Source organism: Streptomyces sp. NPDC004051 (assembly GCF_053604275.1).
The window spans coordinates 310,663-368,333 of sequence record NZ_JBSGHG010000002.1 but is presented as its reverse complement, the minus strand read 5'-3'; the positions used below and the strand labels follow the sequence as shown (position 1 = coordinate 368,333).

Annotated in this window: 46 protein-coding genes and 2 pseudogenes (2 of these 48 only partly in view); 20 read left to right on the top strand and 28 right to left on the bottom strand. The window is 72.1% G+C overall.

The window, feature by feature from the left end:
* The 8 genes in view from ACWEQO_RS05255 to ACWEQO_RS05220 are tightly spaced (at most 58 nt apart) and all read right to left on the bottom strand, a layout consistent with a single transcriptional unit that may run on beyond the window.
* Positions 1-1,776, bottom strand: the 5' portion of a protein-coding gene (locus tag ACWEQO_RS05255; RefSeq protein ID WP_452979129.1) for a VgrG-related protein. It extends 48 nt beyond the left edge of the window; the window shows 1,776 of its 1,824 coding nt (coding positions 1-1,776); its start codon is at positions 1,774-1,776; the stop codon falls past the left edge of the window.
* Entirely contained in the window at positions 1,773-2,495 is a 723-nt protein-coding gene (locus ACWEQO_RS05250; protein ID WP_361460902.1) for a CIS tube protein, read from the bottom strand. Before ACWEQO_RS05250 ends, ACWEQO_RS05255 begins: the two co-directional genes overlap by 4 nt.
* A 58-nt stretch (positions 2,496-2,553) precedes the next feature.
* The gene (locus ACWEQO_RS05245; RefSeq protein ID WP_361460900.1) at positions 2,554-2,979 is read right to left on the bottom strand and encodes a phage tail protein; all 426 of its coding nucleotides are present in this window, start codon (positions 2,977-2,979) and stop codon (positions 2,554-2,556) included.
* A 29-nt stretch (positions 2,980-3,008) separates the two neighbouring features.
* Complete coding sequence (locus ACWEQO_RS05240; RefSeq protein WP_452979125.1) at positions 3,009-6,350, bottom strand: hypothetical protein; 3,342 nt, start codon at positions 6,348-6,350, stop codon at positions 3,009-3,011.
* 4 nt (positions 6,351-6,354) lie between these two features.
* Positions 6,355-6,513 carry a DUF6760 family protein gene (locus ACWEQO_RS05235; RefSeq protein ID WP_361460896.1) on the bottom strand — a complete coding sequence of 53 codons (159 nt, stop codon included), beginning with the start codon at positions 6,511-6,513 and terminating at the stop codon, positions 6,355-6,357.
* Positions 6,510-7,007 (bottom strand): hypothetical protein, encoded by a 498-nt coding sequence (locus tag ACWEQO_RS05230; RefSeq protein WP_452979121.1) that lies wholly within the window; start codon positions 7,005-7,007, stop codon positions 6,510-6,512. The genes ACWEQO_RS05235 and ACWEQO_RS05230 overlap by 4 nt, the downstream gene beginning before the upstream one ends.
* Positions 7,004-7,444 carry a phage tail protein gene (locus tag ACWEQO_RS05225; RefSeq protein ID WP_361460892.1) on the bottom strand — a complete coding sequence of 147 codons (441 nt, stop codon included), beginning with the start codon at positions 7,442-7,444 and terminating at the stop codon, positions 7,004-7,006. The genes ACWEQO_RS05230 and ACWEQO_RS05225 overlap by 4 nt, the downstream gene beginning before the upstream one ends.
* Before the next feature lie 34 nt (positions 7,445-7,478).
* Positions 7,479-9,047 (bottom strand): phage tail sheath family protein, encoded by a 1,569-nt coding sequence (locus ACWEQO_RS05220; RefSeq protein ID WP_452979118.1) that lies wholly within the window; start codon positions 9,045-9,047, stop codon positions 7,479-7,481.
* Between the two features lie 242 nt (positions 9,048-9,289).
* Here ACWEQO_RS05220 and ACWEQO_RS05215 point away from each other — a divergent pair, with 242 nt between their 5' ends.
* Positions 9,290-11,248: an actin cross-linking domain-containing toxin gene (locus ACWEQO_RS05215; RefSeq protein ID WP_452979116.1), complete on the top strand. Its 1,959-nt coding sequence runs from the start codon at positions 9,290-9,292 to the stop codon at positions 11,246-11,248.
* Between the two features lie 29 nt (positions 11,249-11,277).
* Here ACWEQO_RS05215 and ACWEQO_RS05210 read toward each other — a convergent pair whose 3' ends face one another.
* The 4 genes from ACWEQO_RS05210 to ACWEQO_RS05195 form a co-directional block, all read right to left on the bottom strand.
* Positions 11,278-13,434 carry an AAA family ATPase gene (locus ACWEQO_RS05210; RefSeq protein ID WP_452979113.1) on the bottom strand — a complete coding sequence of 719 codons (2,157 nt, stop codon included), beginning with the start codon at positions 13,432-13,434 and terminating at the stop codon, positions 11,278-11,280.
* Between the two features lie 154 nt (positions 13,435-13,588).
* On the bottom strand, positions 13,589-14,296 hold the full coding sequence (locus ACWEQO_RS05205; RefSeq protein ID WP_452979110.1) for a DUF4255 domain-containing protein: 708 nt from the start codon (positions 14,294-14,296) through the stop codon (positions 13,589-13,591).
* Entirely contained in the window at positions 14,293-17,619 is a 3,327-nt protein-coding gene (locus ACWEQO_RS05200) for a hypothetical protein (protein ID WP_452979107.1), read from the bottom strand. Before ACWEQO_RS05200 ends, ACWEQO_RS05205 begins: the two co-directional genes overlap by 4 nt.
* A gap of 146 nt (positions 17,620-17,765) precedes the next feature.
* The gene (locus ACWEQO_RS05195; RefSeq protein ID WP_361460882.1) at positions 17,766-18,440 is read right to left on the bottom strand and encodes a helix-turn-helix transcriptional regulator; all 675 of its coding nucleotides are present in this window, start codon (positions 18,438-18,440) and stop codon (positions 17,766-17,768) included.
* Positions 18,441-18,682: 242 nt separating this feature from the next.
* On the opposite strand from ACWEQO_RS05195, the gene ACWEQO_RS05190 reads away from it, so the two are divergent.
* Together ACWEQO_RS05190 and ACWEQO_RS05185 are read left to right on the top strand one after the other, a co-directional pair.
* Positions 18,683-20,056: a COG1470 family protein gene (locus ACWEQO_RS05190; protein ID WP_452979104.1), complete on the top strand. Its 1,374-nt coding sequence runs from the start codon at positions 18,683-18,685 to the stop codon at positions 20,054-20,056.
* Between the two features lie 185 nt (positions 20,057-20,241).
* Positions 20,242-20,340: pseudogene (locus ACWEQO_RS05185) on the top strand (PIN domain nuclease); the annotation flags it as partial.
* Between the two features lie 5 nt (positions 20,341-20,345).
* Here ACWEQO_RS05185 and ACWEQO_RS05180 read toward each other — a convergent pair.
* The 3 genes and pseudogenes from ACWEQO_RS05180 to ACWEQO_RS05170 all read right to left on the bottom strand — a co-directional run.
* Positions 20,346-20,532 (bottom strand): annotated as a pseudogene (locus ACWEQO_RS05180) (tyrosine-type recombinase/integrase); the annotation flags it as partial.
* Between the two features lie 294 nt (positions 20,533-20,826).
* Entirely contained in the window at positions 20,827-23,211 is a 2,385-nt protein-coding gene (locus ACWEQO_RS05175; RefSeq protein WP_452979101.1) for an SCO7613 C-terminal domain-containing membrane protein, read from the bottom strand.
* 302 nt (positions 23,212-23,513) lie between these two features.
* Positions 23,514-23,792: a hypothetical protein gene (locus ACWEQO_RS05170; RefSeq protein WP_452979099.1), complete on the bottom strand. Its 279-nt coding sequence runs from the start codon at positions 23,790-23,792 to the stop codon at positions 23,514-23,516.
* A 197-nt stretch (positions 23,793-23,989) separates the two neighbouring features.
* Between ACWEQO_RS05170 and ACWEQO_RS05165 the strand changes: the two genes are divergently transcribed.
* Positions 23,990-24,112 carry a hypothetical protein gene (locus ACWEQO_RS05165; RefSeq protein ID WP_452979096.1) on the top strand — a complete coding sequence of 41 codons (123 nt, stop codon included), beginning with the start codon at positions 23,990-23,992 and terminating at the stop codon, positions 24,110-24,112.
* On the opposite strand, the gene ACWEQO_RS05160 is transcribed toward ACWEQO_RS05165, so the two are convergent.
* The gene (locus ACWEQO_RS05160) at positions 24,093-25,520 is read right to left on the bottom strand and encodes a helix-turn-helix domain-containing protein (protein ID WP_452979093.1); all 1,428 of its coding nucleotides are present in this window, start codon (positions 25,518-25,520) and stop codon (positions 24,093-24,095) included. The genes ACWEQO_RS05165 and ACWEQO_RS05160 overlap by 20 nt on opposite strands.
* Positions 25,521-25,845: 325 nt before the next feature.
* Here ACWEQO_RS05160 and ACWEQO_RS05155 point away from each other — a divergent pair, with 325 nt between their 5' ends.
* Positions 25,846-26,394: a DUF4232 domain-containing protein gene (locus ACWEQO_RS05155; protein ID WP_452979090.1), complete on the top strand. Its 549-nt coding sequence runs from the start codon at positions 25,846-25,848 to the stop codon at positions 26,392-26,394.
* 1,438 nt (positions 26,395-27,832) lie between these two features.
* Here the strand turns inward: ACWEQO_RS05155 and ACWEQO_RS05150 are convergent.
* The 6 genes from ACWEQO_RS05150 to ACWEQO_RS05125 form a co-directional block, all read right to left on the bottom strand.
* Positions 27,833-28,324, bottom strand: coding sequence for an SRPBCC family protein (locus ACWEQO_RS05150; protein WP_452979087.1), 492 nt, complete (start codon positions 28,322-28,324; stop codon positions 27,833-27,835).
* 537 nt (positions 28,325-28,861) lie between these two features.
* Positions 28,862-29,551 (bottom strand): phosphotransferase, encoded by a 690-nt coding sequence (locus ACWEQO_RS05145; protein WP_361460869.1) that lies wholly within the window; start codon positions 29,549-29,551, stop codon positions 28,862-28,864.
* A 187-nt stretch (positions 29,552-29,738) separates the two neighbouring features.
* A complete protein-coding gene (locus ACWEQO_RS05140) occupies positions 29,739-30,635 on the bottom strand; it encodes an aldo/keto reductase (protein ID WP_361460867.1) in 897 nt (298 codons plus the stop codon).
* Positions 30,632-31,816, bottom strand: a complete 1,185-nt coding sequence (locus ACWEQO_RS05135; protein WP_452979082.1) for a cupin domain-containing protein — start codon at positions 31,814-31,816, stop codon at positions 30,632-30,634. Before ACWEQO_RS05135 ends, ACWEQO_RS05140 begins: the two co-directional genes overlap by 4 nt.
* Positions 31,817-31,831: 15 nt before the next feature.
* Positions 31,832-31,975, bottom strand: coding sequence for a hypothetical protein (locus ACWEQO_RS05130; protein ID WP_279334824.1), 144 nt, complete (start codon positions 31,973-31,975; stop codon positions 31,832-31,834).
* Between the two features lie 152 nt (positions 31,976-32,127).
* A complete protein-coding gene (locus tag ACWEQO_RS05125; protein WP_452979079.1) occupies positions 32,128-32,667 on the bottom strand; it encodes an ATP-binding protein in 540 nt (179 codons plus the stop codon).
* Positions 32,668-32,845: 178 nt separating this feature from the next.
* Between ACWEQO_RS05125 and ACWEQO_RS05120 the strand changes: the two genes are divergently transcribed.
* From ACWEQO_RS05120 to ACWEQO_RS05110, 3 genes are all read left to right on the top strand, one after another.
* Positions 32,846-34,012, top strand: coding sequence for a helix-turn-helix transcriptional regulator (locus ACWEQO_RS05120; protein ID WP_452979076.1), 1,167 nt, complete (start codon positions 32,846-32,848; stop codon positions 34,010-34,012).
* 19 nt (positions 34,013-34,031) lie between these two features.
* Positions 34,032-34,757: a 5-formyltetrahydrofolate cyclo-ligase gene (locus tag ACWEQO_RS05115; RefSeq protein WP_452979073.1), complete on the top strand. Its 726-nt coding sequence runs from the start codon at positions 34,032-34,034 to the stop codon at positions 34,755-34,757.
* Between the two features lie 323 nt (positions 34,758-35,080).
* On the top strand, positions 35,081-35,830 hold the full coding sequence (locus ACWEQO_RS05110; RefSeq protein ID WP_452979070.1) for a transposase: 750 nt from the start codon (positions 35,081-35,083) through the stop codon (positions 35,828-35,830).
* A gap of 128 nt (positions 35,831-35,958) precedes the next feature.
* On the opposite strand, the gene ACWEQO_RS05105 is transcribed toward ACWEQO_RS05110, so the two are convergent.
* The 4 genes from ACWEQO_RS05105 to ACWEQO_RS05090 form a co-directional block, all read right to left on the bottom strand.
* Positions 35,959-37,992, bottom strand: a complete 2,034-nt coding sequence (locus tag ACWEQO_RS05105) for an nSTAND3 domain-containing NTPase (RefSeq protein ID WP_452979067.1) — start codon at positions 37,990-37,992, stop codon at positions 35,959-35,961.
* Between the two features lie 431 nt (positions 37,993-38,423).
* A complete protein-coding gene (locus ACWEQO_RS05100) occupies positions 38,424-38,636 on the bottom strand; it encodes a hypothetical protein (protein WP_452979064.1) in 213 nt (70 codons plus the stop codon).
* On the bottom strand, positions 38,633-39,601 hold the full coding sequence (locus tag ACWEQO_RS05095; RefSeq protein WP_452979061.1) for an ISAs1 family transposase: 969 nt from the start codon (positions 39,599-39,601) through the stop codon (positions 38,633-38,635). The genes ACWEQO_RS05100 and ACWEQO_RS05095 overlap by 4 nt, the downstream gene beginning before the upstream one ends.
* A gap of 441 nt (positions 39,602-40,042) precedes the next feature.
* On the bottom strand, positions 40,043-40,774 hold the full coding sequence (locus ACWEQO_RS05090) for a flavodoxin family protein (RefSeq protein ID WP_361454022.1): 732 nt from the start codon (positions 40,772-40,774) through the stop codon (positions 40,043-40,045).
* 125 nt (positions 40,775-40,899) lie between these two features.
* On the opposite strand from ACWEQO_RS05090, the gene ACWEQO_RS05085 reads away from it, so the two are divergent.
* The 3 genes from ACWEQO_RS05085 (at position 40,900) to ACWEQO_RS05075 (ending at position 43,552) form a co-directional block, all read left to right on the top strand.
* Entirely contained in the window at positions 40,900-41,901 is a 1,002-nt protein-coding gene (locus ACWEQO_RS05085) for an NAD-dependent epimerase/dehydratase family protein (protein WP_452979058.1), read from the top strand.
* Positions 41,902-42,134: 233 nt separating this feature from the next.
* Positions 42,135-42,848 (top strand): glycosyltransferase family 2 protein, encoded by a 714-nt coding sequence (locus ACWEQO_RS05080; protein WP_452979055.1) that lies wholly within the window; start codon positions 42,135-42,137, stop codon positions 42,846-42,848.
* Positions 42,845-43,552, top strand: coding sequence for a TIGR04282 family arsenosugar biosynthesis glycosyltransferase (locus ACWEQO_RS05075; protein WP_452979052.1), 708 nt, complete (start codon positions 42,845-42,847; stop codon positions 43,550-43,552). Before ACWEQO_RS05080 ends, ACWEQO_RS05075 begins: the two co-directional genes overlap by 4 nt.
* A gap of 365 nt (positions 43,553-43,917) precedes the next feature.
* Here the strand turns inward: ACWEQO_RS05075 and ACWEQO_RS05070 are convergent, their stop codons facing one another.
* Together ACWEQO_RS05070 and ACWEQO_RS05065 are read right to left on the bottom strand one after the other, a co-directional pair.
* Complete coding sequence (locus tag ACWEQO_RS05070) at positions 43,918-44,427, bottom strand: hypothetical protein (protein ID WP_452979049.1); 510 nt, start codon at positions 44,425-44,427, stop codon at positions 43,918-43,920.
* A complete protein-coding gene (locus ACWEQO_RS05065) occupies positions 44,427-45,662 on the bottom strand; it encodes a molybdopterin-dependent oxidoreductase (protein WP_452979046.1) in 1,236 nt (411 codons plus the stop codon). The genes ACWEQO_RS05070 and ACWEQO_RS05065 overlap by 1 nt, the downstream gene beginning before the upstream one ends.
* A gap of 160 nt (positions 45,663-45,822) precedes the next feature.
* Between ACWEQO_RS05065 and ACWEQO_RS05060 the strand changes: the two genes are divergently transcribed.
* The 9 genes from ACWEQO_RS05060 to ACWEQO_RS05020 form a co-directional block, all read left to right on the top strand.
* Positions 45,823-47,319: a hypothetical protein gene (locus ACWEQO_RS05060; RefSeq protein ID WP_452979170.1), complete on the top strand. Its 1,497-nt coding sequence runs from the start codon at positions 45,823-45,825 to the stop codon at positions 47,317-47,319.
* A 1,092-nt stretch (positions 47,320-48,411) separates the two neighbouring features.
* On the top strand, positions 48,412-49,686 hold the full coding sequence (locus ACWEQO_RS05055; RefSeq protein WP_452979043.1) for an ATP-grasp domain-containing protein: 1,275 nt from the start codon (positions 48,412-48,414) through the stop codon (positions 49,684-49,686).
* Positions 49,683-50,957: an MFS transporter gene (locus ACWEQO_RS05050; protein WP_452979041.1), complete on the top strand. Its 1,275-nt coding sequence runs from the start codon at positions 49,683-49,685 to the stop codon at positions 50,955-50,957. Before ACWEQO_RS05055 ends, ACWEQO_RS05050 begins: the two co-directional genes overlap by 4 nt.
* A gap of 388 nt (positions 50,958-51,345) precedes the next feature.
* Positions 51,346-52,350, top strand: a complete 1,005-nt coding sequence (locus ACWEQO_RS05045; RefSeq protein WP_452979038.1) for a transcriptional regulator — start codon at positions 51,346-51,348, stop codon at positions 52,348-52,350.
* Between the two features lie 448 nt (positions 52,351-52,798).
* The gene (locus tag ACWEQO_RS05040) at positions 52,799-53,719 is read left to right on the top strand and encodes a hypothetical protein (RefSeq protein WP_452979035.1); all 921 of its coding nucleotides are present in this window, start codon (positions 52,799-52,801) and stop codon (positions 53,717-53,719) included.
* Between the two features lie 79 nt (positions 53,720-53,798).
* On the top strand, positions 53,799-54,305 hold the full coding sequence (locus ACWEQO_RS05035) for a GNAT family N-acetyltransferase (protein WP_452979032.1): 507 nt from the start codon (positions 53,799-53,801) through the stop codon (positions 54,303-54,305).
* A 29-nt stretch (positions 54,306-54,334) separates the two neighbouring features.
* Positions 54,335-55,252: a TauD/TfdA dioxygenase family protein gene (locus ACWEQO_RS05030; protein WP_452979029.1), complete on the top strand. Its 918-nt coding sequence runs from the start codon at positions 54,335-54,337 to the stop codon at positions 55,250-55,252.
* Between the two features lie 177 nt (positions 55,253-55,429).
* Positions 55,430-56,626: an acetylornithine deacetylase gene (gene argE / locus ACWEQO_RS05025; RefSeq protein ID WP_452979027.1), complete on the top strand. Its 1,197-nt coding sequence runs from the start codon at positions 55,430-55,432 to the stop codon at positions 56,624-56,626.
* Between the two features lie 145 nt (positions 56,627-56,771).
* Positions 56,772-57,671, top strand: the 5' portion of a protein-coding gene (locus ACWEQO_RS05020; RefSeq protein ID WP_452979024.1) for a hypothetical protein. 513 nt of this gene lie beyond the right edge of the window; 900 of the gene's 1,413 nt are visible here — the first part of the coding sequence; its start codon is at positions 56,772-56,774; its stop codon lies off the right edge, out of view.

Below are 57,671 nucleotides of genomic sequence, written 5' to 3'. Positions count from 1 at the left end.
GTCGACGGTGACGTCCGACCGGCCGGTGACGTTCACCGAACGGCCGCCGATGTTCACCCCGGCCGTGCCGTCGATGTCCACCTGCCGGCCCTTCACCCGCACGTCGCCGCTCCCCGCGTCCAGCGTGATGCCGTCCTGGTCGAGCAGGACGGAGGTGAGGGGGCGGCCCCGCCCGGCGTACACCGTCAGCTCGATCCGGTCCCGCCGGTCGTCGAGGCGTACTTCGAGGCGTTCGTCACCGGTCATGAGCCGTACCCCGGACGGGCCCGGCGCCCGCGCGTCCAGGAGTTCCACCCGGTGCCCCGAACGCGACACCACCGAGCGGCGGTTGACCTTCCCGCTGGTGCCGTCGACCAGCGGCACGTCGTGGGGCGACGGCTCGTCCACGCCGTTGTAGAGCCCTCCGATGACGTACGGGCTGTCCAGCAGGCCCTGTTCGAACCCGACCAGGACCTCGTCGTTGACCTCCGGGCTCACCACGCCCCCGCCGCCCTTGCCGCCCCACTGGACGGTGCGCACCCAGTCGGTGACGTACGTGTCGTCCAGCCAGGGGAACTTCAGCCGCACCGCACCGCGCTGGGCGCCGCCCGGCTCGCGCACGTCCGTGACGACGCCGATCGCCAGACCCGGCATGCGCGGGCCCCGGGACGGCGCGTTGGCGCCGGTCACCAGACCGGTCAGGGAACGGTCCGGGCTGGCGCTCACCCACACCGTCGTCCGGTACCCGCCCTGCGGCTCGAGGACGTGCTGCACCGCCGTGGCCGTGTACTTGCCGGAGAACGCCTGCCCGACGTTGCCGAGCGCCACGGGCTTGCCCGCCCGCAGCCGGGGGTTGCCCTCGGCCACCGCCTCCAGCTCCCCGAAGCCCGCGCTGACCTGGGCGGCCGTCGCGTCCGCGACCGCCGTCGTCTCGGCCTGGGTGCGGTACGGGGTGTCGGTGACGGTCAGCTTCGAGGACGTGCCGAACCGGGCGGCGAACGCCGGGCTCAGACCCGGCACCACCGTCTCACTCTCCACCGAGGGCTGCCGGGCCACCAGCGGCCGCTTCGTGGTGACGTCCCAGCCGCGCACCTCCACCGACGACGCGCCGTCCGCGGTCGACAGCGAGGCCCGCAGTGCCAGCAGGTTCCGCCCGTACTCCAGCACCATCGGGTTCCGGGTGGCCGGGGTCGACGGTGCGGGTGCGCCGGACGCCTTCCGCGGCCTGGTGAACTGGAGCAGCCCCTGGTCGTCGACGCGCACCTGCGCGCCGCTCTCGGCCGCCAGGAACTGCAGGAAGTCCCAGTCGGACACGTTCGCCTGGGACAGCTGCCCATAGGTGACCGGCGCGGCCTGCACGGTGCCGCAGGCCAGCCCGGCCCCGGCGGCCACCTTGCGGACGATGGCCGCCGCCGTCATGTTCCGGTACGCCACCACCTTCCGGCCGCGCTGGAGGCGGTGCGCCTTGGAGTAGGCACGCACCACCGTGAACGAGCCGGTGCGGTCCCGGTCCACTTCCAGGGCCGTCACCTCGCCGGTGAACAGCCGCTCCCGCGCCTGCCCGGACACGGTCACCACCGACACCTTGAGCGGGGTGCCGAGGGTGATGCCGGCCGCCTGGAGGAACTCGTGGTCGGGGTCGCGGAAGGTGAGCACCGCCGCGTCCGGCAGGCCCACGTTCTCGTCCACCACGCAGCTCACCAGCTGGGCGGCCCAGACCTGCGGGAGTTCCTCGGGCGTCTCCACGACGGGGTCCGCCGCGAACGACCGGCCCCCCTGTGCCTCGGTCGTGCTCACCGCTCCTCCTCTGCGCCGGCGTCGCGCAGCCCGGGCACCACCAGTTCGGTGCCGGGTACGAGCGCCATCGGGTCGTCGATGTCGTTCGCCTCCGCGACGACCCGCCAGGCCGTCGGGTCGCCGTACTCCCGCCAGGCCAGCAGGGGCAGGCTGTCGCCCGCCACCACGGTGTGCGTACGGCGGGCGGTGCGCGCGCCGGACGTCGGGTTCTGGCCCGGCGGGTCGACGCTCGCTTCTTCGATCGACAGCGCGCAGGTGGCCCGCAGCGGCGTGCCGTCCACGTCGAACAGCGTGTACGTCACCGACAGGCTGGAGAGCACCCCGTCGAACGAGGTGGTCCGCGCGGTGCCCCACTCGAACCGCACCCACGGGCTGGCCGGCTTCTTGCGGCCCAGGCTGGCCGGGGTCGGCACACACGCCTTCATCAGCTTCTCCACCGCCTGCTCCACGGAGTCGTCATGGGTGGCGGTGGCGTCCAGGAACACGTCGAGGCTCAGGGTGCGCGGGCCGCTGCCGACGAACTCGGGCAGCGCCGACTGTCCCGCCATCCGGGACGGGGAGCGCCGCCACTCGGTGGTCTTGCGCAGCTCCAGGGTGGAGGGGTTGAACTGGAGGTCCAGCCGCGCGACCGTCCCGCCGGGCTTCGCACCGACCGAAGCGGGGGGCTCCTTCAGGGTCAGCTGGGCCCGGGCACGGCTGGAGCGGACCGCTGGGGACATGCCGGGACTTCCTTTCCGAGGGGGAACGGCCTTGTGAAGAGGGGTTCACGAGGGTGATTCAGAAGGGACGCAGTCCCTCATGGGCGATCTCCAGGCTCTCCACCGCGGCCGCCGATTCGGCGGGGTCGAAGGACGGCCCCTGCCAGCGCACCGGGACGATCCCGAACACCTGCCAGCTGATGATCGGGGTCAGGTCCGGTTTCAGCGCCACGATCTCGCCCTCCTTGGGCTCCACCCGCCGCAGCGTCTCGTCGAGCCAGCGGGCGATCTTCGCCGTGTCAGCGGTGACGGGCCGGGTGAGCGTGATGTTCGACCAGGTCACGCGCCCGGGCAGGTGCCAGGTGAAACCGTTGTTGCCGCCCTCCTGGTAGCTCTCCATCTCGACCTCGGCGCCCATGCCGGAACAGGTGTGGAAGGCACCCAGGTCGTTGCCGCCGATCGCGAGCCGGAAGAACACGCTCGTCGCGAAGATGCTGTCGGTCATGCGTCCGTCATCCGTTCCGTGCCGCGCCCTCAGCGGCGTCCGTCGTAGGGGCGGCCGGTCCGTTCCCGGCCGCGCCGCAGCTCGGTGCGCAGGAGCCGGGCCATCGGGTCGAGCAGGCGGCGCGCCAGGTCGTCCAGGTCGACGCCGGGGTCCTGCGGTGTCCCGGCGTGCCGGTCCGCGCCCCTGCCGGGGGAGGCCGGCGCGGAGGCCGACCGCGGCCGGCCGCGCGCGGGCTCCGGCTGGACCGGCACCTCCCCGGGCACAGCCGCGACGCCGGTGCCGGTGGCGGTGGCGGTGCCGGTGGCGTCGCGCTGGACCCGGAGTGCCGCCGGGCCGGTCCGGCCGCTCGTCGCCCGGCCGATCCCGCTGTCCGCTGCCGGGCCGGGTCCCGGGGTGCCGGTCGCCGGCCGGACCACGGGGATGGTTCTCGCCGGGGCCGGGGCCGGGGCGGCCGGCGGACGGTCCGTGAGCGGTGGCGTCCGGGCGGAGGTGACCGGCAGAGGCCGCGCCGGTGGGGCGGGGGTCCGGGCGGCCGCGTCGAACGTCCCCCGGTGGGGCGGCGCAGGGCGGACGACCGGTACGCGCCGGACGGAGCCCGGGGAGCCGGCCCCCCGTCCGTCCGGGCCCCGCGGTCCCCGGGGCGCGGTCGTGGCCCGCTGGACCTGCGGCGCCGCCGGGGGGAGCGCGGACGGGCCCGGTGCCGACCGCGCGGGGGCCCCGGTGGGTGGCCTGGGGTCGCTCCGGACGGCGGCCGGAGCGGCCCCGGGCCAGCGTGCCGCCACGACGGGGCGGTCGGCCGGGCCGGAGCCGGCAGGCGGTGCCATTCCTTCCCCCGTCCGGGTGTTGAGGCTGAGCGGGCGCAGGGCGAGCAGCGAGAGGGTACGGGTTGCCGTCGGAGCGTAGGGCGTCGCGGAGCGGGTCGCCGGCAGCGGGTGCCGGCCTGCTGTGCCGGGGGTCGGGACGCCTCCGGCGTCCGCGGCCACGGCCCGGGCGACGACGACCGGGCCCGGAGCATCGGGAGCTGCGGGAGCTTGGGGCCGTTGCCCGCCGGGGCCCGGCGGGCCGGACGTCGTGCCGGGTCGTCGCGCTTCCCCGGCCGGAGCGTCCGTGTCCGCGGTGCCCTCCGGTGCCGTTCGGTGGGGTGCGGCGGCCGGGGACGGCACCACCAGCGGCGTGGCGGACCTGTTCGCGTGGTCCGTGGGGCCGGGCGAAGTGGTGCCCCCGGTGGCGGAGTGGTCCACGGGGCGGCGCCGGCCGTCGCCCGCCCCCAGCAGGGGCGCGTCCGCTCCGGCCCCTCCCGGCGCGAGGGACGCGGTACGCGATGCGGTTCCGGTGGGTGCCGGGGTGCGCTCCGCGGTGGGCGGTACCGGCGCGGCTCCGGACCTCCGGTCCTGGCGTACCGGAGCGCGCTGGATGTCCTGGCCGGGCGCCGGACGGGAGGCGCGGGCGCCGGACGCGGCGGAGCCCGGCAGGTCGGCGCTCGGCGGCAGGGCGGACAGCGGCGCACCCAGACCGCCGCGCGCGCGTGCCCCGGGGCGGCCGGAGGTGCGGCGCGGGGCGTCGGCCGGTGCGGCGGAGTCTTCCGGGGCGCCGCCGGCCGTTCCCTTCGCGCCGGCGGCGTACGGGCCCGGGGTGCCGTCGGCCGCGCCCTCCGCCTGGCGCTGGACGACGGGCAGCACGGGGCCGGCGCCGGGACCGGAGGACGGGGCGGGAGCGCTCCCCGCCGACGGGGCGGCCGTGGAAGGCAGTCCGCTCAGCGGGGCACCGAGCGTCGTGCGGCTTCCCGCGCGCGTGACGGAGCGCTGTGCGGGCGCGGTGGAGCGCTCCTCCGGCACCGCCGGTGCGCTCGTGGAGGAGGCGGGGCCGCGTGCCTCAGGGGCTGCGTCCTTGCCGGGCGGCGGGGCGGCGGCGGGCCGCACGGCGGGAACCCGGCGCACGGGTCCGGCCTGGCGCCGCGCGACGGTCAGGCGAGGCCCCACCGGGCGGAGCGGGACGGCCGGACGGGACGCCTCTGCACCAGGGGCACGGGCCGCACGTGGCTCCTCCGTCGGCCGGCCTCCCCGGGCGGCCGGTGTCCCTGTCGTCCCCGTTGCGGCACGCTGCACGGCCGGGTCGGCCGGCGTCCGGCTCCCGGAACCGGCCTGCGACCGGGACGCACGCCCGGAGGCGGGCCCGGAAGCGGGCCCAGGCGCGCCGGACCGCGCCTTCACAGCGGGCCCGCCGGAAGCGGGCCGGGCCACGCCACCGCCGGCGTCCGCACCCGGGACCACCGACACACGCCGTACCAGCGGAATCTCCGCAGCCGCCGACTGTCGGCCGGTGTCGGCGGGGGTGACCACCGGGCCGGCCTCCGGCTGTGCGGCCCGTTGGACGGAGGAAACGGAGGAAACGGAGGAAGGCTTCGAGGAGAGCGCGGCGGGGGAATCCGCGGACGTGATGCCACGGGTCGGCGGGGCCTCGCCCGAACGCCCCGCCCCCGCAGCGCCGTCGTCACCGGAACGCGCGACCACAGGCCCGGCCCCGGAGCCCGCGCCGACCGCTCCCGTGCCACGTGGGCCGCTCCGGGAAGGCCGCACGGCGTACGGCGCCGAGCCGGACGAAGCCGACCCGGACGTGCCCGTGCCGGCCGGCGTCGTACCGGAGGACGTCGTACCGGAGGACGTCGTGCCGGAGGACGTCGTGCCGGGGGACGTCGTGCCGTCCGGCCTCGTACCGGAGGACATCGTGCCGACCGGCGTCGTACCGGACGGGCCCGAACCGGAGCCCGACGCACCGGACCGCTTCCCCGGACCCGCCCGACGCGCAACCGGCGCCGTCCGGGCGGTCGGTGGCCGGCCCGCGCCCTCCGGGTTCCCGGTGTCCGACGCATCGCCCTGCGCCCCGTCCGCCCCGTCCGCCCCCTCCGGCCGGACCGCCCGGAGCAGCAGCGGCCCCCCGCCGGCCCGGTCGGTCCGCGGGACGGCCGGGCCGGTGACGCCCCGCATCAGCCCGGCCGGGGCGGTGGGCAGCAGGCTGTGGCCCAGGCCGGCGTCGAACGCCGGGTTCTGCCAGGCGGCGAGGCCGTCGCGGAAGGCGAGGCCGTCGCTGACGCCGATCGGGGCGCGGGCCACGGTGAGTTCCAGCGGCGCGGTCCGGCGCCAGCCGCCGTCCCAGTCGCCGGGCACGGAGGGACCCGCGCCGCCGGACACGGACGGCCCCCGGTCGCCGGGCGCGCTCCGGTCCGGGCCGTCGCCGGGCGCGCTCCGGTCCGGGCCGTCGCCGGACGGACCGTCCGCTCCGGCGCCGGAGCGCTCCGTGCGCCCGGAACGCCCCGGACGGTCCGCGGTGTCCGGCCCGGCGGCCCGGCGGCGCAGCCTGTCCCGCCATGCCATTCCCTCAACCGCCTTCGTTCATACGGGTGTTGATACGGGCGATCTCGGCCACCCACTGCCCGCGTTCGCCGTGGGTCAGGTCGAGGATCTCCTCGCGCGGCCAGTGGAAGTGGTAGGCGACGTACGCGATCTCCTCCCGGAGCCGGGGAAGGGCGTACGTCACGATTCCCCCAGGCGCCCACCCGAGAGGTCGACCTCGAAGCCGCCCTCGCAGTGCGGGCACGTCACCGCCGCGCGGGTGTGGCCCTCGCTGTTGACGCGGCGGTAGAAGTCCTGGAGGAAGGCGACGTCGGTGGCGTACATCCGCTCCACGATCCCGGCGTGCACATCGGTGATCGTGCCGATCCGGGTGATCACCTGGCTCAGCAGCACCACGCTCAGGTACGCCGGGTTCTCCTTGACCCGCAGGTCGATCTGGGGCCGCAGCTCGTCCCGGGCGGTGGCCAGGCGCATCGCGCCGTGCCGGTGCACGGAGCCCGCCTCGTCCACGTACCCGCGCGGCAGCTCGAACTCGAACTCCGTGCGCAGCCCGTGGTGCTCCCGGGGCGCGGGCGCCGGGGCGGCAGGGGGTGCCGCCGCCTGCTCCGGCGCCGGGGCGGGTGCCGTCACCTGGAGGATCTCCTCCAGGTTGCCCGCCGTGACCGTACGACGTCTCATTCGACGACGATCTCCTCGAACACGATGGTGACGGTCTCCGTGGCCGCGGAGGACTCGCCCGCCTTGAGGGACGGCCCCTCCCACTTGGAGGCCCAGCCCTGCATCAGCTGGATGCGGCGGACCGTGGTGCCCTCGGAGTCCTTGATCTCGATGGTGAGGTTCTGCCGTGCGGCCTCCACGGCGCCCTTGTTCAGGGTCTCCTTGATCCACTTGGTGAACTCGCTGCTCTTGTCGAGTCCCCGGGTGATCGTGACCTCGCCGGCCTGCCGGGCGCCGGGCTGCTTGCGGATGATCTGCTTGCCCTCCGCGCTGACCTGGCGGACCTCGACGACCTCCTCCTCGACGGTCAGGCCGCTGATCTCCTGGATCGATTCGACCAGGTAGCCGCCGAGCTGCACGCCGAAGACGTGGGTGGAAAGAGCATCGCCCTCTGCCATGACTGTCCGTCACCTTTCCTTGTGGACCCGCGGGTCATTCGTCGATGAGGCTGGTGCTGTCGGAGAACTGGGCCAGCCGGAACACCACGAACTCCGCGGGCTTGACCGGCGAGACACCGATCTCGCAGACGACCCGGCCCTGGTCGATGGACTCCTGCGGGTTGTTGTCCCGGTCGCACTTCACGTAGAACGCCTCCTCGGCGGTACGGCCGAACAGCGCGCCCCGGCGCCACTCCTCGGTGAGGAACGCCGTGACGTTGCGCCGGATGCTCGACCAGAGCCGGTCGTCGTTCGGCTCGAAGACCACCCACTGCGTGCCCAGGAGGATCGACTCCTCCAGGTAGTTGAACAAGCGGCGCACGTTCAGGTAGCGCCAGGCCGGGTCGGAGGAGAGGGTACGGGCGCCCCACACCCGGATGCCCCGGCCGGGGAAGGCCCGGACGCAGTTCACGCCGATCGGGTTCAGCAGGTCCTGTTCGCCCTTGCTGAGCCGGAGTTCCAGGTCCACCGCGCCGCGGATCACTTCGTTGGCGGGTGCCTTGTGCACACCGCGCTCGGCGTCGCTGCGCGCCCACACACCGGCGACGTGCCCGCTCGGCGGGACGGTGGTGTTGCGTCCGGTGGCCGGGTCGAAGACCCGCACCCACGGGTAGTAGAGGGTGGCGTACCGGGAGTCGTAGCCCGCCTCGTCGTTGCGCCAGGTCCGCACCTGCTGGGCGGAGAACCCGGGCGGGGTGTCCAGGACGGCCACCCGGTCGCCCATCTGCTCGCAGTGCGAGATGACGGCGAGCTGGACGGTGCGGACGCCCTCGGCGTCGATGTCGCCGCGCCGGTGGGCGCTCATCAGGTCCGGCACCGCGACCATGGTGATCTCGTCGATGCTCTCCAGTCCGCCGAACCCGGTGCGGGCCGCGGCGTCGCCGACGTACTCGGCCGGGTCGAGCCGGGCCACCTCCCCGGAACCGGTCGCGGCCGGCGCGGTGGGTGCGGCCGGGGCGTCGGGCAGCGCCACCGTCTGGCCGGCGGGCCTGCTCTGGCTGGCGCCCCGCAGTTCGGTGACCTCGATCAGCCGGGAGGTGCGGGCCTGGTTGACCAGGTACCCCTTGACGTTCTTGCGGGTGGAGGCCTCGTACGTCTCCACCACCTGGCCGCCCTGGTGGACCAGGACCTTGAAGCGGTCCTCCGGCGGGTTCTCGCCGTCCGCGTCGGCGACCTCCACCGACACCCCGGTCGCACCCGGCCTGGCCGCGACCAGGAAGCCGCCGAGTTCGACCGGCTCCGCGGCCCGGGTCTCCGGCCGCCGGGCGCCGTCGGCCGCCGGGGCGGAGGCGTCCTCGGCGGAGCCGCCGATCCGCACCACGTACGCGGCGCCGCCGCCGTTGGCGAAGTACCCGTAGACCGCGTGGGCCAGGTAGGTGCCCTCGGTGAAGCCGCCGAACTGCTGGGTGTACTGCTCCCAGTTGGTCACCAGCGTCGGCGCGTGGAACGGGCCGCGCTGGGCGAACCCCACGAACGCGGCGACGGCGGTGCCGACCCCTTCGATCGGTCGGGCACCGGACTGCACCTCCTCCACGTACACGCCCGGGGTGAGGTACGTCGGCATGCCTGCTCCTTCACGTCCTTGCGGGTCACCTGTGTCCAGGCCGAGTCTGCGCGGCGGCCCACCGGGGCGAACAGGGACGCGGGGACCCGGCCGGGGGCAGGACCGCTGCCTTTCCACGCCCGCGCCGACCGTCGGGCCGCCACCCGGACCTGCCCTCGTTCTGCCCGTACGGACCTGGACGCCCCGCTCGCCCGCGCAGTCCACTGGGTCCGCAGCAGGGTGCGCCGGCGAGGAGGCAGCAGATGCAGACGTCCAGGTCGCGCGCCGAGCAGACCGAGAACGAGCGGACGGCACGCGGCCCGGCCGCCGCCCGCCGGGAGACGCCCTCGGGCGGCGCCGCCGTACCGCCCCCGCTCACCGCCGAGGCGCTCCGCGCGGTGCAGCGCGGCGCGGGCAACGCCGCCGTGACCGGCATGATCGCCCGTCGCGCCCGTCCCGCCCCCGCCCAGGAGCAGCCGGACCCCGGCGTGCACGAGGTCCTCCGCTCGGCGGGCAAACCCCTTGCGGCACCGGTACGCCAGGACATGGAGTCCCGCTTCGGCACGGACTTCTCCGACGTACGACTGCACACCGGCGCGTCCGCCGCCCGCTCGGCCCGCGCCATCGGAGCGCGGGCCTACACCTCCGGCAGCCATGTCGTCCTCGGCGACGGCGGCGGCGACAGACACACCCTCGCCCACGAACTCACCCATGTCGTCCAGCAGCGCCAGGGCCCGGTCCTGGGCACCGACCGCGGCGACGGGCTGCGGATCTCCGATCCCTCCGACCGCTTCGAGCGTGAGGCGGAGGCCAACGCCGTCCGGGTGATGCGCGCACCGACCGGACCGAGGGAGGCGGCCCTTCGCGGGCTGCCGGGATCGGCGGCACCGGACGGAACGGTTCAGCGTGCCGACGCCGCACCGGAATTCGGCAAGAGCTTTGCGGGCCCCTCCATCGGTGTGGAGAGCGAACTCGGTGGATTCGTCTGTGCTCTTCCCGCGTCCGCCAGCCGGACTTTCGCCTACGTGAAATCGGTAGCCACGGGTGATCCCCTGGTGATGGTCACCAAGGACATGCTCCAGGGCTCGTACCGGAACCCGCTGCCCGATGCAGAGGCCGTGCGGGGAAACTGGAACGTGCACACGGTCGAGCTGGTCACCTACCCCTCGGCCATCGGCGACGACGCACAGACCGCCGACAGGGAACTCGCCGTGCAGTTCCTCCTCGATCACTTCAGAACCCGTCTCGGTACGCACAATCATCAGCCGCTGGAGTCGGCGACCAGTGCGGACAACCGGTTCAAGCTGGAGGTAACGGTGCGGGACCACGTCCTCGCGACTGGGAACGGCTCGCATGCCGACGCGCCGCCCTCGGTCTCCATGCCGGCCGGCGGGCAGCAGGCCACGATGGGGGTCAAGGCGAAGGAGTTCGGCACGGGTGCCACGGAGGAGCTGAAACTGTTGGAGAGCGCGCCTTGGTACCGGCCGGAGCTCAAGGAGTATGCCCTGCAACGGCTCCAGGACGGGGAGCCGTCCCTGCAGAACCCCGACAACGTGGCGAACGCGTACGCGTACCTCGCCTCCATCATCCGGTTCACGGCAGAGTTGATCGTCCGGTTCTCCCTGCCCATGGACGGATACGAGCCCGAGAACGCTCAGCAGGTCACGGGGTTGACCGACCCGCAGGTCAAGAACCAGTGGGGGATCCTGCCGCGGACCAAGCCCAGTCTCATGCTCAACACCTTGCGGCCGGAGGAGAAGAGCGCGACGCAGAAACTCCTTCGGGAGACGGCCGCAGCAGGAGATGCGGCAGCCTGGCGTGCCGCCATGAAGTACATCATCTACGGGAACGAAGTGGCGGGTCACGGAATTAACGACGCGACCGTCGGCGGGGAGAGCGCCGCCTTGTTCGAATTTCGCACGATTCCCGGCCAACTGATGAAGTACGCTCCGAAAGAGCGGGAACGTGTGGTCGACATGAGCGATCCGCTGGCGGAATTCGGCAACGGTCGTGCAGCCGCCGTACGAGAGATCAACGCGTTCCTTGGGGAAACGGTCAACCAGGTTGAGTTCAAGGCGTGGTACTGCGAGACCTTCGACAAGTACCGCGACAAGCAGCCGCAGCGGGTCGCACATCTCGCGGCCGCAAACCAGAAGGCTCTGTGGATCATGTCGCAGCATCCTGACGAATGGCAGCGGATCAGGCAGAACAGCGCGGCCTGACGCAGGTGGCCGGCGGCGACGCCCGCCCCTCAGACGTCGGTGGCCTCCGCCAGGTACGGGCCGAACTCGCTCTCCAGGACCAGCCGTCCGAGCTTGCGGTACTCCTGGGCGACCGCCGTCACCACCTGCCGCATGGTGAGCGGGCCGCCGGACTCCGCCGCGAGGTAGGCCGCGGTCACCGCGCAGGCCCGGATCGAGCCGCCGGCCAGTTCGAAGCGGTCCGCGCAGAAGCCGAGGTCCAGGTCGTCGGAGCGGGGCAGCCGGTCGCCCAGGCACCGCTCCCACAGGGCGAGGCGTCCGCCGGAGTCGGGCACCGGGAAGTCCGCGACCACGTCCAGGCGGCGGGTGAACGCCTCGTCCAGGTTGGCCCGCAGGTTGGTGGTGAGCACCGCGATCCCGTCGAACGACTCCATGCGCTGGAGCAGGTACGCCGACTCGATGTTGGCGTGCCGGTCGTGCGCGTCCTTCACCTCCGAGCGCTTGCCGAAGATCGCGTCGGCCTCGTCGAAGAGCAGCACCGCGTTGACCGCCGACGCCTCGGTGAAGATCCGCTCCAGGTTCTTCTCCGTCTCCCCCACGTACTTGTCGACGACCGTGGACAGGTCCACCACGTACAGGTCCATGCCCAGGTCCGCCGCGACGACCTCGGCGGACATGGTCTTGCCGGTGCCCGACTCGCCGGCGAACAGCGCGATCACGCCGCGCCCCCGGCCGCCGCCGGGCCGCATCCCCCACTGCCCGAGCACCTGTTCGCGGTGGCGGGCGCGCAGCGCGAGTTCGCTCAGCCGCCGCTGGGTGGCCGGCGGGAGCACCAGGTCGTCCCAGCCGACCGCCGGCTCCACCCGCCGGGCGAGCCGGTCGAGCCCCGCGCCGTTCTGGGCCCGGACGGCCGTACGCAGGTCGTCGGGGCGGACCGGGCGGCCCGCGAGGGCGGCCGTGCGCACCGCCACGTCGGCGGCGCGGCGCACCTGCCCGGAGTCCAGGCGGTGCGCGGCGACCGCCCGGGCGAGCTCCCCGGTGTCGCCGGCCACCGAGCTGTCACCGGCGGCCCGCTCCAGGGCGTGCCGCCAGCGCGCGGCCTGCCGTTCGGGAGAGGGCGCCGGCACGGTCAGGACGACGGGGGTGTCGGCCGCCCACGCCGGGTCCCAGCCGACGGTGCCGTAGGTGAGCAGGGGAACCCCCCGCAGCTCCGCACAGAGCGCCGCGAGCGTACGGGCCCGCGCGGCGGGTTCCGCGGGCAGCGCCTCCAACGGGCCGAGGACGACCCCGGCACCGGTCAGGCGGGCTTCCAGCGCGGCCACCCGGGCGAACTCCGGTACGTCGTCCGGGCGCCGGGCGAGCGCCGCCGCGTCCAGGACGAGCGGACGCAGCCCGGCCGCGTGCAGGGCGGCGGTGGCCAGCCCTTCGGCGTCGCCGCCCCGGCTGCGCAGGTGGACGAGGCCGACGCCGGTCCCGGCGGCGGTCGCCGTCCGGCGGACCTCCCCCGCCTCGGCGGTCGGGTCCTCCCGGGCCTCACCGAGCACCCCGGCGAGCCGGGCGTCGGGCCGGGCGCTGCCCAGGAGGTGCCCGGTGACCCGGTCGGGGACCACCAGGACCCGTGACAGCGGCGGCCGTTCCGGCTCGGTGACCTCCACCAGGCCGCCCGCGACCAGCGGGCTTCCGGGGGCGAGCCGGAAGCGGGCCGGGGAGGCGCCGGCGAGGCCGCACAGCTCCAGGGCGAGTCCGACCGTGGGCCGACGGCGGGTGAGGTCGTCGTTGAGGTAGCCGTAGAGCCGTTCGAACCGCGCGTCCAGGTCGGGCGCCACCGCGACCAGGAGCAGATCCAGGTCGAGCGGGGACAGACCGAACCGCACGGCGAGGCCGCCGAGGACGGAGTCCGCCGGTGGACGTCGCGGTTCGGGGGCGGGTAGGCCGAGGCCGCCCGGCTCGTCCAGGATGCGGGCCGCCGCCTCGGGGGTGAGGTACTGGCCCTTGTACGGGTCGTCGGGGTCGGGGTCCGCGGCGCGGCGGACCGCCACCGCGTGCCGCACCCGCTCCTCGACCGCGCGGAGCCGCGCCCAGAGGTGCTCCGCGTCACCGGCGTCGGTGCCGGCGTCGGGCCGAGCGGCGGCCGGGACGGCGGTCCCGGCGGCTTCGGCGGTCCCGACGGATTCAGCTGCTCCAGCTGTTTCGGCGGTGTGCGTCACGGCCGGTGGTCCCCCCCTTCGGCGGCGCCGGACCGGGGCAGCCTCCCGCCCTCGCGCCGAGCGGCGGCCGGAATGACGGCCCGCGCGGTGATCCCAGCAGCGGTCCGAGCGGCCACGGCGGCTTCGGCGGCTTCGGCGGCTTCGGCGGTGTGCGTCACGGCTGGCGGTCCCCCCTGCGGCGGCGCCGGGCCGGGGCGGCCGGGCGCTCACGCGGGCCGGTGAAACCGTCCGCACCCGCGTCCCCCGTCTCCGGGTAGCGCAGCCGGCGTCCCGCCACGACTCCCCCGTCCTCGCCCCGGGTGGCGGAGCGCACGACGAGCCCTTCGGTGACCGGCGGCGCGACGGCCGTGCTCACCCCGGCGAGCGGCGCCCGCACCCGCACCCCGAGCGACGCCTTCAGCTCCCCGCCGAGCGCCGACCACACGTCGGAGGCGGCCGGTGCGTCGAGTCCGGCCCCGGCGGTGTCCAGGCCCACGGTCAGGCCGAGTTCGGCGAGTGTGCCGGTGAGCAGCCGCGCGGGCAGCGTGTCGGTGGCCACCAGGCAGGCGAGCACCTGCGAGAGCAGCCGGTGCTCGTCCTGCGGACGGCTCGCCCACGCCGTGACCAGGTACGTCAGATCGAACCAGCGCGGCGGGGTGCGCCGTGCCACGACGTGCCCGTCCGCGTCGTACACCTCCCCGGCGCCGCTGCCGCGCCGGGTGGTGTCCTCGCGGATGTCGTACAGGAAGACGCAGACCGTCGGGGCGTTGCGGCGGGCCGCCCAGTCCCGGGTGGGGGCGTCGAAGACCACCTCGACGCCCGACGCCTCCAGGCCGGACCCGCCGAGCAGGCGGCGCAGTCCCTCGTCGACCTCGTGGATCACCGGCGGGTCACCTCGTCGGGTGGCTGCACGGTGCCGCTGACCACCAGGAAGTCCGTCTTCACCGGGGAGAACCCGGGGCCCCTGGCGGTGATGACGCGCGGCCCGGTCTGGTCCTTGGCGAGGATGAGCAGCTGGCCGATGAAGGTGCCGTCCGGCTTCGGCACGGTCGGTGCCGCCGCCGCGGTGATCCCCGGCTTCCAGGTGAACCGCACCGGCGCTCCGGGCGGGAAGTCCTCGCCGCGCACGGAGGTGACGAAGCCGGGCTTGCCGATCCCCGGCACCGCGACGATGCGCGGCTGGAGGATGCGCAGCCGCTGCCGGGCGGTGTTGTCCCTCGGGTCGGCGTCCGTCCCGCTGGTGGTGAGGTTGCCGGTGACATCGCCGGTCAGCGCCTTGTCGGGGCTGAGGACGACCCGGACGACGGTGCTCCCGCCCGGCGCCAGGTCCGGCAGCGCGCACACCCAGGAGGCGTCGCAGCCCGGCGGCGGCCCGTTGTCCGGAACGCCCGCGGGCAGGCCGATGCGCAGCCGCAGTCCGGTCGCCAGCGCGTTGCGGCCGTTGCGCACGGTGTACGTCACCACGACGCGCCCGCCGACGTAGCCGGGGTTCGGCTGGGCCGTGACGCGCACCCCGGGCCCGGCCTCGGGCTCGTCCGGCTCCGGGATCTCGACGGGCGGCGCGGGCGGCGCGGGTGCGGGCGGCGCGGGTGCGGGCGGCTCAGGCGTGGGGGGCAGGGGCCTGGGCGGCACGGGTGTGGGCAGTGTCGGCGTGGGCGGTGTCGGCGTGGGCAGTGTCGGCGTGGGCGGTGTCGGCGTGGGCGGTGTCGGCGTGGGCGGTGTCGGCGTGGGAATGGGCGGGGGCGGTACGGCCTCGCGCACCGGCACCACGGTCCGGCCGGCGTTGTCGTCGGGATGCGGATCCAGGACGGTGCCGGCGACCGACCAGTCGACCGGTGCGTCGCCGGGCACGAGCCCGGTGAGGGTGACGTCCACCGGGACGGCCGTGCCGGGCGGCACCACGCCGACGTCGCACTGGAGGGAGGCGGCCTCACAGGTGCCCTTGGGCCGGGCCAGCCGGGTGACCTCCACTCCGGGCGGCGGAGCGACCGTCAGCCGGGCCCCGGGGGAGGCGGCGGGACCGTTGTTCACCACCTCGACGCGGACCGTGGTGGAATCACCGACGGTGACCTCCGGGACGGTGCCGGGCGCCCGGACCGCGAGGTCCACGGACTGCTGGACCCCGGGTTCCTTCTGCCGGCCCGGCAGGTCGGCGGTGAGCGGGGTGAGCCCGCCGGACGCGATGTCCAGCAGGTGCAGCTTCTCCGGGCTGTTGACCGGGAGACCGGAACGGGAGCTGAACACCAGCCCGGTCCCGTCGGCCGTCCAGGCGGGGTCCCGCGGCTGGTGCGGGCCGGTGGCCGAGGTGTCCGGGAGCTCCTGGTGGCAGGCGTCGGCGCGCTCGCGGGCGGCGGCGGGCAGCAGCACCCGGCAGCCGTCGCCCGACGGGGACGTCAGCAGGAGGCCGTTCTGTTCGTCGATCCGGCCGCCGCCGCTCTTGCGGTTGAAGGCGATGCTGCGCCCGTCCGGGGAGAACGCCGGGCTGTCGTCGATGACCTCGCAGCCCTCCGGGCAGACGCGGGCGCTCAGGTCGTGCTGCCGGCTCAGGTTGCGCTGTCGGCTCAGGTCGTCCACGGGCACGGTCAGGATGTGCTTGTTGCCACCGCCTCCGTCGATCACCTGGTTGCGGGTGAAGGCCAGGGTGGTGCCGTCGGGGGACCAGGTGGGCTGGGCGTCGCCGCCCCGGACCTGGCCGTCCGGCAGGGTGACCGTGCCGGTGATCTCACCGCTGGCCACGTCCGCGACGAGGACGCGGCCGGGTCTCACGGTCTCACCGGGCGGTGCCGGTGAGGTCCGGGTGAAGGCGAGGTACTTGCCGTCCGGGGAGAGCGCCGGGTCGGTGTCCCAGTCCCCCGGGCCACGTCCCTCCAGCTCCATGGGTGCCGCTTTCGAGCCGTCGGCGTCCGCCGTCCAGATCCGCTCGATCCGCTCCTCGGGGTCGCCCTCGAAGCGGGTCACCACGATCCGGCGGCCGTCGGGCGTGTAGTTCTGCCGCTCGGTCCACGGGTCGTAGCCGGCCCTGGGCCGGAACAGCGGGTCCTTTGCCGGATCGGTGTTGGTGTCGGCCGCCGGGTCCTCCTTCAGGACCTCCAGCCCCAGGTCACGGGGGTCGGCCCCGTCCGTCCGGACGTCCTGCAGCGTCACCGTGTGCGGGCCGGACGCCGAGGTGCGCTCCACCACCGCGCCGCCGCCGTCGAGCGAGCCGAGCCAGGTGGGCGAGAGGACCTCCCGGTCCTCGCTGAGCACCAGCGAGGGCACGTCGGCGGAGTGCGCGGGCAACCGGAACACGTGATTCCAGTCACCTTCGCACTCACAGGTCTGTTCGGTGCTCAGGAACATGATGTCGTCCCCGCCGGGCAGCCACGTCGCCCCGTGCGCGGGCCACTGCTCCCGGGCGCCCCCGAGCAGCGGCCCGTCGGTGCTGCCGTCGGTCACCCGCAGCTGGGGCGTACTGCCCTCCCGGGTGGCGGTGTACGCGATCCGCTCCCGGTGCTCGGAGTCGTCGACCGGGTTCCACACCGGTTCGGTGGCCGCGCCGTTCGCGGGATCGGTGAGCCGGGTGGCGGTGCCGCCGTCCAGGGGCCGCACGTGGATCTGCGGTCCGGCCGACGGGTCGGCGTCGTCGGAGTAAGCCAGGCGCAGCCCGTCCGGCGAGACCGTCGGCCACTCCTCGTCCGACGGGGTGTCGGTGAGCCGCTCCAGTCCGGTGCCGTCGGTGCGCACCCGCCACAGGTCGCGCTGGTCACGGCCGTCCGGGCCGCCGGGTTCGGCCGAGTCGAACACCACGGCCCGGCCGTCCGGCGTCAGCCGGGGGTGTGCCGCGTTCCGGCCCCTGGTCAGACGGAGTACCGAGCCGTCGGCGGACCGCAGGTAGACCTGCGGATCCCGCTCGTCGCGGCGGCTCGTGAAGACCAGCGTGTCGTCGAGGGCGGACGGCTGGACGTCGAAGTGGGCCGGCCCCTTGTCGAACACCGGCCCCTTGTCGGACAGCGGTGTGCTGGAGGTGCTGGTGGCGACCTGGCCGAGACTGCGGTGCCGGGTGCCGGCGTAGGTGATCCGGGTCTCCGCGGTGTCGGCCGCTCGCGGCCCGGGCTCGGCGCTGCTCTGCCCGGAGGTCGCCGTCACCCCGAGCAGCGGGATCAGCAGCAGCAACGAGGTGCCGAGTCCGCCCAGGCGGCGCCGCCCGCCGGGGCCGGCGGTTCTCATCACAGTCCCCCTACGCAGTCTGGTGCGGCATCCGGATGTGCCCCCGCCACCCTGCGCCGACGGCGAGCGGCGCGGCAGGGCGGCGGGGCCGTACCCGGGGGAAACGCGGAGTGCTCTTTCGGGCAGTGCCGGGGTCCCGGCCGTCGTCAGATCAGCCCGTTGCGCAGCGCGTAACCGACCGCGTGAGCCCGGTTGCGCAGCTGCAGTCGCGTGTTGATCTCGTGCAGCACGTTCTTGACGGTCCGTTCGGAGTACGCGGTCTTGCGGGCGATCTCCGCGGTGTCCAGGCCCTCCGACACCAGGCGCAGCATGTCCGCCTCGCGTGTGGTCAGCGTGGACAGGCCCCGCGGGTCGAGCGCCGAACGCTGGAGGCCGCCCACGTGCGTGAGCAGCTTGCCGAGCAGGTCGCCGGGCAGCACACCCTCGCCGTTGGCTATCGCCAGGACCAGGTGGAGGAGCCGGTCCTGGTCGGCCTCGGTGCGGCGCAGCACCGCCACCACACCGCACTCGATGACGCGTTGCAGCGCGCCGGTCCCGAGGGTGCCGACCACGAGGCCCGTGCGCGTGGTGGTGTTGTGCCGTAATCGGTGCAGCAGGGCGGCCACGTCGTCGTCGACGCCGTCCACGACCACCAGGGACGCCTGGGCCCGCTCCGCGTCGGCTTCGCCGAGCAGGTCGACCTCGGGGCGCGAGCGCAACTGCTGGACGACGCCGACGCGCAGGACCGGATCGGCGGCGTAGACGGCCACGGTCGCCCGGCCCGGGCTGTCGGAACGGGAAGTCCCGGCAGTGGAACGGACCGGGGCGGGCACACGTGTCATGGCGGCGGGCATGGTCCGGTTTCTTTCTTCCAAGACGGACATGGGGAGCTACCTGTCTCATCGGTCCGCGGGGTGGCACAGGGGCGGCACGACCGCCCCTGTGCGACGTGCGCGGAACGACGGGATGCCGCCGTTCCGCACCCTCACGGAGGAGTCGGTCATTGCTTCCGGGCACTACGACTGCCCGGATGTTGCCCTCGTGCTCCTCGTTGAGCCCCTGGGCGCGGTCCTACCGTCGTGCTGTGACGCCTTCTGCAGCCTCTCCCGGTCCCGGTGCGCCCGGTCGCGACATCCCGGCGGTGACGGTGGCGCCGGGTGAGACCGCCACGACCAGTGTGACCGTCCGCAACGACAGCGACATCGTCGAGGCGTACAGCCTGGAGGTCGTCGGGGACTGCGCTTCCTGGGCGACCGCGGAACCCCCGCGGGTCTCCCTCTACCCCGGCACCTCGGAAACGGTGACGATCCGTCTGGATCCGCCGCGCTCTCCGGAGGTCCGGGCCGGTGAGATCCCCCTCGGCGTGCGGGTCCTGCCCACCGAACACCCCGAGTCGGTGCGGGTCCTCGAAACCACCGTGCACGTCGAGGAGTTCCGGGAACTGCACACCGAGCTGGTTCCGCGGCGCCGGCGAGGCTGGCTGCGCGGCCGCTACCGGCTGGCGGTGCGCAACCAGGGCAACGCCCCGAGACGGGTGGCCTTCTCCCCCGGCCAGGCGGGCGAGGAGCTGAAGTTCGCCCTCAGTCCGGCGGATCGCGAGCTGGAGCCCGGCGAGTCGGCCGAGGTCGGACTCCGGGTCCGTACGGGCAAACCCGTGTGGTTCGGCGCTCCGGTGGTGTGGCCGTTCACCGTGGACACCGCCGAAGCCGGGGACCAGGTGGCGGCACCAGGCGAAGCGGCCGCCGTCCGGACTCCGCTGGACGCGGAGTTCGTCCAGATCCCGATCTTCCCCAAGTGGCTGCTCGCGGTGCTCGCGGCACTGCTGGCCCTGCTGCTCGCCTGGTTCTCCCTCGTCCGGCCGATGGTGCGCAGCGCCGCCAAGGAAGCGGCCACCGAGGCGGTTCAGCCGCGCCCCACACCCGCCGAGGGGGCGAACGGGCAGGCTCCGGGCACCGGTTCCGGCGATGCTTCGGGTGCCCTGCCCGGCGGCCGGGAGAACGGGCCCTCGGCCGGGCCGGGCGGTGACGGCACCGCGTCCGGGCCCGGCGGTGGCGGCAGCGCGTCCGGGCCCGGCGGTGGCGGCACCGCGTCCGGCACCGGCCGGCAGAGCTCGGCGACCATCGACCTGCAGACGGCCGGTGGCCAGACCAAAACCGGTACCTACCGTGTGCCCGCGAACAGCGTTTTCGGTGTCACGGACATCGTCGTCGCCAACTTCCAGGGGGACGAGGGAGTGCTGACGATCTCCTTCGGGAACCGCAAGATCACCACCATCGCGCTGGAGACCTTCCGTAACCAGGACTACCACTGGGTGACCCCCATCGAGATCCCTGCGAACGACACCGTGACCATCAAAGTGACCTGCGACAAGCCGGGGACACCGGCCACCGGCCGCCGGGCGTCGACGTGCCACGAGGTCCTGAACGTGAGCGGCACGCTCGGCAGTACCACGCGATAACTCACACCTCAAGACTGAAGACATTGTTGATCGAAATCAGCACCACCTGTAAGAGTCGAATCTTTTTCGTCCAGAAATCGACACTTGAGACCGAAAGTCGGTCCACTCCGGACACGGAGGACGCGGCCCAGGCCCTCGGCACCGGCACCGGCACCGGCACCGGCACCGGCACCAAGAAGAAGACGGTGAACGCCGCTCAGTTCCTGATCGACACCGGCGCACCGGCCCGTCTGCTGCGCGGCGACGCCGAGCAGTACGGAGGGGACCGGGCGGCGGCCCCGGGCCCCCTCCGGGCGGTGGCGTCGAGGCCGGTGGCGGCCTCTTCCTGCCGCTCCTCGCCGGAGTGCTGAGGGATCAACGCGGCCTTCTCGGAGGACTGCCCGGCGCGGACCATGGTGTCCTCGAGGGCCGCACCGGACCCATGTGGACAGCGGGTGCCCGGTGCGGCGGAGGTCGTGGAACCTGACCGCAGTGGGCGTCGGCCTTCGTGAGCGGTCCTGGCCCGGTCGGCGAGGGCGGATCGCCAGAAGTGCGCGGAGCCCGACCGGATCCGGTGGTTGCCGCGGCCGGCCGGAAGTCTCCGGCCCGGCGCCGGGGGGTTCGCCCTCGAAGGCCCGACGGAGCATCGGCCTCGGCGTCGGGCCGTGGAGAGCCGGCCCTGGAACGCGTACGTCAAGGCGCTGAAGACGATCAGGGTCAGGGCCAAGATCCCCGGCGACACCGGCCTGCTTCGGCATCGCCGCTCGCCGTCCGGATGCCGTGGCCGTCCCTCAGCGCATACGTCCCAGCACCTCCCGTACCCGCCGGGCGTCCCGGATCCGCTGCTCGTACGTCGCGCCCAGCACGAGCAGCAGCAGCCCGGCGAGCGCGGGGGGCAGCCAGCGGGGGAGCGCGCCCGCCAACGGCATCAGGTAGGGGGCGAGTTGGTGCAGCGCGTCCAGCACGAGCACGCTCCCGCCGAGGACGAGCGGCGCCTGGAGCCGGTGGCGGGCGCCCAGCAGGGTGAGGACGAGGGCCGCCGCGCCGAGCAGCAGGGGGCGCGGCCAGTCCGCGTCGGTCCACGCCGCGAACAGGCTCGGCACGAGCGTCACCGAGAGCCCGGGACCGTACGCCGTCCACGACGAGGCCTCGGGGTCCCGGCGGCGCCGGACGAAGCCCACGACCAGCGCCGGGACGGTCACCGGCAGGGTGTACGCCTCCGGGATGCCCACGTCCCACGACCCGAGCCGCACCCAGGTGGCCGACACGAACAGCGCGGCGGCCGCGTACCCGGCCTGCCGGCGGTCCGCGCGCACGGCGGTGCCCGCGGCGATCACCCCGCACAGGGCCAGGACGAGGGCCAGCACGGGTGCGTCGGTGACGGCCAGCCCGATGGCCAGGAGCCCCGCGACGGCGCCCGTGGCCTCGACCGGAACCGCGGCCCGCGGGACTCGCGCCGCGAGCAGGGCCGCGGCGGCCGGGACGATCAGGACCAGCAGCGCCGTGTGCGCGGACGGCCGGCCCGCGGCGGCGCCCACCGCACACACCAGACCCGCCGCACCGGCCAGGGACGCGCTCGCGCAGACGGCGGTCAGACGCCGGTGTGCGGCGGCCACCGCGAAGATCCCCGTCAGCGCGGCGAGCACGGCCAGGGTCGCGCCCTGGGAGGCGAGGGAGAGGAGCGCGAGGCCGGCCGCGGTGAGCAGGGAGAGGAGGACGGCGGTGCGGGACGTCGGCGTCCGACGCGCGTACACCGCCACGGCCAGCGCCGCCACAACCGTCAACCCCTGCGCGAACAGCCCTGCCGTGTATGGGAGTCGCCATGCGACCGGGAAGACGATCGCACTCGCCCAGACCAGGACCACGGAACCGGCCGCAGCCTGGTCGCGCCGGGCCGTGGTGGCGCGGGCCGCCCCGGCCAGAACCGCCGCGACGACCGCGAGCACCAGCGGCGCGGCCGCCGCGTCCGCCGGCCAGGGCGCCCAGACCGTCACCGCGGCGCGCAGGTCCGACGGCGCCCCGGACCAGACCCGCCCCGTCCACCCGACCGGCCCCAGCAGCGCCACGACGACCAGGGGCAGTGCCCACACCACCGCCAGGGCCTGGACGGAGGCCGACGCCCGGGCGACACCGCGCCGCACGGGTTCGGGGAGCGGAGCGCGGACGGCCCACAGCAGCCCGACCCCGCAGGCCAGATAGCCGGGCACCGTCCACACCCCGGGCAGCGACGCGCGCGGGACGCCGCCGAGCGCCGCGACCAGGAGCAGCCCGCCCGCCACTGCGGCGCCGGTGGCAAAGCCCTGCTGCGGGGCGCGCCATGCGGCGTACAGCGCGATCGCCGCCGCAAGGGCGAGCAGCGCCGCCGCACGGGCGACGGCACTCGGGCCGTCGGCCTCCAAGGAGAGCACGCAGGCCGCCGCCACGCCCCAGCCGCCCGTGCCGTACGCGCCGACGGCGGCGGCGATGCGCAGGGGCCTCGCGGACGTCCGGAGCGCGACGACCGTGTCGAACGCGGCCGTCAGCAACAGCGCGGCCGTGATCGCGTACGGGCCCGCGTCGGCTGCCACCGCCCACAGCAGCAGGGGGAACTGGGCGGCGGCCAGTGCCGCGGGGAAGGGGATGCGCAGGGAACCGAGTCCCCTGCCGTACCCCCACCACACCCCGGCCAGAAGCGCCGCCGCGACGGCCGCGTACCCCGTGCCGTCGGCGGCCGTCAGCGCGACCTCGTGCAGCGCGTACGCGTCGAGCACCGTCAGCGCCAGACCGAGGCCCGCCAGCGCCTCCGCCGTCGAGCGCAGCCCGCGCTTCAGCAGGGGCACGGGAGCGCCGAGCACCGCCACCGTCACCGTGGCGAGCACCACGGACCGCCCGGCGATCCCCAGGTGCCCCCAGCTGACCAGGGTGAACGCGATCGCGGCGACGGTCAGCAGGACGCCGCCGAGGACGAGGAGCACGTTCTGCACACGGGGCGCGGTGGTCTCGGGCCGCCGCGGTACCGGTGGAGCGGGCGGAAGGGCCGGCTGGAGGAGACCGATCAGCTGGGCACGGCGGGCCAGCAACTGGGCCCGGCGGGCGTCGAGTTGCCACAACTCCGCGTCGATGAGCCGCAACTCCTCGGCCGGTGGCGGTAGGTGGGTCATGCCGTGGAGTGTGGCGCGCGTCATGCCGCGGAGCATGAGTGAGCGTACTCAGCCCCGTACTCAGATCCCGCGCGGCAAAGGCCCCGACCTGCGGGCTCGACACATGGACCGGGACCACCACCGCTTCTGCGGCGTGGGGTGCGCTGCCCGTACCGGCCACCCGCGCGTACGCCGCGCTGGGGCGGGCCGAGAACCGTACCCGCCGGTGACCGCCACCTTCTCCTGGCATCGGGCGGCAGGGGCGGGCGGGCACGGTCGAGGAGAAAGCGGGGCAGGCTGGTGAGGGGGCGGATTCGGGCATCGATGGACGCGCCGTCAAGCCTTCCGTACTGACCCGCTTATCCCTTGCCGAGATACAGGGTGTCCTGCGGCGTGCGCACGGCGAAATGCAGGGGAGGGTGTTCCCCGCGCCCCGGGTTCCACCGGAGCAACGCGATGACCGGTTCCGATGCGGGGCCGATGAGCCGTATCCCGTCGGCGTTCCAGACCCCGCTCCGGCCCGGCTGATCCCCTGCCTCCACGATGAACACCGCCCCCTCCGGGCCGGCCAGCACCTCCGTGCCGGAGAGGACGTGGCTCTCGACCGTCGTGGCATCCGCACCCGTCAGAGCGAGCACCTCGGCTTCGGCGAGCGGAGCTCCGAGGGAGGGGGGTTTGTTCGAGCATGGGCTGCATTCAGAAGGCATCCGCTCCATGCGAGTGGGCCGACCACCGGTCACAACGCCGGCCACGGACGTGAAGGCGCTGATTGCGACGGGGCACGTCGCAGTCGGGAGTGTGCTCCGCCGCCGACCGCTCACAGGGCGTCGAGGACATGCTTCTGCTCTTCGGCCGGGTACCGGTCGACGACCGCGTCCACGAGCGTGCCCGGCAGGTGCGGGAGATCCTCACTCGGCCCGGTGTCGGGATCCTGGAGATCAGTTCTCCGCCACGCTGAACCATTCGGTGCCGCCGACCAGGTGCTCGTAGACGGGCCGGCCCTGGCTGCCGCTGGTGCGGAACGGTTTTCCGTGGTCGTCGATCCGTGTGGTTCCCTGACGGCCGCCGCTGGACCACTGCAGCTCCACGTACCAGTTCACATCGTGGGCCCGGGCACGGGCGGTGATGTACAGCACCTCGGGATCGGACCGGCTGACCTTGTAGGGGAAACCGCGCTGGCCGGCCTTCGGCACGACGACGGGGTGACCGGCGTCGAGGTCCGTGTCGAACGACCTCGTCTCCACGCCTCCGCCGCAGCCCGACGACCCCAGGTACGCGTTCCAGGCCGGGGGCGCGCCCGAGCTGACCACGCGGACGTGCAGGGACTCGATGACGACGGTTCCGTCCCCGGTGCCCTGGACGGTCAGCGCCACCCGCTGCCGGTCGGCGGCGACGGCGCCGTGCGCCTTCACCCAGCCCGGCACGTCCTGCCCCATCACCGGCGGCGAGACTTCGTCGGCAGGCCGGTCGATCAGGTACTTCCCCTCGCACTGCGGGTCGTCCCAGGCATAGGTGCGGGTGCTCACCGTGAGCGGGACCTCATCGCTGTCCTGGGCACGGCCCGTGTCGGTGCTGCGTGCCGACGGCTCGGCATCGGGCGTTCCGGGGGCCGGGGCCGGGGCCGGGGAGCGGCTCGGGCGCGCGGAGGGGGGTGTGGGCCCCGATGGGTGCGGCGTGGAGGCGGCGGAGGCCGGTTCCTCGGAGGAGGTCACGGTGTCGGTCGGCCGTCCGTTCTCCGCCAGGTCCGTCCCCCCGTCCTTCAGGCCGATCGTGAGCGCGGTGGACATGGCGGCGACGACGGCGGTGCTCGCCGCGATCAGGACCCACCGCCTGCGGGCGGTTTGGAGGAGCGCCGGAGTGCGGCGAGCCGGGACAGCCGCCTCCGGCGACGGTTCGGTGACGGACTCGGAAGGGTCCCCGGGCCCGCTCATGGAAGTGGGCGCGGTTGCGGACGGGGGCACGGGCCCGGGCGGGGTGTCCGGCACGGCCTCCGGCCGGGGTCGGTCCTCCGTGTGTGCCTGCGTGGAGCGGGGCTCCGGGCCCGGGCCGGACGCGGACGCTCCGGCCCGGTCCGCGGAGGCCGGTTCCGTATCCGCCGTGGCCCGCCGGGCGCGTTCCCGTGCCGCGTCCGCCAGGACCCAGCGCCGGTGTAACTCGACCCGCTCCTCGGGAGCCGCCCTGCACACCTGGGCGAAGCGGGAGACGACCGCGTTGTCGGCCGGCACGCTTTCCCCCTTGCAGTACCGGTGCAGCGTCGAGGTACTCATGTGCGCCCGCTTCGCCAGGGCCTCGTAACTCAGCCCGGATCGCTGTTTCAACTCGCGCAGCAGTGCCGCGAAATCAGCAATCTCCTCAGCCGTCCCCACCGGTCCCCCATTCCGTTCGGCATCCCATGAAGGTCACGTTTCCCCAGGTCAGAGCCGGTCGCTCATCCCAGCGTCCCGAAACTCCCGATGGAATGGCAAACGGGACGCCGTATGACACAGCCTTGGGCCATCCAAGCACGGCGCCTCGCCGGAGACGGTGCTCCGCCCCGCTCAACTCCTCTTTCATGGCCCGCCCTTCCGGCGTGCCCACCCGCACTCCCTCCACGCAACACGGCCAGGACAAGACCGGCCGGCCGGTCGGCCGACCGACACGGTCCACCACCAAAAAATCATCTTCCTGATGTTCAGAGAGAGCAGTCCACTCATGCGTATCGTCACTCGTTTCGCCTCTCGCACGACCGCCTCCTCCATGGTCGTCGCCGCCGCCCTCGCGCTCGTCGGCTTCCAGACCGCCGGGCAAACCGCCTCCGCCGCCACGACGAAGGCTTCCTCGGTCGTCACCTGCACCACGGCGAACACCAAGCTGACCGTCACCGAGGTGTCCCGCCCGATCAACCACCTGCTGCTCAAGGCCACCAACACCGGCACCAAGCCCTGCTACGCCTACAGCGCCCCCCACCTGAAGGTCGGCACCGACGCCCAGGCCCCGCTGCCGTGGGCTCGGGAGACCACGCCGCAGGCCGTGGTGGTGCTCGAGCCCGGCCAGTCCGCGTACGCGGGCATCACGACGTTCTCCCCCGACGGCGAAGGGGGCAGCACCGCGAAGACCCTGGGCGTGTTCCTCGCCGACAAGAAGGGCAACGCGACCGACCAGGAGAAGACCCTGAAGCTGCCGAACGGCGGTGTCTTCTTCAACAGCGCCGCCACCGTCACCTACTGGCAGGACAACGCGGCGGACGCCCTCTCCTGGTAGCCGCCCTGGCGTCCCACGGCACAGCCGCCGTCCGACCGCACCGAATGTCCCGCCTTCACGGGGGCGCGGTGCAGCCGGCGGCGGCACCGCGGACGCCACGCGGGCTCCCGCCGCCTGTTGCCCACCTCACCACGCCGACTTCCTCGTTCACTCCTCATCACCTGGCACGGGTGTCCGCAGGGTCTGCTGCGGTACGGCGAACGTCGGACCCCCGACATGGCGGCAGGTTCAGCAGGCCTGCAACATCCTGGGTGCGGGCGTCGCGAACCGATGCGGCGCCCCCGGTTCGACACCCTCCGACGGTTCGGGCGGCAGGCGGGCGAGTGGCGTCCGTCTCTGGAGATACTGCGCAGTGCACTGATTGCGCGCACAACCCTGTCTGCGGCACTACGCGAAACCGGCATCCGATACGGCACTGCCAGGGGCAGAACGGTTCCACCGGACGACACAAGCCGAGGCTGTCCCCCATCCGTGCCCGTAAGGCTGGTCAACAACGGTGTGTTCCGGCGCTCTCGACGCCATGTCCAAAAGCACATGCGCCCAGGTCAGGATCCATCTGGTGGCGCAAGCACCATCGCTTCCCGAGTTGAAAGCGCGAGTTCGGTTCTCGTCACCCGCTCCGTGATGAAACCCCCGGGTCAGCGGCCCGGGGTTTCTCTCCGTGCTTGCGTGGGAGTGGTCGCCTCCGCAAAGCGGCAGCCCGCGGAGGGAACACCGTCCCCCGTCGCCGGCGGGACCGACGGTGGCTCCTGCGTCATCAGCGAGAACGGGGTCTGTCAAACGAGCGGCTCTGTCTCACATTCGGTGGTGACAAAGCGTCATCATTGATGTACCTGGTCCGAGCTTCAAGGAGAGCAGTCGCAGACGCGCCATCGAGCAGGGCAAACACGGTGCTGACGATCCGTGGGACTGCTGCAGCGTCATCGCGACCTACACGTCGCTCGATATCGGTCGCACCCCGACCTTTCCCACCGAGCCGATCATCAAGCAGGCTGAGCGGATGCGCGACGCCCAAGGCAAGTGAAGCGAACCTGGCTGACCCTTCAGCTGAGGTATCTGCCCAACCGATGGTCCACTGCCGCCACAGCACCTGTGATGGAGCAGCGAAGTACAGAGCCGCGACCGCAGTCGGGGCACCAACACTCCAGGGCGGCCACCAGGCCAACGCATCGAGCCCCAATGGCCCTGCACCGAGAATTCGGGACGAAAGCATCCCGTGCCACAGTCGTGCCAGATGCAGGGGTCAACGACGGTCAACGACGGTGCTCAGCAGGCGAATGTCCAGTGAGTCGAGCAGACCCACGAGACGCAGGTCAGCCGCTCTATGGCTCAGCCTCTCTCCTGAAGCGGGTGTTGCAGGACCGAATCCTGCCAAGCCAGGCCTTCAGGATCGACCCTGCGTACCGCGTTCGCCACCGGGCTGCCCGCGCGAAGGCCGTCAGACGGGCCGGGCCAGACGGTCCGTCAGGACACAGGCCCGGGCCCGCTGGACCGCTCCCGCCTGGGAAGCGGCGAACCGCAGCAGGCCTGGGGGCGTCCGCAGGTGCAGGGTGTCGGTGACGACGCTGCCGGCCTCGTGGCGGTCGATGGCGAAGCGGTAGCTCAGGCGGACCCGGCCGGGGCTGCGGACCTCCCCGAAGACCTCGGCGGAGTGCGGGAGGCCGTCCGGGACGGCGGCGAGCGTGACGTCGGTGATGTTGTCGTGCCGCAGGACGCCCAGGAAGCGGAAACGCTCCACGGCCGTGTAGTTCACGGTGCCGCCGTTGCGGCGCACGTCGCGGACGGCGACGACGAGCGGCGACAGGCCGACGTAGTGCAACGGTTCGGCCAGGTGCGCGAAGACCTCCTCCGGCGGCGCGGCGATCTGAAACGTGTGCTTCAGCTCGGTGGACGGCACCTCGGCCCCCTCCTCGATACGGCGCGCCTGCACGGTGATCCTCCCATCGCCGGGGCGGAAAGTCCCCGTACTCCGGCGGTAGGGCGGTCTGCGGGTCGGTACAGCTCATCGGAGCCCAGCCCCGGAGCCGACGAGAGGTGTGCCAGACGCGTGCCAGATCGTGCGGGGAACCACGGGGAACGGCGGGCGATCGGCCGGCGGCCAACCAGTCGGGGACACACCGTTCCGTCCCAGTTCAGCAAGGCTGCGAAGACCGAAGCACACGAGCTTCCCAAGCTGAGAGCGCGAGTTCGGTTCTCGTCGCCCGCTCCAAGCAAAACCCCAGGTCAGTGACCCGGGGGTTCTTTGTTGTCCAGACCGGTGAGCGGGTGCCGCACCACAACCGCACCATTAGCCCGCCGACGGCTCCTCCTTATGGTGCGTACGGTCACCGGTGTGGTGCTTCGCACGCTCGGCCCGTACGAGGTCGTCGAGCCCGGCGGTGACCCTCACGGCCGGGCCTCGTACCAGTGGATCAGCGCCGCCTGACCGGGGTCGTCCGACGTCTCCGCCGACTCGACGGTGAGCGGCTCAGCGACCGGTCGTCCCGTCGGCCGTCATCCGGTGCCAGATCTCTTCCACCCGTTGCCGCAGAGTGGGGACCAGTTCCACGTTGTCTCCGCGTTCGGCACTCTGCAGGAGTTCGGTGATGACCACCAGCTCCGCGAAGCGTCCGCCCTCACTGTCGAGAACGGTGGAAAGTTCCCGGCGGACGCGCTCGGCGGTCTCCGGCATCGTGAGGCTGTAGGCGTGCAGGAGGGCTGCGTCGTAGCCGGCCGGGGCGGTGCCCCAGCCTTCCCAGTCCAGGATGCCGAGTTCGGGACCGGCGAGGTTGGCCCAGTGCAGGTCACCGTGTGCGGTGGACCATGCGGGAGGCGTCGTGGGGACGGGCCCGCCGAGGAAGGCGAGGTACTTCGGCATGGCGCGGTCCAGGTATGCCTGGCGTACGGCCGTACGGTCGGTGCGGACCGTCGGGAGACAGGCCAGGGCCGTGCGCAGATCGTTCCACCAGGCGGTCGTCAGGGAGGGCACTGCGGTGACGAGTGCGGGGGTGGGCGACACGGTTTCGCCGGCGACGTGGTCGTACAGCTCTGCCTTGTACGCGTTTCCTCCCTCCTTCCACTGTCGTACGAGACGCAGACGAGGGCGCGGCACCTGTCGGGGCACCAGCCGTTCGGCGTCCTCCGGCCCTGTCCACAACTTGCCGCTCGCCTTGTCCACCGGGCTGTGGACGACACGCAGCCACCCTGGCCCGTGAGCCCCGGTGACGGGTCGGCCCAGCGTGCGTCCCCTCCACCCCCACGCCTCCTGCGGCCCTTCGTCGGACGGCCGTGTGCCAGGAACCGCCCCAAGGAGGCCGCACGCCACGGTATGGGCCCTCCGCATGCGCGCGGCGACCTCGGGGTCGTCAGGTTCCGAGGACATCGATGACCTTTCTCAGGCGATCGGGCGACAAGGGCTCGCAGACCACAGCCCCCAGGGCATCGGCCCAGTGTGCCGGTGTGCTCGACGACAGCAGGACACGCGACACCCCGGGGGCCGACAGGGCGACCAGGAGCGCGGCCTGCGCTGCGGATGCGGCAGGGGCGATGAAGCGCACCAGTTCCTCCGTCATCGCTCCGAGGAGTTCACCGCCTCCGAGCGGGGCCGATGCGAAGACGTCGAGCCCCGCTTCCCGTGCCTCCACCAGTGCTCCGCACCCGTCGAGCGCGTCCGCCACCACAGCGAGTCGAATGAGTGAGACCGGGAACTGCACGGCTCGGAAGTGGTGCTGTGGCCCGCCCACGGTTTCCGCAAGTGCCGTGAGTTCGGGGATGGTGAACAGGCCGCTCGACAGGCCCGCCCAGGTGGCGACGCCGTAGCCGCCGACCCTGCCGGCGTCCGCCATGCTCTCCAGTTCCTCGAATGCCTCGGTCAGCGTCCGCGACAGATCGGCCCGGTCCGTCCGGCCGTGCTCCGGATTGTGGACGAAGACCAGGTCCGGGACGCGGCCGAGGCGGGCACGACTGCGGGCGAGCTGCCAGGCGATGCAGGGACGTGCCAGGCAGTGGCCTTGATCGCGGTCGTACAACGGCACCCCGGCGTTCCGAGCGGCCCGCCGGTCGGCGTCGGGCACGAAGCCGACCTTGGTCGAGACACGTACCTGTGGACACGCCTTGAGGACCGGCCGCAGAGATGCCTCGGCCGTACCGGACGCGTAGTTCGGCGCCGTGTCGATCCATGTCACCCCGGCGTCCACGGCCGCACCCACCGACTGCGACACGTCACGACACCGGTACGTCCCGGCCGCCAGACGGGCGCTCATCCGGCCCGTCCCACGGCCGCGACCTCGCCGTCCACCAGCTCGCTCACGAGGTGCGCCACCTGCCCGACGCGAAGTCCGGCCGCTCGGGCGAGTGTGTCCAGGCGGTGGTGGCCTCCGTCCAGGAGGAGGGACAGCACAGGTGCGGCCTGCGGGGAGAAGGCCCATTCCTCTCCCCCTGCCGTCAGCACCGGGTGGCCCTCCCCGTCGCTGTGCAGCCGGGCGCGAGCGGTTACCAGGTGTACGACGAGAGCGGGGTCGGGCGGTACGCCCTCGACGTACGGCAGTGAGGGCACCAGGCGGGCCCGGTCGGTGGCGTCCCGCATGCCGAGGAAGCGGTCGAGCAGCGTCCCGTCCTCGAACTCCTTCATGACGAGGTCGCCGAGGGACCGTACGAAGTCCGCCTTCTCTTCCTCGGTCCCGAAGCGTGGCAGGTCGCTGCGCACGATCGCTTCACGGCGCAGGTCCTCGGAGAGCCACTGGAGGAGGTCGGCGCCGGTCGTCGTCTGCATGCCGCAGGTGAGGTGGAGGGAGTGGACGCCTTCGGAAGCGGCGACCGCGTGCCACCAACCGCGCGGCAGGTACAGCATGTCTCCCGCGTGCAGGACCAGTTCGACGAGCGGCTCGTTCGGCGGCGGTTCGGGGACGTCCGTGTCCCGGTGGAGCGGGGCTTGCCTCGTGGGGCCGTGGATGCGCCATCGTTTGGCGCCGTCGAGCTGGAGGACGAGCACGTCGTGGTCGTCCCAGTGGACTCCGAAGCCTTCCTCGGGGGTCCAGGAGGCGTAGGCGTTGACCTGGATGCCGGTGCGCAGGTGTCGTTCCAGTTCCTGGGCGAGGTGGCCGACGCCCGGGTGCAATTCGTCGATCGCGTCCAGGACGAGGGTGGCGCCCTCGGCGAGGTGACGGTGCAGTTCGGCGGGCTTGAGCCGGTGCCACACGGTGCTGCGACGGGTGGTGACCGGCACCGAGTAGGCGTGCTGGGGCAGCGCCTCGCCGCCCGCCGAGAGGCGCAGGCGGGGCGGTTCGAGCCGGTGATGGGTGAGCAGGGCGTTCAGGTCGTCCCAGCCGAGCAGGCCGGCGAAGCGGCCCGGCTCACCGGGGAAGTGGCGGTAGGTGCGGCCGTACACCTGGGCGAGGAAGTCCTCGCCCAGGCGCGCGACCACCGCGGGTACGTCGGTGGTCATCGGTTGCGGCCCTTCTCAGTCGTTGCCGTCGGAGCGGCCGGTGGAACCGCCGTCCGAGGGCTGCTCGGCCCGCGAACGGGCGGCGGCGATCCGGCGACGGGCAACCAGCAGGCCGTGGTCCTCCTGAGCACCGTTCGTGGTCACGTTCTGCTCGGGCATGGTTGTGTCTCCTTCGGTGTGGGCGGAAGCGAGCCGGTTGCCCGCTCCCTGGATGTGGCGTCTCCGGCTGCCCCACCAGACGGTGGAGTCCCAGTCGGAGGCGTCTGTAGCTGATGGAGGACACGCGCGTCCCAAATCAGCTGGTCAGGTGGTCAGGTGGCGGTGACATGCGCGCGGGAGCCGCTGAGCACGCCGCATCCCGGTTCGGCAAGCGCCACCGGCCGCGGTGCGCCCTCGAACGAGGAATCGTTTACACATGCGGCGGGAGACGGACGGGAAGGCGAGGTTGAGCAGCCGCCGATCTCGAACCAGACCACTTTTCCGTCCGTGGTCGGCTGGGAACCCCACGCCTGGGCAAGACCGTCGACCAACTGCAGTCCGCGCCCACTCTCCTCGTCCAGGTCGGCCGGCGCCCGCTGCGGGAGAAGGCCGCTTTCCGCATCCTCGGCTTCCAGGCGCACACACGTCCCGTTCCAGCTCACCGTGACCCGGCAGCCCTCCCCCGTGTGCACCACGGCGTTCGCGATCACCTCACCGGCCAGCAGCTCCAGCGTCTCGACCGTCTCCTCCGCAAGTGGCAAGTCCCAGTCACGGACGATCGCGACAACCCTGCGACGAGCGGAAGACACAGCGCCGGTGTCGGACGGGACATGGAGGGACGAGGACTTCGGGGCGAGTGTTCGGAACGTCATGGAGGGCGAACCTTCCTGGCTGTGTGCGTCGGAGTTCCACACAACCGCCCCCGGCCGACAACGCCCAGAGCACAATGGACGCACCAATGCGGCATCCGTGCGTCACCCGCACGCCTCACCTGGGAAGCCGCGCAGTCGTACGTCCCTGGCAGGGCAGGCGAAACGGGGAGACAGCGTCATGGCGCACCACCGCAACGGCCTCGCAGCACGCCGCCGGACCGTGGGCCTCACCCAGGAGGCTCTCGCCGAGCACATGCAGGTGGACCGCTCCACCATCACCCGCTGGGAATCAGGCCGCACCGCCCCACAACCCTGGATGCGCCCACGACTGGCCCGCCTTCTGCGCGTCGACGCCGAGGGCCTGAACGACCTTCTGACCGCACGGTTGCCAGGCCGCACGCAGGAACAAGAAGCTCTCGATCACGTGATGCTTCACCCGGGCCGCATCGACCTGCCGGCCGTCGCCGCACTTCGCACGCGCTTCGACGACTGCGCCGCTCGCTACGACCGTGTGCCTTCGGCCGGTCTCATCGCAGAAGCAGCAGCACAACTCAACCGCATCGACCAGCTCGCCGCCGACTCCGCCCGCGGACGCGTCCAGAGGGAACTCCACGCCCTGCACGCCGACGCGTGCACCCTCATGGGGCAGTTGGTCTGGGACGCCTCCCAGCGCCGCGACCACACCACCGCGAAGACGTACTACGAGCAGAGCGCCGACCTCGCCCGCCACCTACGGGACACCACTCTCGAAGCCCACGCCTTACTGCGCACCTGTTACGTCGCGCTGTACGGCGCACACGACGCGCAGGCGGGGCTCGCGCTCGCGGAGCAGGCAGCCGAAACCGCCGAGCGCACGAGCCCCGCCCTGACCGGACTGGCGCTCCTGCACGTCGCCGAGGCACACGCCATACTGCGGTCGGCCTCGGACTGCGAACGCGCTCTCTCCCGTGCAGAACGGCAACTCGACCATGCGGACGGCAGCGACGCCGCCGCCGACCTGGTGTCACCCACCCAGTTCGGCCGCCTCGCAGGCTCCTGCTACCTCTCGCTCGGAGACCACCGACGGGCCGAAACCCTGCTGGCCTGCACTGCGGAGAAGCTACGGGACAGGCGAAAGTCACGCGCGATCGTGCTGGGGAACCTTACGCTCGCCCGTATCCGTCAACGCGATGTCGAGGCGGGGGTGGCCAGCCTCACCGAGGCCATCGCCGAGCTGGAGACCACACGCGGAGGCGGCGGCATGAACATCGTCTTCGGAGCCGCTCGCGAACTGCGCCCCTGGCGACAGGAACCCCTTGTCGCGGAGGTCCACGACAGACTGTTCGGTCTGATGACGGCAGCGTAGGAGAGAGAAGGAGACACCGGTGGCAGCCAACTCCCTGGACCGCGCCAAGCAGACGGTACGCACGCAGGTCTGGGACGCCCTGACCGCCGCGGACGCCGTCCACGACCCCTCCGTCCACGGCCGCATCCCCCACTTCAAGGGTGCCGAGGAAGCCGCTGCCCGACTCGCGGGGCTTCCGGCCTGGCAGCGTGCGGGGGTCGTCAAGGCAGTACCGGACAAGGCCCAGCTTCCGGTTCGGGCACGGGCCCTGGAGGAGGGCAAAATCGTCTACATGGCGGTGCCGAGGTTGGCCACCCCCAAGCCCTTCTACCTCCTGGACCCGGCCACCCTTACCGTCCCACCTGCCGAGGCCGCAGCAAGCCGCACCGCTGCCACGATCGCCCCCACCGTCGAGGTCGACGCCCTCCGACCACTGGACCTGATCGTCCTCGGCAGCGTCGCCGTCCACCGCGACGGCGCCCGCATCGGCAAGGGCGCCGGCTACTCCGACATCGAGTTCGCCCTGCTCACCGAGGCCGGCCTGGTGACGCCGGAGACCATCGTCGTCACCACCGTCCACACCCTCCAGGTGACCGACACCCCGATCCCCACCACCGAGCACGACGTCGGCGTCGACCTGATCGTGACCCCCGACGAGACCATCGCCTGCCCGAACCCCCACCGCCCGTCAGGGATCGACTGGTCGGCCCTCACGGCAGAGAAGATCGCTGCAATCCCGGCGCTCACGGCTCGACAGGGCGCCTGACGACCTGAGCGGATAGCACCCGATCCCTGTGCCACAACCTCCCATCCAACGACTGAGTTGCAACCTTCTTCACGAGTTTCGAGTTTCAAGGCGGCTCGCTCCGCTCACCGCGCGCGGCCCGGCCCCCGGCCGGGCCTGCGCTCCTGTCTCCGCCCCGCTCCAGCCCGGCCGGCGCCCGTGCCGCGCTCAAGACAGTCAGCCGCTTACTGAGCTTCTTCGAGTTGGCCACCGATCGGGTGATGGGCCGTGAAGCGCAACGAGCGAGGCCCCCGAGCTGTTGATCGAGATGTCTGACGTCTCAATCACGTTGCTCGGGGGCCTCGTTGGTCATCCATCCTGCCGCACTCGACCTGCCGCATGCACTCGTGGAGTGGGCCACCATGCTGATCATCACCCGTGAGGGCGACCGGCGCTGCAAGCTCCGTCCGTCCCAGCGCGCGATGGTGGCACTGGTGTACCTGCGCGAGCACACCACTCTCGCGAAGATCGCTGCCGGGTTCGGGATCAGCGAGTCCACCGCCCACGCCTACACCAGCGCGGTCGTCGACCTGCTCGCCGAACGTGCACCGGGCCTGCTGAAGACGCTGCGCGAGCACGAACCCGAGTTCGTCCTGCTCGACGGCACCCTCGCCGAGTGCGACCGGGTCGGCGACGGCCGGGCCGACTACTCTCACAAACACCGGCGCCACGGCGTGAACGTGCAGGTCGTCACCGATCCCGGCGGCCAGTTGCTGTGGCTCTCGCCCGCCCTGCCGGGCCGCACCCATGACCTGACCGCCGCCCGCACCCACCGGATCATCCGGATCTGCGAACGCCAGGGCGTTCCCATCCTGGCCGATCTTGCCTACCAGGGCGCCGGCCCATGGCTGACCACCGGCATCAAACGCAGGCCTCTGCAGGAACTCACCCCCACCGAAAAGTCCCACAATCAGGCACTGGCCGCAGCGCGAGCGCCCGTCGAACGCGGCGTCGCGAGGCTGAAGTCCTGGCGGATCTTCCGCAGGTCCCGATGCAGCCCCAACCGCATGACGTCAATCGCCAAGGCCATCCTCACGCTGGAGCGGCAACGCTGAAGAAGCTCACTGTCAGAGAAGAGGTACGTCGTAGCTGGAGCGGTCGGCTCCACGGCTTTACGGAGCCGACCGCTCCATCGCCCCACGAGCCAAACGAAACAGCCATCCGGCCTGGCGGACCCTTCCTTCTATACACCTTCACCGAGATCCGAAAAAAGACTTCGAGAGTGTTCCTTATTCGAAGCATCAACTACAGGTGCCGCGAAGAGGACACCCTGCCCATCGGAAACCTCAACTTGTTGATCACCCAGAAATGATTCCAATGCATCCCTGAAAAATCTAGCCGTCACGCTATCCCCGATCACCTCGAAGGCGAATCGATACGTGCGCAATGACAGTTCCAGAGGATTCCTTACGCGCCCGGAGCGAAGCCATTCACTCGTCCAGTTCTCGCGGATCGCTTCTTCCAACCGTGGCAGGAGAGAAGTTCGCACTCGCCTAAAGATGTCCGCCCGATCAGAATCCGTAAGGATCTGATCCCAGACCTGTTCGGTGATCCAGGACGTATCTAGGCAATTGACAGCCAAGTCTCCCATATTTTCTACAACGCGCCTCCTATAAATTTCCGGCAAGGCCCCCTTCTGGCGGAGTCGAGCAAGTACGGCAGGCTCTGGCGCATCCGATACGCATGGGATTAGGTCCGTCAATCGAGAGGGGAGATTAGGGTAAGCCGACAAAAATGTCATCAACATTTCGTCGCTACACTTTCGCCCCAAGTAATCAATGGTGTCGCCCGTCCAGCACGACCCCTCTGGCCATTCGTCAAAAATACGCGCGAATCGCTTCGCCACGTCAGGATAAAGAGGGGCCGGCAGTCCGAGAAGGATTCCGTTCTCCTGCCCATCTTGCGACGTCAGACAATGAGTATGATTAAGAAGTGTCTCATCATCCATCCCGGATAGAATCACAGGAAGAAGGTGTGGCTGATCAATCAACCATGCCGCGAAACCTTCACGCAGAGTAGGATGCTGGAACACCCAGGCGCTCGCCCCATCGACATCCACCACACTTCGCAAGAATGTGCCGACCAACGAAGTTAAAGCTCGCCCCGCTGCTCCTACTGTGCTCCCTACTTGTTCGAGTACATTGCGCTTACGCCTGTCCAGATGCAAGGGACTCAGTAGCCCTTCAGGACTCACATAGACAAGCGCAAGAGCAGCCTGCGAATCTACATCCAGCTGGCTATAGACATCCGACAAGAACCGATGAGGGCGAGACATGAAAGTTTCAATATCCGCCTTATTGATGCGCAAATTGCTCGTGAATGCTTTCAGGCCCAGACGGCGGGCGGCTTCAGGTCGAAATGGGTTTGCATCTGCCGCTCCTTCAAGGTACGGCCTCATCTGCGCCAGCTTCTGCGGCTCTTGATCCCCAGCAGAAAGGTGGTTGTAGAGTATCTGTTGCCGCTCTTGTCGAGTAATACTGGAAACGTCTACAGTTACTGCTTTTTCATGTAGCAGTGGGTACGCGTAAGCCTTCAAGAAGGGGCGCGCTTCGTTATAGATATAAGAGCGAGATGTAAGAACGACTCGCGCCCCGTTCTTAACGGCACTCATGACGTGTGGTAGATCTCTGGCCCACCCATCGGTCAAGTGCCTTTCATGTCGCACCGCACCGAAAGCGTCGTCTACCCAAAAGAATTGATCTTTTTCGTGCGGGTTCCACCTCTGTACGAGCTCTTCGGAAGTGCGCGGCTTTACGTTCACACAGCCCCAATTATCCGCTGCACTGATAGCAAGCATAAGGGCGATGGAAGACTTCCCAACCGCAGGTTCACCCAACAATAGAACGAAGCCTTTATCGTTTAGAGCTTCCGCAGCCTTTCGATAAGCATCGGTCACAACGAAGGTTGAGATTTGATCTCTTGCCGAGAAAGCAAGCACTGACGCCTGCACATAAGCTCGATCATCCAAGATCTGGGACAAATCACCAAGCCCATAGACTCTAGGCACGAACATGCGTAGTTCTCGATTGGCGGCGATCGTGTCGCTGATCCACTGCCCATCCAGAACTAGGGGGTGTTTGACACCACACGCCAGAAGCTGCGCACGGATCGCTTCCTCAGAACTTCCGGTAACCCGCGCATTCGTCAGAAGTACATAACTCTCGCAAAGCCCCCGCTTCACGAGTTTCCTGACCTTGCCGAACTCGTCGCCGAGCATTGAGATCGACAAAGTTGAGTCTGCGCTTTTCGTGTGCTTGCATTGAAGCACGAACGGACCTGAAGGTAAGTCATTCACTCCGACGCCAGAGGCCGGGGGAACCCAAACTCCATAGAATGCACCGTCACGTCCAGCATCATTTGAGTCGGCGAACGCTTGGACGCTTTGTCCCCACAACTGACGAAGGACTGCAGCGCATAAATCTTGAAAGGCCCTCCATCCCAAGGTATGCAAAGCGAACTGCGGGGATCCAGGAGCAACAACGCACCCAGTGCGGAAATCTCCCATTATCGATCCCCCAGTTTCCATTTATCGCCGTGCGTTCAATGAGTGGTAAGACTGCACGATACCGAATCAGGGCGGGCTACGGATGATTCTCCAGCTATCATCTCAAGATCGATCCTCGCAGCTTCCCAAGCTGCAGGGCTTGATCAAGTTCCCTGAGCGTCCGGGTTGTTGGTGATGCCCAGGAGTGGGAGGGCTCGTTCGGGCTGGTCGCGGATTGCCCGGGTGGTCTTGGCGATGTTGATGGCTCCGAGGGTTTTGAGCAGACCGATAGCGAGGTTGCGGAAGGTGGCCATGGCGCGAGGTGCGGTGCCGGTGTGGAGGGTGGAGGCGTCCTCGGCGTAGGTCACGTCTCTCACGTGGTGCAGGGCCTCGATGGTCCGTGGCCGCGGACGGCGGCGGCGAGTTCGGCCGAAGTGGTCTCGTGGGCGTCGAGACTGGTGACGGCATAGACCGTCTCGCGGCTCTCGCACCCACCGGTCTGTTTGCGGCGTCTGTGGACGCGGAGGGCGAGGCGGCCGTGGGGGAAGGCGATCCCGCCGAGTTCGTCGGCGATGCCGCAGGTCTTGATGGAGCGGGACTCCCGGCGTCCGTGTCCGGCGGAGGATGCGGTGTGCTGGACGGCGATGTCTGGCCAGGGCAGGGCGGCGAGCTGCCGGTAGGCGGTCGGCTGGTTCCGCTTGATCATGGCGATGTAGTGGGCTTTCTTCGTCTCGACCAGCCAGGTGACGTTCGCCTGGACCGAATGCAGGGCGTCGAAGGTGATCAGAGATCCGTCCAGGTCCAGTGGTTCGAGCAGGGGCCGGAAGTGCATGGTCTCGTTCGTCTTCGCTCCGACCTCCGCCTGTGCGAGGGTCAGGGCCCTGTGGTGGGTGACCGCGGAGAGCAGATGCTTGCGGCCGGCGGACAGGCGGGCCGACCCTCTCAGCGACTTGCCGTCGACCGCGATCACCTGCCGTTTCCCCGATACCGTTCCCGTGGTGTTCCGGCCGGCGAGGTAGGCGCCGACGGCCCGGTCCAGGGCGCCACCGTCGACAACCGCCAGCACGCGGCCGATCGTGGTCCGCGAGGGAGAACGACGCCACCGCAGCGGATGCCGACGGACACCGACGGCCGTCAGCACGCTGTCCGAAGCCCGCGCCGCCCACTCGGCGATCTCATCTGTGCTCCTCGCTCCCGACACGGCCGCGCAGGCGCAGACGAGGAGGATCGCGGTCAGCGAGTACCAGCGGCCCCGTCTTGCGCGCGGGTCGGGCACCCGGTCCAGGAAAGGCCGCAGGTCGGCGACTTGACCGATGTCCAGCGGACCCGGCTTCGCCAACACCGGCGGGATGGGAGAAGATACAGCGGCAGGCACGGGCCACCTCATGATCGTTGAGCTTCGACACCCCAATGATCACGAAGCCCGTGCCTGCTCTGCTATACGCCCCACCCCGTCACGGCCCGACCAACCACCCGAACCCGGAACTCGCCCAAGCCCTGGCCGTCGCCGCCTCGGCCCCGTTCGGCGCTGCCTCGTTCGGCGCTGCCGACACCCCGGGGCCGTGGAAGGCGGCGGCGCGGCGCGAAGACGTCGTCCGGCCCCTGCCGCCGACCGACGGTCTGCCGCCGATACGAGGCGAGTGGGGCCGGCCTCGGCGCAAGCCCCGCGCGCTCCGTGCCGACCACGGGTGCGCCCATCTCGTCTCACTCCCGCCCGACGGGCGGAGCGGCCGTCCTGGGCTCCCCGGCGGATGACGGAACCCTTCCGTCCACCGGGGAGCGGTCAGCGGTGCTCGGGGTTGTCCGCGTCCGGGCGGCAGCCGGCGTCCCACTGCGAGCGCTGGTTGCCGTGGGCGGGGACGCCTCCGGCGCGCTTCAGCAGGGCGGCGAGGTGCATCAGGTTCCAGGTCATGAAGGAGGTGTTGCGGTTGGTGAAGTCGTTCTCCGGGCCGCCCGAGCCCGGGTCGAGGTACGACGGCCCGGGGCCGGCCGCGCCGATCCAGCCGGCGTCCGCCTGGGGCGGGATCGTGTAGCCGAGGTGCTGGAGGCTGTAGAGGATGTTCATGGCGCAGTGCTTCACGCCGTCCTCGTTGCCGGTGATCAGACAGCCGCCGACGCGGCCGTAGTAGGCGTACTGGCCCTGGGAGTTGAGCAGCGAGGAGCAGGCGTAGAGACGCTCGACGACCTGCTTGGTGACGGAGCTGTTGTCGCCCAGCCAGATCGGGCCGGCGAGCACCAGGATGTCGGCGGCCATCACCTTCTCGTACAGCCCGGGCCAGGCGTCGGTGGCGAAGCCGTGCTCGGTCATGTCCGGGTAGACGCCGGGGGCGATGTCGTGGTCCACGGCGCGGATCAGGTCCGTGGTCACGCCGGCGGCGTCCATGACGGCCCGGCTCCTGTCGATCAGGCCCTGGGTGTGGCTGAGCTGCGGGGACGGTTTGAGGCTGCAGTTGACGTAGAGGGCGGTCAGGTCGTCGTAGCGGTACGGGGTGTCGGTGGAGGGTGAGGCCGTCATGGGGGACAGCCTCTCGCACGGTTTCCGGTTTACCCCGGTTTGACGCACCCGCGTACGCCTTGCGGAGTCGTGGCGTACGGGCGCGCTGCCGTGGCGCGGCGCCGGTGCGGGCCTAGCGTGGCCGTATGCGCGTACTGGTCACCGGCGGTGCCGGGTTCATCGGGTCCCGTGTCGTCGCCGCGCTCCGGGAACGCGGGCACGAGCCGCTCGTGTTCGACGTGCGGGAGGATCCCGGCGCCGACGTGCGGGACCCGGCGGCCGTCGGCCGCGCCCTGTCCGGTGTGGACGCCGTGTGCCATCAGGCCGCGATGGTCGGGCTCGGCGACGGGGTCGCCGACGCGGCGGAGTACGTCTCGCGCAACGACCTGGGCACCGCCGTGCTGCTCGCCGCCATGGCGGAGGCCGGCGTCGGGCGCCTCGTGCTGGCCGGGTCGATGGTCGTCTACGGGGAGGGGCGGTACGCGTGCCCGCGGCACGGAGCCGTACGGCCCGGGCCGCGGGCCGTCGCCGACCTCGACGCGGGCCGGTTCGAGCCCGCCTGCCCGGTGTGCGGGGGCGACCTCTCCCCCGGCCTGGTCGGCGAGGACGCCCCGGCCGACCCCCGGAACGTGTACGCGGCGACCAAGCTCGCCCAGGAGCACCTGGCCGCCGCGTGGGCCCGCTGCACCGGCGGGTCGGCGGTGTCGCTGCGCTACCACAACGTGTACGGCCCCGGAATGCCCCGCGACACCCCGTACGCCGGTGTCGCCTCCTTCTTCCGCTCGGCGCTCGCCCGGGGTGAGGCACCGCGCGTGTTCGAGGACGGGCGGCAGCTGAGGGACTTCGTGCACGTCCGGGACGTGGCGGCGGCCAACGCGGTGGCGCTGGAGGCGGAGGCCGCCCGGGGCGTGCTCACGGCGTACAACACCGGCAGCGGTGAACCGCACACCGTCGGCGAGACGGCACGGGCGCTGGCCGCCGCGTACGGCGGGCCCGAGCCGGTCGTCACCGGTGAGTACCGGCTCGGGGACGTACGGCACATCACCGCGGACTCGTCGCGGCTGCGGGCCGGGCTGGGGTGGAGGCCGGAGGTCGGTTTCGAGGAAGGCATGGCGGAGTTCGCCCGGGCCGGAACGCGAAGGGCGTAGGACCGCGGTGGGCCGGTGGCGCCGCCCGCGCTCAGGGAACGGCGGCGGAGGGCACCGCCTCGAAGCGGCACCCGCCGGGAGCATTGCGCACGGCGGCCCGGCCCTGGTGCGCCTCGACGATCCCGCCCCGGTGCGCCTGAGCGATCCCCCGAACACCGCCCCGGCTCCGGAAACCCGCGTTCCGCACGGAGCGGAAGTCCGGTATGCCCGGTTCGCTTTCGTAGGGTGAGGCCGTGACGACGCCTCCTGCGGACGTCGATGTGGTGCTGCCCTGCCTGAACGAGGCCGAGGCCCTTCCCTGGGTGCTCGAACGGATCCCGCCGGGCTGGCGCGCGCTCGTCGTCGACAACGGTTCCATCGACGGCTCGGCCGAGGTCGCCCGCGCGTGCGGCGCGACCGTCGTGCACGAGCCGCGCCGGGGCTTCGGCGCCGCCTGCCACGCCGGGCTGACCGCCGCCACCGCCGACGTGGTGTGCTTCTGCGACGGTGACGCCTCCCTCGACCCGTCCCTCCTCGTCCCCTTCGTCCGTGAAGTCCGCAGGGGCGAGGCCGACCTGGTGCTCGGCCGACGGCGTCCACGGGGCCGGGGCGCGTGGCCCGCGCACGCCCGCGCCGGCAACCTGGCGCTCGCACGGATGCTGCGCCGCCGCACCGGGCTGCGCCTGCACGACCTCGGACCCCTGCGCGCCGCGCGCCGCGCACCCCTGCTCGCCCTCGGCCTCACCGACCGGCGCAGCGGCTATCCGCTCCAGATGGTCGTCCGCGCGGCCGACGCCGGCTGGCGGATCACCGAGCACGACGTGCCGTACCTGCCGCGCACCGGTGCCTCGAAGGTGACGGGCACCTGGCGCGGCACCTGGCAGGCCGTACGGGACATGAGCCGCGTGTTGAACGAGCCCCCCGCGCACGGGGAACCCACCGCGCCCGGAGGAGGAACCGTCCGGTGACCACGCTCCTCGTCATCGCCAAGGAGCCGCGACCGGGCCGGGTCAAGACCCGGCTCACCCCGCCGTTCACGCCCGGTCAGGCGGCGGAGCTGGCCGAGGCCGCCCTCGCGGACACCCTGCACGCCGTGGCGGCCACGCCCGCCTCCCGGCGCGTCCTCGTCCTCGACGGCGCCCCCGGCCCCTGGCTGCCGACCGGCTTCGACGTCGTACCGCAGTGCGCGGGCGGGCTGGACGAGCGGCTGGCGGACGCCTTCGCGCGCTGCGAGGGTCCGGCGCTGCTCATCGGCATGGACACCCCGCAGGTGACGCCGGAGCTGCTCACCGTGGACTTCGCCGACTGCGACGCCCACTTCGGCCCGGCCGAGGACGGCGGTTTCTGGGCCCTCGGTCTGGCCCGCCCCGATCCCGCCCTGCTACGGGGCGTGCCCATGTCGACCCCGGCGACGGGAGCGGTCCAGCGGGACCGGCTCCGCACCGCCGGCCTGCGGGTGCGCGACCTGCCGCCCCTGCGCGACGTCGACACCGCCGCCGACGCCCACGCCGTCGCCGCCCTGGCCCCGCACGGCCGCTTCGCGGCACGGCTGGCCCGGTGCACGGCGGGCGCGGGACCGCATGCGCGGCCGGTCACGGGGTTCGGCTCGCCGCCGGCCACGGGGCCGGACTCTCCACCGACCTACCGACCGGATCCCCCACCGGACTCCTGACCCCCCGCGGAGTCGACTCCGCCCCGGCCGCAACCCGATGAGCACCCCCGCCCGCCCCCGCCCGAGCGGCCGCCGCCCCGCACGTCGCCAACCTGCGCGCCAACCTGCGCGCCGGCCGCGCCCGGTGCTCCCGCGTCGCGCCGACGGCCGGCTGCTGCCGCCGAAGAGGGAACGCCGGCGCGCCAGGGCCGACGCGGTCGACCGGGACGTGCTGGTCTCCGGAACCGCCCCGGTGAACGTCGACGAACGCACCCGGATGCAGGTCGTCGGCCTCACCGACGCCGGTGGAAACGACGCCCTCTCCCCCCTGGGCGAGGCTCGGCACACGGGCGCTGCTCCGGTACGCACAGGACCGGTCCGGCCGGTCAGTGGACGGCCGGCGAACGGGGCCGCGCCGCCCTGCGCAGCCGCCGCAGCCGCAGCGCCAGCAGCAGTGCCGAGCCGCCGAAGAGGACGGCGGTGAGCAGCAGCCAGCGGGGGAGGAACACGTCCACCGACAGCCCGGTGCCGAGCCGGTAGCGCCGCTCCACCCTCCCGCTGATCAGCGGGAACCACACCAGGAGGAGCAGCCCGGAAAGGGCCGCCGGTACCCGCACGTACAGCGCCCACTCCCGGCGCTGGACCGCGCCGAGCCCCCGTACGGCCGCCCGGTCCGCAGCCGTGTACAGGGGCAGCAGCACGAGGTCGTGCAGCAGCGCCACCCCCACGAACCACAGCGCCACACCGAACCAGTCGTCCGCGAGCAGCCGCACCCCCGCGTAGGCGGCGAGCGCGAACGAGCAGGCGAGCAGCAGGAGTTGCAGGGGGCTGCCGATCGGAACGCGCGGAAGCCGCCGAAGTCGTCGCCGAAGTCGTGGCCGAAGCCGTGGAGGCATCACAGGTCTCCGAACGTCATCCGGGCCACCCACTTGGTGTTGAGCACACCGGGCGCGGCGGGCACGATGATCCGCGCCGGGTGGCCGTGGTCGAGGGACAGCTCCTCGCCGTTGACGTACAGGGCGAGCAGGGAACGCGGGTCGGCCACCTGGTTGGCGCGCAGGGCGGCCTCCCGGAAGGCGCCGCTTCGCTGGAGGGACTCGACGAACACGTCCGGCGGGTCGTCGTACCCGACGAGCGCCGCGAGGTCGCGCAGCCGCACCCCGCGCCACCACTGGTCCGACGTCGACCAGCCCTCCACGCAGGCGATGGGCAACGCCGCGCTGTACAGGGGGAGCCGGAGCAGCTCGTCCCGGCGGAGGCGGACGGTGCCCGTGCGTCCCGTGACGACGAGCCGCCACGCGTCCCGGCCCGTCTCCGCCGCGTCGATCCCGGCGTACGCGGCGGTCTTGTTGATCTGGAAGCCGTTCGGGCCGCTGCCGGGATCGCCGCCGCCGTGCGGTGCGAGGAGGGCGGTGCGCCGCAGCGGACCGTCGAAGTTCTGCCCCACCGTGGTGGCGAACAGCAGCAGCGAGCCGCCCCCGACGAACCACAGGGCGCCCCGCCGGGAGACGGTCGGCCCGTCGGGGCGCGGGGACACCAGGTCGTCCCTCTCCTCCCGCAGGTGGCGCAGATTGCGCAGCGCCGTGGGCATCCTCAGCAGCACGTGGACGACGAACGCGGCGAAGAACACCCACGCCCCGTAGAAGTGCAGCGTGTAGAAGGAGCCGGGGAAGACGTAGTCGAGCTGGATGTTGAGCACACCGGTCACGAACTGGAACAGTGCGCCGCCCACCAGGAGCAGCAGCGAGACCCGCTCCAGGGCGTGTGCGAGCGAGCGGGCCGGCGGCAGCGTGAACAGCCTCGGCACCACGGACCACAGCTTGGCGAGCAGGACGGGGATCAGGGTGATGCCGAGGGTGACGTGGACGCCCTGGTTGAGCCGGTACAGCCAGTGCGGGTCCGTCGGCCAGGCGAAGAGGTAGAAGCCGAGGATCCCCCTGCCCGGCGTCTTGTCGTTCACGGGCGACAGGTCGGGGTTGTAAGCGGCGTACGAGACCAGGCCCGTCACGAACAGCACGGTGATGCCGGCGAGCAGGACGAGGCCCAGCACCGAGGTGAACCAGGGACCGCGCAGGGGGCTGCGCCAGAAACCGGGCGAGGAGGGAAGCCGTGGGACGTCGGGGTCGCGCATGTCCCGACGGTAGGCCGGAATCATCCCGCGAAAGGTGTGCGAACCGTGACGAAACGCCGACATCGGGCCCGGTCGGCGGTCCGTGACCGGCCACGCGGCCTAGCGTTCCGGTGTGAACCGCACCCCGCCCTCCGCCGAGCCCGGCGCAGCGCACTCCGGCGTGCCCCGCGGCCCGAGCCGTGACCTGTACGCGGCCGGGGCCGCCGTGCTGCTCGTGACGGCGGCCGTGCTGGTCGGCCGCCGCATCCAGGGGACCAGCCGTACGCTGTTCGCCGACTGGCCCCCACTGTCGGCGTCCTGGGAACCCCACCTCGGTCCCGGCACTCCGGCGGCCGTCCTGGTGGCGGTCGCCACCGTGGCGTACGGCCCCGCCCTCGCGGCCCGTCTTCCCTGGCGGGCCCTGGTCCCCCTGACGTGGGGCACGGCCACGGCGTGGACCTTCTCCCTCGCCCTGGTCGACGGCTGGCAGCGGGGCATCGCCGGCCGGCTCACCACCCCCCACGAGTACCTCCAGGTCATCGACCGCTTCGACGACATCCCGGCGGCGCTGCGGGGCTTCACCCGGCACATCCTGCTCGGTTCCCCCGACCACTGGCCCGCCCACATCGCCGGCCATCCGCCCGGAGCCCCGCTCACCTTCGTCCTGCTCGACCGGATCGGGCTGCGGGGCGGGGGCTGGGCCGGGGTGTGGTGCATCACCGTCGGGGCGACGGCCTGCGTGGCCGTGCTGGTCACGGTCCGCGCCCTGGCCGACGAGGGACTCGCGCGACGGGCGGCGCCCTTCCTCGTCCTGGCCCCGGCCGCCGTGTGGATGGGCACCTCGGCCGACGCGTACTTCGCGGCGGTGGCCGCGTGGGCGGTGGCGCTGCTCGCGCTGGCGGTCACCGGACGGTCGCTGTGGTGGGCGGGGGCGTCCGGGCTGCTGTTCGGCCTGGCCTGCTACCTGTCGTACGGCCTCGCGCTCGTCGCGCTGATCGCGGCGGCGGTACTGGTGCTCGGCCGGCACGGGATCCGGGAACGCCCCGTCCTGCCGGCGCCCCTGCTCGCCGGACTGGCGGTGGTCCCGGCGGCGTTCACGCTCGCCGGGTTCGACTGGTGGGAGGCGTACCGCCTGCTGGTCACGCGCTACCACCAGGGCGTGGGCGGCATCCGCCCCTACGGCTACTGGGTGTGGGCCAACCTCGCCTGCACGGTGCTCGTCACGGGCCTGGCGACGGCGGCGGGCCTGCGACGGACCGGTGCGGTACTCGTCCGCCACCGCTGCGGCGCCCCCGGCCGGACGGCCGAGGCCCGCCTCGCGCTCCTCGTGTCCGCCGCCCTCCTCGCCCTGCTGGTCGCCGACCTGTCCGGCATGAGCAAGGCGGAGACGGAACGCATCTGGCTGCCCTTCACGCTGTGGCTGCTCCCGGCCTGCGCGTTCCTCTCCCTCCCCCAAGCTCTCGACTTTGCTCGAGCAGGGGGGACCCCCACCCGAGCTCTCGGCTCCTCCCCCGAGCTCTCGGCTTCTCCCCCGAGTTCTCGGCTTCTCCCGAGCAGAGGGGACCCCCATGAACAGGGGGGACCTCCACGAACAGGAGAGGCCCCCGTCCGCGCCTGGCTCGCCGCGCAGGCGCTGCTCGCCCTGCTCCTCAACCATCTGCTGCTCACCCGGTGGTGACCGCACCCGAGGAGGCGGAAGCCCGAGGCCATGGCGATCGCCGTGACGACCGGGGGCGATCGTCGAGGCCGTGCCCCCCTCCGTGCCCGCAAGGGCGGACAACCACGGTCGGCAGCGGTACGACCGGACTCATGGAACGGCGGCAGCGCGGCGCATCGACGCAGGTCAGCGTCCATCCGACCGTCCAAGCGCCGTCGCTTCCCGAGCCGAGAGCGCGAGTTCGTTTCTCGTCGCCCGCTCCACGAGGAGAACCCAGGTCGGCGATCCGGGTTCTCCTTGCCATCTGGTCCGATTCGGTGGTCGCGCGCCCTCCGTGTGCCCTGATTCCCCTTCCGAAGACCATTCGGGACACCCGAGGCGCCGCATTCGACAGCCGAAGCGTCGAATCGCATCGAATGACGAGACGCGCTTTGTGCGGCCTGCACCACTTGGTGATGCGGTTCGGGCAAGGTCGCTTCAGCAAAAGGTGAGTTCGCGGCGGCCTGCCCCATGGGCAGCGAATGGACCTCGTCGAGCTTCGCTCCTCGAAAGTCCCGCCCTGACCGGACGCGTGCCGCCGGGCTCGGCCGTGCCGCTGTTCCGGCACCGCGACAACCGTCTCGACGGTCGCCGCGGGCGGAAGGTCACGGCCCCGGGTCGTCTTCCTTGACACAGCCGGCCTCTCCGGGGCTGCGACGGGCAGTCAGGAGTGTTCGGACAGTCGGCGGACGTGACTGGCGCGGCCGGTGACGAGGCGGTTCATTGGCAGGGTCGGCCGGACAGAACCGCTGCTCACCGCCCGGGTTCAGACCTTTGACATGGACGAGCAGCTGACTGAACCGTTCCAGGGCGGAGGAGACCGCCACGATCCCCGTGCTCACGGCTCGCCAGAGCCTCTGACCGTCGAAGCGCGGCAAGCGTTTCCCGGGGCCGGCCGACGGGGCAGCGCCCATGCCCTGGATGTGAAGGGTTTGTGGGTACGTGTTCACGAACGGTATTCCGATTGAACGCGGAGAGTGTCAGAATGCACGCGTTTCAAAAGCGGTGGAAACCCGCCCCGCTCCCGCGTGCTTGTCCCGCCATCACATCCCGCAGCAGCGGGCCGGAGGAACCATGACGCCATCTGCCCTGGACCTCAGCAAGGTGACCCACGTCGTCGTCGGGATCGGCATGGCCCTGCTGACGGACCTGGACCGGCTGCTGCCGGAGGGCAGCGTCCTGGTGCTGGACGAGGCCGAGACCGTCGAGGCCCGGCAGGGCAAGGAGCGCGTCTCCCGATTCGCCTGCGTGGCAGGGCTGTTAGAGGCTCCGACACAGGACGAGGCGAACGCCGAGCGGCTGCTGGAGACCGTGCCCCGCCCCGAGGGGATACGGGCCGTGCTGCCGGCCCTGGAGTACGGCGTCGTGGCCGCCGCCGCGCTGGCCGCCGGCTGGGGAGTCCCCGGCGCCGGCACCGGAGCCGCCCGCGCCCTGCGGGACAAGGCCGTCCTGCGCGAGACCGCCGGGGCGCACGGCATCGACCAGCCCCGCTGGGAGATCCTGGAGGGTCCCGAGGGCATCGACGCCTTCCGGAGCGCCTTCGGCGGCCGGTGCGTCGTCAAACCGGCCAACCGGCAGGCGAGCCTCGGGGTGCGGCTGCTCGACGCCGGACCGGAGGCGCCCGAGGTCTGGGCGGACCTGACGGCGGCGGACGAGAGGACACAGCGCGCGCGGTACGCCCTGCCCCCCAAGTACCTGGTCGAACAGCGCCTGGAAGGGCCTGAGTTCAGTGTCGAGGCGCTGGTGAGCGACGGCGCGATCGTCTTCGCCAACGTGACCGGCAAGAACGTCCTGCACGGCGACCGCCCCGTGGAACTGGGCCATGTGGTGCCGGCCCCGCTCTCCCCCGACCTGGCCGAGGCGCTGGTGGACGCCACCCGGCGGTTGATGGACGCCACCGGCTTCACCGCGGGCATGGTCCATGCCGAATGGATTCTGCACGGCGGCCGGCCCCATCTCGTCGAGTGCGCGGGCCGGCTCCCCGGCGACCGCATCCACCACCTGATCAACCTGAGCCACTCCTGCGACCTGACCGCGGAGTACCTCCGTGTCCTGGAGGGGCGGGCCCCGACCGTGCAAAGCGGTGCGCCCCGGGCCGCCGCCATCCGCTTCCTCACGGCGGGCCCCGGCACCGTCTCGGCCGTCGACGGCGTGGACGAGGCGCTCCGGGTCCCCGGTGTCGACGAGTGCCAGGTGTACGTGGAGCCCGGTGCCGAGGTGCGCGAGGTGGCCAGCTCCTGGGACCGGCTCGGCCATGTGGTCGCCGTCGGCGCAGACGCCGGCGAGGCGGCCTCCCGCGCCGAGGACGCGGCGTCGAGAATCCGGTTCGTCCTGGGGACGTCCGCGTGAGGAACTCCTTTCTCGGCTCGTTCGTACCCCCGGGGCCGGCGGGGAGACGACTGGCCGTCATCGCCTTCGTCGGCTCGCTCGGCACGGGCCTCTACCTCGCCAGCTCCGCCGTCTTCGCGGTCCTCCACGTCGGCCTGTCCCACACCCAGTTCGGCTGGGCGATGTCGGCCGCGGGCGTCGTCGGCCTCCTCGGCACCGTGCCGCTGGGCAAGCTCGGCGACCGGATCGGGCCGCGCCGCCTCCTGGTGATCCTCCAGCTCTGGCGCGCCGTGTGGTTCACCGTGCTCGGATTCACGGGTGACGTCTACGTGTTCACCCTGGTCGTCTGCTGCCTGGGTCTGGCGGAGGCCGCCATCGCGCCGCTCACCCAGGTGGTCGTCGCCTCCGCCGTCGGCGACGCGGACCGGGTCCGGACCAACGCGATCCTGCGGATGCTGCGCAACGCCGGGTTCTCCGTCGGGGCGCTGGCGGCGGCCCCGCTCCTGGTGGCCGGCACCGTGTGGGCCTTCCGGTCGGTCGTGCTCGCCAACGCGGTCTCCTTCGTCGTCGCGGCGGCCATCCTGTCCCGGCTGGACATCGTCGCCCCGGCCCCCGTCCGCAAGGCCGGCCGGGGGCTCCTCGCGGCGCTGGCGAGCCTGCGCGACCTTCCCTATCTGAGGCTCGCCGCGCTCAACACCGTCCTGGTGCTGCACATGTCCCTCCTCTCCGTCGGCATCCCCCTGTGGGTGGTGTCCAGGACGGACGCGCCGGTCGGACTCGTCGCCGTGCTGACGGCCGTCAACACCGTCATGGCGGTGCTGCTGCAGGTCCCGATGTCCAGGCCGGCCGAGACCGAGCCCGGAGCCGTGCGCTGCTTCTTCCGGGCCGGACTGGCCCTCGGCGTGAGCTGTCTCGGTCTGGCCTGGGCGGGGGAGGCGGACCGCTGGACGGCGGTCGCGGTCCTCGTCGCCTCGATGGTCGCCATGACCTTCGGGGAGATCCTCCAGTCGGCGGGCGCCTGGGAACTGTCGTACCGGCACGCCCCCGACGACCGGCGCACGGAGTACCTGGCCGTGTTCAACCTGGGCTTCAGCGCCCAGCAGATCGCCGGCCCCGTCCTCTTCACCGGAGTCGTGATCGCGCTCGGCGCCTGGGGCTGGGCCGCTCTGGCGGTGGTGTTCTGCGTCGCGGGAGCCCTGGTCCGTCCGGCGAACGACCGGCTCGCGGCACACCGGCGGCAGTCCGTCCCGGCGGCGGGCCCGAGCAGCACCGCCGTGGCCCCGGACGGCTGACGGGGGCGCGGCGGTGCTGCTCGGGCCCGGCCTCCGGCCACGGACCAGGCCGCGACCGGAGCCCAGGTCGCACGTCCGAGTGCCGGTGCCCCACGTTCGGGGGGCCGTCCCGTCCTGACGGGCACGGCGGGCGGGGGCAGTCAGGTGAAGAACCCCGGAGAGTCCCGCAGGGGGGCGGCGACGACGCCGGTCGGGTCCGCTCGGCGACCGGATCGGCCGCAAGAGCCACATCGTACGTACGTCGGTGTCCGCCGGACCGGTGGACACCGGTCCGGGTACCCGAAGTCACAAGCCCGCGGGTAACTGACATGAAGGGATGAACATGTACTCGTGGACGACGCCTGAACTCTTACCCGAAGAGGCGGCAGGGGGGACCGTCTCGGTCCCGGTGGCCTCGCTCTCACCCGGTGAGTCCCTGCGTTCCAAGGGGATCGACCGTGAGCACGTCCTGGCCCTGGCCGGCCTGGACACGCCCCTGCCGCCCGTCCTCGTCCGACGTACCGATCTGCGGGTGATCGACGGGATGCACCGGCTGCTGGCGACCACGCTGCGAGGCCGGGAGTTCATCGATGTGGAGTTCTTCGACGGAGCGCCCGAGGACGCCTACCTGCGCGCGGTCGAGGCGAACGTGGCCCACGGACTGCCGCTCAGCCTGGAGGACCGCAGGGCCGCCGCCCTGCGGATCATGGCGACCCATCCGCGGATGTCGGACCGCGCCGTCGCGTCCTCGGCGGGTCTCAGCGCCAAGGCGGTCGCGGGATTGCGTCAACGTTCAACTGATGCCGGGCAGCAGTTGAACACGAGGATCGGCCGCGACGGACGCATCCGACCGCTGAACTGCGCCGAGGGCCGGCAGCGGGCGGCGGAGCTGATGACCGCCGACCCGACGGCCTCCCTGCGGGAGATCGCCCGGCGCGCGGGCATCTCCCCGGCGACCGCGAGCGACGTGCGCAGACGCCTGCGGGCCGGGAGGTCCCCGGTACCCGAACCACGGGGCACGCAGCCGCCGGTGAAGGCGCTCGCCCCGCCGGAGGCCGTTCCCGCGGCACCGGACAAGCGGGGCACCGCGCTGCCGCGGGAGGCGGGACGCCCCGCCGGCCCCCCGCCGACGCAGGTCGTCCAGCACTCCAATCTCCTGCTGGAGAAGCTGCTCAGGGACCCGTCCCTGCGGCTGAAGGAGAACGGACGCCAGCTCCTGCGGTTCCTCCAGCAGAACGACGACGCCGAGTGGTCGCGCCTGGGCGCCGCCGTGCCGCCCCACTGCGTCCAGGCGGTGAGGACGCTGGCCGAGCAGTACGCGCACAACTGGATGGTGCTGGCGCAGAGCCTGGGGGACGACAACGCGGCGGACCAGGGAACGGCGGAGCCGGATACGACGATGGTCGTCGGCTGACGGCCGTCGGTTCCGGGGCCGGGGCCCCCGGGCCGCTTCCAGGTGACTCCCCGATTCCTTTGGCCGCTCCCGTTCCGTCGGTCCGGACGATTCCGTTCCCTCGGTCCGGACGATCCCGTTCCGTCGGTCCGTCCGGTCCCCTCGCCCGTCCCGGGACCGTTCTTCGAAGGCCCGTGCTTTCCGTGAATCCGGCGCGGGTCTTCGGTGTTCCTCGGCGCCTGCCGTGTTCATCCTTCGATTTCCTTGCCCAGCAAGCGGGTTCGAACACCCTTGCCTAGCCAGGGAGGTCGTGCGGATACTCTCCCGGGACGTTTCTGAAGGGCTCTCACGGAAATCCGCCGACGGCGCGGCTCCAGCGCACCGGCGTCACCCGCGAGCCGAACCGGAATACCCCATTGTCGGCCGAACGGGCGACTGCACCGTCGGCAGTACAGGAATCGGAGTTCGCGTGATCAGTCCGGAGTTCTCCCTCAGCGAAGAAGACGTCGCCGGCTTCAAGAAGCACGGCTTCCTGAAGTTCGAAAAGATCTTCTCGGACGACACGGTCGAGCACATGCGGAGCCTCAGCGGCTCGCAGGTGGCCCCGCCGTCCGACAACTACGGGTCGGGGTTCAGCAAGCTCAAGTACGACGTCGGCAACGACGACCCCGAGATCCTGGCGCTGATGGCCGACCCGGTCTTCGCCGACACGATGGCCCGCCTGACCGGCACCGACGTCTTCTTCACCCAAGGTCTCGGCTTCGAGCTGGAGAAGAACAAGAGCACCGGTTTCCCCTGGCACGTGGGAACGCAGAGCTTCGGATTCCAGCGGCGCGAGGACCCGGGCTTCACCATCTGGACCCCGCTGTGCCCCATCGACCCCGAGGGCCAGCAGGGCGGCATGAAGTACGTCTCCAAGGACCTGTTGTCCGGTGAGTTCGTCTACCAGCACATCAATCTGCTTCCCGGCTACATGCAGAGCGAGATCGCCGGCGGCCGGGACCTGGGATTCGCCGACTTCAGCGTGCTGAAGAACTCGGTGCTGAACTCCCCGGAGATGACGAGAATCCTCGACCACTACGCGGTCGAGGACTCCTTCGAGCCGGGCGACGCCCTCATCTTCGACAAGTACGTGATGCATCGCAGCGTCAAGCTCTCCGAGGGCCCCATCCCGTCGCGCCTCGCCTACGCGCTGCGCTTCTCGTCGGTCGAGAGCCGGTACGACAAGAACCGCGTCGACGCGCTCGCCTATCCGCGGGTCACCTTCGACTACGACGTCGGCAGCGAGTTCAACGAGAAGGTCGCCTCCGCCGACGGCGAGAGGGTCTACGACAGCCCGTACTTCGACGGCACGCGGGAAGCCCGGACCCTCGCCCGCCCGGCCGGCTGAGCCGTCTCCCCTCCCCCGGGCGCCGCCGCGCGGGCAGGGGCGACCACACCCCTGCCGGCCCGACCGAAGAGAGAACCCCGTGGCGAACAGCGTGGACGCGGACCGGATCGTCCTGAGGCCGGCCCGCCCGTCGGACAGCGCGTCCCTGGCCGCTCTCGCCCACGAGGCGTACGGCAAGTACCTGGGGCTCGTCGACGAACCCCCGGCACCCATCCTGCTCGACTACGACGAGGTGGCCTCCTCCGGCCGCGCCCACGTCGCGGAGGAGGACGGCCGGGTGGTCGGCATGGTGACGGTGGAGCGCGACGACCCGCACCTGATCCTGCGCAACCTCGCCGTGCGGCCGGCCTGCCAGGGACTGGGCATCGGCCGGTTGCTCGTCGCTTTCGTGGAGGACTCCGCCAGGGCGGCCGGCCTGGCCGGCGTGCGGCTGTGGACCCGCGCCGAGATGACCGACAACATCGCCTTCTACCGCCGCCTCGACTACGTGCTCACCCACTCCGAGCGGGGTGCGGGGGCGCATCGGGTCTTCTTCAGCAAGGAACTGGCCCGGACCCTGCCCACGGCCCTGGAACGTACTTCCTGAATCCGATCGACACGAAACGGAATGCAGCGATGCCCGAATCCATACCCGTCGCGGAACGGCTGGCGCCCACCTTCGCCGCGGAGGTCAAGGGACTGCCCCTCACCGCCGAGGTCATCCAGGAGGCCGGGCGGGCCATCTACGAGGCGTACCTCGCCCACAAGGTCCTGGTGTTCCGTGCGCAGGACATCGACGCCCGGACGTTCGCGCAGTTCGGCACCGTCTTCGGCCGGCCCGAGGAGCACCACGTGCTCAAGCTGCGCCACCCCGAGGAGCCCACCCTCACGTTCCTGTCCAACCAGGACGAGCCGGGCCGGAACAAGGAGATGAAGACCTCCGGCCAGGGCTGGCACTCGGACTACTCGTACAAGCTCGTCCCGGGCAGCAGCACCATGCTCCACGGCGTGCAGATCCCGTCCGAGGGCGGGGACACGCTCTTCGCCGACGGGGAGGCCGCCTTCGCCGCCCTGCCCGAGGAGCGCAAGGCGTACCTGCGCACCCTGCGCGTGCGCCACCACTACCGCTGGTCGCCCGACCGGGAGGACCCCTGGGCCCGCTGGAAGTACATCGGCCCCGAGGAGCGGAAGAAGACCCCGCCGGTCACCCACCCCCTCGTGCGGCGCCACCCGGACACCGGCCGCGAGACCCTCTTCATCCAGCCCCGGATCATCGGCAGCGTCGTGGGCATCGAGGGCCTGGAGGAGGCGGAGAGCACCGCGCTGATCGAGGAACTCGTCGGGCACATCACCAGCGCCCCCTACGTCTATCGCCACAAGTGGAGTCCCCTCGACGTGGTCGTCTGGGACAACCGCTGCGTGCTGCACTCCGCCACCACGAAGGACCTCGACGAGAAGCACGTCCGGCGTCTGCTGCGGCTGACCACGCACGGCCAGCCGGTGACGCCCTCCCTGCCCGAGACCGGGCACAGCAAGCTGGCCCCGGTCGGCTGATCCCGGCCCTCCGGGGCCCGCAGCCCGGTCGGCGGGCGCGTCACGCGCACCTCCCCGCGCCCGTCCGCCGCCGTTCCCCCGTCCGTCGCCGTTCCCCCGCCGGCCGCCCGTCCGCCGGCCGCCCGTCCCCTTCCGCCGGCCGTTTCCGCCGGCCGTTTCGAGAATCCCGGGTGAACCATGCCGTCCGCCGTCCCCGTCACCTGTTCCGACAGCGAACTCCACAGCCGGATGCTGGACATCCTGGCCCGCCTGGTGGGATTCGACACCACCAGCCACCGGTCGAACCTGCCCCTGATCGAGTACGTCCGGGGGCTCCTCGCGGAGCACGGGATCGAGAGCCGGCTCCTCGGGAACGAGGACGACACCAAGGCCGCCCTCGTGGCGACGGCCCGCAGATCCGGCGCCACCGGTCCCGGCGTGATCTGGTCGGGGCACACCGACACGGTCCCCGTCGACGGACAGACCTGGTCCGGCGACCCGTACACCCTGAGGATCGAGGACGGGCTCGCCCTCGGCCGGGGCACCGCCGACATGAAGGGCTTCATCGCCTGTGCCCTGGCCGTCCTGACGGCCGTCGACCGGGAGGCGCTGGCCGTCCCCGTCACCCTGCTGCTCACCTACGACGAGGAGATCGGGTGCGTGGGCGCCCGCCGGCTCGTGCCGGAGCTGAGCACCTGGGCCGACGACGCCGTCGGCTGCGTCGTCGGGGAACCCACCGACATGCGGGTCGTCGTGGGCCACAAGGGCAAGCAGAACCACCGTGTCCGCTTCCGCGGCGAGCCCAAGCACTCCTCCCTCGCCCCGCGGCTTCCCAACCCCGTCGTCGCCGCCGCCGCGCTCACCGGCTTCGCCCAGGAACTGAACGAACGGTTCCGCGCCGAAGGGCCGCACGACCCCCGCTTCCCCATCCCCCACTCGTGGATCAACGTCGGCCGGGTCGAGGGCGGGGTCAAGCCCAACATCGTGCCCGAGGAGTGCCTGCTGGAGCTGGAGATCCGCACGGTGCCGGGGCACTCCTGCGACGACGTCGCCGCCGAGCTGCGCGCCCACGCGGAGGGAGAACTGCTCGCCTCCCAGCGGAAGTTCTCCGAGGCCGCCGACGTACGGGTGGAACAGCTCTCCGACACCCCCTCGTTCGCCGTCCCCGAGGACCACGCCTTCGTCGGCTTCGTCCAGAGCGCCTTCGAGCGTCCGCTGCCGGTCCAGTACGTCCCCTTCGGCACGGAGGCCGGACTGCTGTGGGGCCACGCGGGCATTCCGAGCGTCGTCTGCGGGCCGGGCTCCATCGACCAGGCGCACACCCCCGACGAGTCCGTCCCCCTGGACGACCTCCGCGCCTGTCTGACGGCCCTCAGGTCCCTGCCCGTGACCTGACCGCACCACCCGGCCGGGACCCGGACCCGTCCCGTCCCGGCCCGCTCCAGCGACCCGCCCGGCCCGCCGCCCGCCCGCGGCGGATCCGTCCCGCCCGCCCGCCCGGACCGGGCACCCGCCCACGCGCCGAACGAAAGTGACCCCCATGAGCCAGCTCGCCCCCGCCCCGCCCGTGCCCCGGTCCGCACTCGGGGCGCGGTACCTGGAGCGACTCGCCCGCAGCGGCACCGACCCCCGGGCGCTCGTCGAGCCGGCCGCCGCCGACGAGCTGGTGACCGTCGCCTACGCGGGCCGCTTCGCGCCGGCGCCGGTCTTCCTCTCCGCCGCCGAGCGGGCCGGGCTCGCGGCGGACCTGCGCCAGGTCCACGCGCTGCTGACCGGGCTCCCCGACCGTCTCTTCGACGGTGACACCGGCGCCCTGGCCCGCACGGTCGGCATGTCACCGACCCAGACCGACGTGGTGACCCGCGCCGCGCGCGGCCCGCAGCGCCTGGAGCCGCTCGCCCGCTCCGACCTCTACCGCTCCGCCGAGGGCTTCAAGCTGCTCGAACTCAACATCACCAGCCCCCTCGGCGGCTTCGAGAACGCCGGCATCAACCGGGCCATGCTCACCCGCCCCGAACTGGCCTCCTTCGTCGCCGAGCACGGCCTCGGGTACGTGGACACCTTCCGGGGCATCGCCGCCACCTTCTTCACCGAGTGCGCCGCCCACCTGCCGGACGGCCGCCGCCCGCTCGTGGCGCTGTGCGACTGGCCCGAGAGCTTCCGCACCTACGAGCCCCGCCTGAAGGTGATGGCCGCGCTCTTCGACGAGCTGGACGTCGACGCCCTCCCCTGCCACATCGGCCAGCTCACCGAGCGCAACGGACGGCTGGAGCTGCACGGCCGTCCGGTCGACGTGGTCTACCGCTTCTTCCTCGTCGAGGAGATCGCCGGACCGCGCGAACGGGAGCTGGCCGCGCCCGTGCTGCGCGCGGTGGAGGAGGGCCGGGTCGGGATCTTCAGCCGTCTCGACGCCGAGCTGTACGGCAACAAGGGCGCCCTC

Excerpts from the sequence above, each read along its gene's own strand:
- ACWEQO_RS05250 (WP_361460902.1), bottom strand. The coding sequence starts at position 2,495 with ATGTCCCCAGCGGTCCGCTCCAGCCGTGCCCGGGCCCAGCTGACCCTG.
- ACWEQO_RS05245 (WP_361460900.1), bottom strand. The coding sequence starts at position 2,979 with ATGACCGACAGCATCTTCGCGACGAGCGTGTTCTTCCGGCTCGCGATC.
- ACWEQO_RS05240 (WP_452979125.1), bottom strand. The coding sequence starts at position 6,350 with ATGGCATGGCGGGACAGGCTGCGCCGCCGGGCCGCCGGGCCGGACACC.
- ACWEQO_RS05230 (WP_452979121.1), bottom strand. The coding sequence starts at position 7,007 with ATGAGACGTCGTACGGTCACGGCGGGCAACCTGGAGGAGATCCTCCAG.
- ACWEQO_RS05225 (WP_361460892.1), bottom strand. The coding sequence starts at position 7,444 with ATGGCAGAGGGCGATGCTCTTTCCACCCACGTCTTCGGCGTGCAGCTC.
- ACWEQO_RS05220 (WP_452979118.1), bottom strand. The coding sequence starts at position 9,047 with ATGCCGACGTACCTCACCCCGGGCGTGTACGTGGAGGAGGTGCAGTCC.
- ACWEQO_RS05215 (WP_452979116.1), top strand. The coding sequence starts at position 9,290 with ATGCAGACGTCCAGGTCGCGCGCCGAGCAGACCGAGAACGAGCGGACG.
- ACWEQO_RS05200 (WP_452979107.1), bottom strand. The coding sequence starts at position 17,619 with ATGAGAACCGCCGGCCCCGGCGGGCGGCGCCGCCTGGGCGGACTCGGC.
- ACWEQO_RS05195 (WP_361460882.1), bottom strand. The coding sequence starts at position 18,440 with ATGACACGTGTGCCCGCCCCGGTCCGTTCCACTGCCGGGACTTCCCGT.
- ACWEQO_RS05175 (WP_452979101.1), bottom strand. The coding sequence starts at position 23,211 with ATGCTCCGCGGCATGACGCGCGCCACACTCCACGGCATGACCCACCTA.
- ACWEQO_RS05165 (WP_452979096.1), top strand. The coding sequence starts at position 23,990 with ATGCTTCTGCTCTTCGGCCGGGTACCGGTCGACGACCGCGTCCACGAG.
- ACWEQO_RS05155 (WP_452979090.1), top strand. The coding sequence starts at position 25,846 with ATGCGTATCGTCACTCGTTTCGCCTCTCGCACGACCGCCTCCTCCATG.
- ACWEQO_RS05140 (WP_361460867.1), bottom strand. The coding sequence starts at position 30,635 with ATGAGCGCCCGTCTGGCGGCCGGGACGTACCGGTGTCGTGACGTGTCG.
- ACWEQO_RS05135 (WP_452979082.1), bottom strand. The coding sequence starts at position 31,816 with ATGACCACCGACGTACCCGCGGTGGTCGCGCGCCTGGGCGAGGACTTC.
- ACWEQO_RS05130 (WP_279334824.1), bottom strand. The coding sequence starts at position 31,975 with ATGCCCGAGCAGAACGTGACCACGAACGGTGCTCAGGAGGACCACGGC.
- ACWEQO_RS05125 (WP_452979079.1), bottom strand. The coding sequence starts at position 32,667 with ATGACGTTCCGAACACTCGCCCCGAAGTCCTCGTCCCTCCATGTCCCG.
- ACWEQO_RS05120 (WP_452979076.1), top strand. The coding sequence starts at position 32,846 with ATGGCGCACCACCGCAACGGCCTCGCAGCACGCCGCCGGACCGTGGGC.
- ACWEQO_RS05105 (WP_452979067.1), bottom strand. The coding sequence starts at position 37,992 with ATGCTCGGCGACGAGTTCGGCAAGGTCAGGAAACTCGTGAAGCGGGGG.
- ACWEQO_RS05090 (WP_361454022.1), bottom strand. The coding sequence starts at position 40,774 with ATGACGGCCTCACCCTCCACCGACACCCCGTACCGCTACGACGACCTG.
- ACWEQO_RS05085 (WP_452979058.1), top strand. The coding sequence starts at position 40,900 with ATGCGCGTACTGGTCACCGGCGGTGCCGGGTTCATCGGGTCCCGTGTC.
- ACWEQO_RS05070 (WP_452979049.1), bottom strand. The coding sequence starts at position 44,427 with ATGCCTCCACGGCTTCGGCCACGACTTCGGCGACGACTTCGGCGGCTT.
- ACWEQO_RS05065 (WP_452979046.1), bottom strand. The coding sequence starts at position 45,662 with ATGCGCGACCCCGACGTCCCACGGCTTCCCTCCTCGCCCGGTTTCTGG.
- ACWEQO_RS05055 (WP_452979043.1), top strand. The coding sequence starts at position 48,412 with ATGACGCCATCTGCCCTGGACCTCAGCAAGGTGACCCACGTCGTCGTC.
- ACWEQO_RS05030 (WP_452979029.1), top strand. The coding sequence starts at position 54,335 with ATGCCCGAATCCATACCCGTCGCGGAACGGCTGGCGCCCACCTTCGCC.
- argE (WP_452979027.1), top strand. The coding sequence starts at position 55,430 with ATGCCGTCCGCCGTCCCCGTCACCTGTTCCGACAGCGAACTCCACAGC.